The sequence below is a fragment of the Nocardia sp. CWNU-33 genome (genome assembly GCF_046764895.1).
GTDB lineage: Bacteria > Actinomycetota > Actinomycetes > Mycobacteriales > Mycobacteriaceae > Nocardia.
In genome coordinates this window covers 1-46,333 of the sequence record NZ_JBKOQN010000046.1, presented here as the reverse complement: position 1 = coordinate 46,333, position 46,333 = coordinate 1, and the positions used below count along the sequence as shown (strand labels likewise).

Here is a 46,333-nt window from a genome sequence, read left to right as displayed (position 1 = left end):
TGCACTACTCGCGGCTTGTCGACGCTGGCGCACTACCGGGACGAGGACATGTCCATCGATGTCTTCACGGCGGTCGATCACGAGCCGATATCCGTCGCGCAGGCCGAAGGGATCAGGTGACACACCGGTTCGGTAGCCAATCCCAGTGCTCGCACCCTCTGCAGGTCGTGCACGAAATTCCGATACGCCACCGGCCGTTCACCCAGGCGGCACTGACCGCTGCAATGGCGCGATGCGAGTAGCCCCGGGCTTCCAGCCGCAGCCATTGCCTCTACGCAATCATCCATTTCCCGCGAATCGAACACACCGGTCGGTTGCTGGGTCGATACTGGTCGGGCACTGCTGTTACCTCAGCGCCGTCGGGCAGAGGTAATCCCGTCTGCGTAGCGATGGACTTTCCGAGCGAGGCGAGGGGTTCATGATGCCGCAGTTTCTGACCACTCCGGCTACCGACAAGCGCCTCGGCCTGGACTCCAAATATGTGGTGGTGCGCCAGCTGATCGCCTTGGCCGCAGCGCAGGTGCCTGGACACCCCGCGGTGGGAATCACCACCTACCGGCGGGGCGAGCTCGCTGCGGTCGCTGCCTCGACGCCGCGCGCGCAACAGTGGGAACACGCCCAGCTGACCTACCCGGCGGGGCCCGTATTGGAGTGTCTTGTCACCGCGTGTCCGGTCACGGTGGCCGATCTCGTGGTCGAGCACCGCTGGGCGGACTGTATTGCCCGGCTGGTCGTGCTGGGTGTTCGGTCACTGCATTGCCAGCCTTTGATCGCAGGTCGCGACCGCACCGCGTTCGGTGTTCTCACCTTCTACTCGCCTTACCGCACCAGTTTCGGTGGTCCCACCGAACGCATCATCCAAAAGGTGGCGCTTCGGGCCGCGACTATCCTGGCCCGCGACACAGCCATCACAGCGTGAGAACCTGCGCCATGCCTCAGGCCCGCCCTGGTCGCCCACAGATGAGCCCAGAACCGATGAGCCCGACCAAGAACGGACTGTTCGACACGTCCAACTGGCCGTTCTCCGTCTCAGTGCCCAACAGCCGCGATGTGTCGCCGTGCGGTGTAGGGGGAACGCCGGTTCGAATGGGGAACGATCGCCGGGCGCTGGGGGAGCCCCTGTGACGGAGGAGCTCAGATGATCCACAAGGCCGGCAGAATGGACGCCGAGATCGAAAAACACGATAAATACGGTCCAGTCCTCGTTGTCCGAGGCGAAGTAGACGCGCGCACCGCGCCAGGGCTGGTAATCGCGCTCGATCGGGTCCTGCATGACCATCCGGCCCGAGTCTTGGTGGACCTGAGCGGAATCTCGTTCATGGATTCCGCCGGTCTCCAACCACTCATCGACGCAAACAGCCTCGCCGGGCCGGACACGGTTTTCGCGGTCATCGCCACGGGCGCAGCCGCACGGCCACTACGCCTGACAGGATTGGACTCGATACTCGCGATCTACCCGCACCGTGCGATGGCATTGGCCCGCACCACCGCCGTCCTCACGCCACCGTCGTAAGCCCGACCCCTCACGCCCGGTTCGGCAGGTGGTGCGAAGCGGAAGCGATGCCCCGCGCGCCACCACGAAACTTCGATCTCCGACCAAACCTGGAGACCCTGACAGCGAGCGCAGACTTCAGGCCACCACCATGCGGGCGAGGAGTTCGAATACCTGGACCTCGACTCGTTTCATTGGCCGTATCGCGGGGGAATGGCAGCGCTGGTCGGGTGCCCATGCATACCAGCGCGGTTGCCTGCTGTAGCGAGGTCGAGGTAGCGGTGGCCGCGGGAGGTAGTGCTCAGGGATGCTGGCGAGGGGCGGGGACGCGATCCCCCAACCTCGTTCCGTTGAGGCGGGCGGCCCGACCTCGGCGTCGAAATCTCTGCGCCCCGCGTGGGCACTGAGGAGTCCTCGAGGCGGCCAGGACGCCGGTTCAACCGCGCCGTCGGCGTCACCGTGGATGGTGGTCGGCACGGGTCGAGCCACGCCGCGTTAGGTAAGACTTCCGACGCTGCCGAACCTGTGGCGCCGCCGTCGATCACGTGCCACCCGAGGACCGCTGGTCCCACGCCCGCGGGTCTAACGACCCATCCGGGTATCGCTCTACCCGGCGACGACAAGGTCGGTCAACCGCGCCAGTGACTCCTGGTTACGTGGTCTCAACACGGTGGCCTGCACGGCGCTGGGAGGTAGTCGGCCCGGGCCCTATTTACGACACCACTACACCGGCATGATCCCTACCGGCATCGTTGCTAGATCGGACGGTGGGCGGACGGTTGGATGTGTCTCATGGTTGCCTGAAGGCGACCGGAATGCCCGCCCACGTCTCGGAGCCCTCATGCCCGCCCGGAATTCCGTAGAGCACGTCATCGGGAGGTGTTCGGCACGGCAGCCCGTCCCACGGTGATGCCGATGGATGCCTGGCGCGAGGGCGATGAGTTCGTGGCCGAGTTCGATCTGCCCGGTATCGACCCGAAGTCTCTGGACCCGGATATCGAGCGCAACGTGGTAACCGTGCGAGCCGCACGCCCGGAGCTGGACTCCGGCCGGGAAATGATCGCCGCTGAACGTTCCCGTGGGGTGTTCAGCCGGCAGTTGATAAGTGTGGCCACTCCGCGACGAGATCAAATCCCGCACACGGGGTCAGATCACCGAGTTGCTGCCCACCCACGCGTGACCTTCCAGTCGGCAGCGCGAATCGGTTCCGCCTGTTTCGACAGCGGATCGGCCGCCGTTGGTCCGTCACTCCGGCGGGTGCCGATCCTTGCCCCGGCCATCTCGGAGGGTTTGCTGTAGTTCGCTGTTGATGCGCTGGGCTTCGGCGAGCTGATCTTCGAGGATGACGATGCGGCACGCGGCCTCGAGTGGGTTGCCTTCGTCGACGAGTTGCCGGACCCGAGCCGCGATACGCAATTGGTAGCGAGAGTAGCGGCGGTGGCCACCCTCGGAGCGTTGCGGGGTCAGCAGTTCAGCGGCGTCGAGACCACGCAGGAAGGCTTGAGTGACTCCGACGATTTCCGCGGCCCGGCCCATGCTGTAGGCGGGGTAGTCATCGTCATCGAGCCGGTCGGCGGGCGTGCTGTCAGGGTTCGCTTGCGGATCTTCCACTACACCTCTCGAGGATTTCATGCCTCCAGGCCCCGGCGCGTACAGCGCCAGGGCCTGGGGTCGATCTATCTGTTGTTTCAATTCCGACTATCGGCCGGCAAGGCCGGTGTCGCACACCGCGTCCGGACATGTGCACAGGGACGCGTAGTGCGTATGTGTTTGCTCGTAGACCACCTCCCGGTTCGTTGGATGCGCACCCCGCGCCAACCAGCGACGCGGTCCCGCTCGGAAACTCGTCGAGACGCTTCCTGCGCTTACTTGCGGTGTTCTTCGTCCCCTCCGGCGGTACAACCAAACATCAACTACTTCACTTCACCCCAGCCGGAGGGGACGGCCGAACCTAACATCTTCCGGGCAGTTCATCTCTGCCACGGCCACCGGACTTCCTACTCTCTGAACAAGAGCGACAGTACAACAGTATGCATCGGTTGTCTACATTCACCACTACAGTTTTTCCCTCGCTGATCCGTAGCCCGCTCGACCGTCACGAGCAGCGACCCTCGCGTGGCGAGACCACGCCCAACAGCACTCCTCGAACTCAGCCAACAGCACGCGGGTGCATGAATAAACCCGACGTACAGGCTTTTCCCTGCTGGGACGGCGCGCCCGAAGCAGCGCACCATCCCACAGGGTTACGCCACGGACGAATCCTGTCGACGCTCGCCGGTTGCACACAGTCACCCCCGGTGCTATAAGAAATATGCACCCACTGGCACAGATTATCTTGCCAGTCGATTCGAGATGAAAGGACAGTTGGAGGTGGCGACCATGTTGATGCGTACCGATCCGTTCCGGGATCTGGACCGGTTCACACAGCAGGTATTCGGCACTGCGGCACGTCCGGCGGCGATGCCGATGGATGCGTGGCGCGAAGGCGAGGAATTCGTGGTCGAGCTGGATCTACCCGGCGTCGATCCGGATTCGCTGGATCTGGATGTCGAACGCAACGTACTCACCGTGCGAGCACAGCGTCCGGAGTTGAACGCGGGCCGGGAATTGATCGCCGCGGAACGAGCACGGGGCGTGTTCAGTCGGCAGTTATTCCTCGGCGAGTCCCTCGACACCGAGGCCATCAGCGCCGACTACAACGATGGTGTGCTGCGACTTCGCATCCAGATCGCGGAGAAAGCCAAGCCACGCAAGATCAACATCGAAGGCAGCAACCGACGGCAGGCCATCAACGCCTGACACGAACGAGTACGCCGGAAAACGAACAGGTACTCCGCGAGCCCGGCCATCTCGGCCGGGCTCGCGTCGTGCACGTCCCTGCCCAGCACCTCGACCGGCCGAACAACCGCTCGCTGAGACCGACCCGATCGTGTGGGATACCGGAACTGCGACGAGCGTTCGCTGTCCCGTGGCTCCGGCCGACCATGTCGAGTGCTCGGTCCACGAGCCCCCGACGTGCGGATTCTGCGGTTCATGGCATAGTTACTTGTTGAGACCGGGCGTATCGAAGTGATCTGCACGGCTCACCTACAGAGAAGAAGTTGTTAATAACATGGCTCAAGGCAGTGTGAAGTGGTTCAACGGTGAAAAAGGCTTCGGCTTTATCGCTCAAGACGGAGGCGGCCCTGACGTCTTCGTGCATTACTCGGCTATCGGCGGGGCGGGTTTCAAGTCGCTCGAAGAGGGCCAGCGCGTGGAGTTCGAGGTAGGCCAGGGCCAGAAGGGTCCGCAGGCCCAGGATGTCCGCGCTATCTGATCCAGCGTGACTTGTAAAGGCTCCGCACCATCGAGGTGCGGGGCCTTTCTCATTCGTGTAGCACCGGCGACTCCGAGATTGGTTCAGAAGCGATAGTTGGGCTATTCCGCTAGAGCGGAAGCCCGCATGAGCGCAGCGCACAAACACCCGAGGTGCCGCTGCTGTCGCGAACTGAGGAGAGCATCGTGGAGTCTGCCGAGCAAGGTAAACCGTCTGTATATCCCAAGCGCGACGATGTACCGCCTACACCGTCTCCCCCCACCCAGCCACCGCTGCCACCGCCGACCGGGGTCGCCCGCACCAGAGCGGGCAGCATCTGGGTGAGCCTGGCCGCTGGCGGCGCATTCCTGATCGTGCTCTTGATTTTCGTAGTTCAAAACACGACCAGCGTTCGGCTCGGCTTCCTCGGATGGCATTTCGCCCTGCCGATCGGGGTCGCAATCCTGGTCGCCGCCGTCGTCGGACTACTGGTCATGGCCGTGGCAGGAGGAATCCGAATCATCCAGCTCCGCCAGGCATTCAACAAGCTGGCCCGATCCCGAAAGAACAGCGCGCGCCCGCAAAAGCGGAACGCGAACACGCCGTGAACGACCGCTCATCAAGCGGCAGTGTCGCCTGAGTCGGGTTCGTCGCGCGCCGGTAGGAACGGGGTCGCATCAGGTGACCGTCCTTGCTCGATGCCGCGCCCACGCGCTAGTTCGGCATCGAACGCCGCACCCATCAGCACCGCGAGATTCGTGATCCACAACCACACCAGGAAGACCACCGCAGCGGCCAATGAGCCGTAAACCTTGTTGAACGAACCGAAATTCGCGACATAGACCGCGAATCCGGCTGAGGCAGTGGTCCAGACAATTACCGTAAGCACACTTCCCGGTGTCAGCCAACGGAACCCAGGGTGCCGAACATTCGGCGCGGCCCAGTAGAGCAGCGCGCACACCAAACTCACCAGCACAGCCAACACAGGCCACTTGAGTACATCCCAGATCCGGACACCCGCCGAGCCGACACCGAACCACCCACCGATCTCGCGAGCCACCGCTCCGGTGGCGACCACCCCGACCGTGCACGCCGCGACGACGACCAGCAGCGCGACGGTCAATCCAAGCCGCAGTGGCAACGTCTTCCACATCGAACGGCCTTCATCGATCTCGTAGATCGAGTTCGCGGCGCGAATGAACGCGCCGACGTAGGCGGAGGCGGTCCACACCGCGACGGCAAGCCCGGCCATCGCCACGGGCCCCGACAGCGAACGTGCATTCTGCAGATTCTCGATCGCGTCGACGAGAAGGGCGATACCGCTGCCCGGTCCGAGCTGCTCAACGGTGTCGATCAGCGTATCCGTCGAGCTGGGCTCCAGCATGCCGAGAACCGCAGTGAGCACCAACAGACCCGGAAAGAGCGACAGCACGCTGTAATAGGTCAGCGCCGCAGCCCAATCCGTGAGCTTGTCCGACCAGACCGCGCCAATCGTGCGCCACAGCGCATCACGCCAGGACCTCCACCGCAGGTCCGTCGGGCCCGACACCCGCTCAACAGTCATCCACGCACCTCCCGGCCAGCACGCGGATACCCAGGCGCCGTCACCCAAAACACATGGCCGGCTACAGGTCGTGAGCCTCCGTCCTCGATTGATCGCACTTCCTCGACAAGCCACGCCCGAGACTGGTCGCGGGCAGCGCTGGTGCACCTCGAGCGCAACCCTGAGTCCGGGCGCAAGCCACGGCGTCCAGGTCAGGGACAGCCACCCTCCCACACGTCCCCCAGCATGATGAAAACATTGGGGCGAAACCGTGGGGTAAACGTGGGGGCGGCGCAAATGAAGCAGGCCAGGACCGGTGCGATACCGGTCCTGACCTGTATTAATACGTGGACGTTGGGGGAACTTACTACAACACGAACATGCAGGTAGACGCACTGGAGAAGTTGCTGGCCAAGCTGCCGGACCTCACTGCCCCCGCTCCAACATCGCCAGTCCGGCCCGCACCGAAGCGGGCGCACCAACTTGAGCGACGACTCACCGACACCGAACGAGCAGAGATCATCGCGGCCTATGAAGCCGGGTCATCTGCCAAACGCCTCTCCGCCCAGTGGCAACTCGCTAAAGCCAGCATCCTTCACGTCATCCGCTCCGGCGGCGTAGCGATCCGACAGCAACGGCGGCTCACCGATGGCGAGATCGACCACGCCGCCACCAGATACCAAAATGGCGAATCACTCCACCGAATCGGTGACCACCTCGAGGTGGCCCACACCACGATCCGGTCCGCGCTCCAACGCCGCGGCATCCCCGACGCGACACCCACGGCCGATCCCGATGAACCATCACGCAGGCGAATAGCCACTGGACAGGGAGAACACCTTGGCGCGTGCAGGATGCCGGAGTGTTCCCCGCATTTGCGCCCGGGCGGCCTTCAGCACGCGGGTATCTTCGCAATCCCGTACCAAGCTGAGAGTTGTTGGCACCATGGAGGACTGGTGTGGACTGCTGGCGACGCGAGCAACGAAGACCCTTGCTCTCCGCGGCGAATCTCGATTGCGACCATCCTATTTCGGTGATCACGTACCGATCCGGGGGTTCGGTGAATGCCTTGTGTAGCGCTGCCTAAAGCCACGCAAGGTCATCTTCGATTAATCAGTGAGCCGACGGAGTCTAGCGAGGAACCCATCGATTTCGTCGAGATCTGGAGCCTCCGGCCCTCGGTACCTTCTCAGCGCATCACGTAGGACGATCGCGGCCGCTTGTGCTTGTTGGAACCGTTCAGCGCCAGCTTCCAACCGCATCATCTGGGCTAGTGCGTCGAGATGTCGATCGACTGCTCCCTCGTCATGCACGTCCGGCTCCCACCGGACAAAGCTACCGAAGGCAGCGAGGGCCGCGGTGGACTCGCCAATCTCCATACGGCACTGCGCAGCGTAGTATCGGCACTCCTGAATCGTCGCGTCCGCAGCATCGTACCGACCGTCCCGTGCCGCCCCAACCCTCTCGAAGAGCGTAGCGGCGGCGCGGAAATATCCGCCTAGGTAGTGCACGTGGGCGAGCGCTAGGCTCAAATCCTCAACGATAATATCGTCGTCGGCCCGCCCCAAGGACTCGCTCAACAGGTCTGCAGCCTGCGCGAACTGTCCCTCCCCGGCGAGCTTCGCCGCTCGGTCGACCACCTCGTTGAATTCATCATTGGTCAGCGACCTGCCCGCAACCCGAGGCTGCGCGGGCGGGCGAGTGTCCGCCCGGGCGCGGTGGGTCCAACCCCCGAAGGGGCGGGTAATCGGTCGGCAAGGGTCCAGATCTCGGCCATCCGATGCCAACAGCGGCGAGCTACCCGTCGGGGTACCCTCAAGTGGTATAGCTTGGCGTGCGCGTCCTGACCTGTTCCTCGCTGGCCTGGCCACCGTCAAGAGCCTCGAAGTATGCCTTGACGAGAGCGTCCATTTCAGACTCGGCGCTCGGCGGGCGAGCCAAAGCCATGGTGGTCACTCCCAGTCGTGAGCATGCCGTACGTCTCTACCAGGCCATCCGCAGTCATATCGAGGAGCGCGGTCTGACTGACTACGGCACTCTCGTAGCCTTCTCCGGCACGGTCAAGATCGACGACATTGAGTACACCGAGCCCAAACTCAATGGCTTCGCGGACAAGGAGTTGCCCGACCGCTTCGGCTATGTGCGCGCAGACGATCCGAGCGCTCCGACAGTTCCTAAACGGGAGTACCGCATTCTGGTTGTGGCCGAGAAGTACCAGACCAGCTTCGACCAGCCGCTGTTGACGACGATGTATGTCGATAAGCCCGCTTGGACAAAGTCGAGGTTGGGCACCTGGACTTCGGTACTCGATCCCGCAGGTTTCTTCCGGACGATGCCCGTGCTCTTGTAGAGCACGGGCATCGTCCCCCTGCCCCGGAGACTGCCGTGTCCATCGTATAGTCGCCGTGGCCGTCGGACCTCAGTGGCGGTGGCAAGACCGAGATCCGCGTTGGGGTGGAAGCGGAACTGTCGTTGCCGGTGGCGTCGCGGTAGCCGAGGAACGCGATGACCGCAATCAGCACTGCAACCCCGATGGCCGCCATTGCGCTCAATAACGCCAGGCCCGGCCAGCCGGAGCGGGCATGTACAGCATGGCCTGGAACACGTTCGGGCACGGGTGATTCCCGGCGTGCCCGCGCGGCGAGGATGGTCTCTGCGTTCGGCTCGTTGACCGGACCGACAGCGGGCGGACCCGTCACCGGCAAGGGCGGCGGTGTGGCTGTGTCCCCGAGTGCCGAGGTTGCCGCTTCGGCCAACGCCCTACAGGTCTGGAAGCGATCGTCCGGATTCTTGGCCATGGCCCTGGCGATCACCTCATCGAACGCTTCCAGGGCGGGGTCGATCGCCAACGGTTTCGGCGGAGGCTCGGACAAGTGCGCATGCATCACCGCCAACGCGGACGATCGACGATACGGCTGTGTACCGGTGAGCATCTTGAACAGAGTGGCACCCAACGCGTAAACGTCTACCCGATGATCGACATCACCACGCGGTATCTGCTCGGGCGCAGCGTAAGCCAGTGTCGCCACAACCGCTCCCGTCGCGGTGAGCGACACCGAATCGTCCAAGGCGCGAGCGATACCGAAGTCGGTGACCAGCACTCGGTCTTCTTCATCGCGAACCGCCGCGACAAGGATGTTGGCGGGTTTGACGTCGCGGTGCCAGATGCCGGCGCGGTGTGCGTGGTCGAGGCCGCGCGCGACCTCACCGAGGATGTACACCGCTCTGGTCACCGAAACAGGTCCTTGCGCAAGGATCTTCGCCAGGTCTCGACCGTCGATGTACTGCATGGACAGCCACGGTTGGTTCTGTTCGATGCCGCAATCATGGACCGCGACGATGTTGCGGTGATCGAGGTGTGCGACATGCTCGGCTTCGCGTTCGAACCGGGTGGCGAACTCGCCGTCGCAAGGCGGTGTGGTGCAGGATCTTCAACGCGTCCCAGCGCGGCAGCCGTGGATGGCGAGCCATGTAGACCGCACCCATGCCACCGGAACCGAGCACACGCTCGATCCGGTATCCAGCGAAAACCGTCCCCCGTTCGAGCATGCGGCCAAGGATAGCCAGCACCACATCCCCACGAGCAGCTATCGCAACCCCAACTCACATGGCGAATCCACCTACAAGCCGGGTGGTACGACTCTCGCGGAGAGATCTCGACTTGAGCCGGAACCCTCCACTAGCATTCGGGTCATGAGCGATGGGGGGACACCGGCTTCTGGCCAAAACCTCGCTGTAGTACCCGAGACGGTGCGCGAGGTCGGCAAATACGTCTACGAGCTGGCAGAGGCGCTGCGCACGGCATTGGACACCGCGGCGAAAGAGGTTACCTCTCTGACCGACGGGAGTTGGACCGGAGATGCGGCCGCGGAGTTCTCCGAGGGGTGGACCGAGGTCCGCGACGGAGGCACTCAGATCATGACCGCCCTGACCGGGATGGCGGAAAAATTGGGCGTCACCGCCGCTACCTACCAGGCCAGCGACGAGTCCCGTGCGGCCGTATTGGGCACCGCGAGTTCGAGTTTGGATCTGCCATGAGCTCAGAATTCACCGTCGACCTGGACCATCTGGACGACATCGTGGCGAAGCTGTCAGGGCTTGCCGGGTACATCGAGGAACACCTCGATGAGATCGATGACCGGGTAGCCACTTTGACCGGCACTGGCTGGGAAGGTGTCGCCGCCCAGGCCTACACCGAAGCCCACACCCAATGGGCCACCGGTGCAAGAGAATTCGTCGAAGGCGTGAAGGACATGAGCGACGCCGCCAAAGCCGCGCATGCCCGCTACACGACTGCGGTCGACACCAATTACAAAATGTTCAACCAGGGGTAAGAGCATGGGTGTACTGGTCATCAACTGGCAGACCTACTACGACGCCGCCACGAAATGCCACGCCCTCGCAGCCGACCTGCGCACCGCGGACAAACCGGTCCACGACGCCCTCAAAGGTGAATGCGCGGGCATGGCCGGTGACACGGCGGGCTGCGAGCAATGGGGCAAAGAGTACGACCGCGCAACACTGGAAACCTTGCAGACCTGCACGAACCTCGCCGACGCGCTGACGAACTTCGGGTACATGCTCTCGGCCGCCGGATACAACTGGGCGCTGGCCAACAAATCCAACCCGATGCCCGACCGGCCCAACGTGACGGCGATGACCGAACACAAGTTGTCGTTTCCGACCTCGGTGGGCAGGAACGGCGACGGCATCACCGAGGGCACTAACAGCGTGCCCGGCTTCTACGACGCGCTGGTCGGAAAGATCCAGGACGAGTTCGGCAGCAAGCTACCCAATGGCCACAGAGACAACCTCGCCAAAGCCACCTCGGTCTGGGAAACCTTCGCCGGACACGCCACCATCAAAGGCGCCGCCGGCCGGATCACCGAGATCAGCAACCTATTCAGCGACATCCAGGACAAGAAGGGCCTCGAACCCCTCCTCGGAAACCTCACCACACTCAATGGCGGCGCCACCCAACTCGCCTCCGCGTCCCTCAACATAGCCGCACCCGTCAAGGCCTACAGCGACGGCACGTCCGAGGTCCGGGACAAGTTCAAAGACGCGGTCACCAACGCTTTGATCGCGGCGGGCGCGACTGTTGCGATCGGAATCGCAGCGACCTGGATCACCGCCGCCCTCAGCGACGTCGCCGCCGGAGTCGGTGTCGTTGCCATCGCCGGCAACACGGCCAGGGTCCTCAAGACCACTTACGACGCAAGCAAACTAATCAAAATCATTGGCGTCGCGGCAGCAGCGGCGGGCGGCACTGCCGCCGCCGTCACCGCATTCAAAGACGTCAACATCACCGAAAAAGTTCTGAGCCTTGCTGTGATCATCACCGCGAAGGTGCTTCTCAACGCCGATGACTCAGAGGACATCAACACAGACAGCAGTGGCGCGTTCACCACTGCTTCGCTGACCACCAAAGTCAATAAGATCGCGAGCCACTATGGTGTTCCCGCCCAGGAAGTGAGAGAGGCAATCCACAAAATCAAGGCGCAAGGAGCATGGCGCGGGGATGGCGCCAACAAGAACCCCGATGTCGTCGTCGACCTCGATACAGGCGAGGTCTATGTAAAGCTTCCCGGCGGCGAGGTGTCCGAGGACAGCCTCGGAAACATTCTCGACGAGTTGGGCGACTGACATGGACAAGAATCTCGGCTCGGAAATCCGAGAGTACGAGGACCGGTGGGTCCTCCGACCAATGCGGGGCAGCCGCATCATACGGACGATCTGGCGGCCCGACCTGGTCGAATTTGAGACGGACACACCATTCCGGATAGCTGTCGGGTACGAATCCGAGATGGCGCCACGCTCTGTCGCCGAACACGCGCCTGAACGCCACACGATCAGCCACTGGCCCAGAACCGAAGTCGAGCGGAACGTATCTGCCCCGATTCTCTCGCCGGTATTTTTCAAGTCGGGCGGCATGCGGATCGGATTCGGCAACGGATGGAAGCTCTTTGTCTCCGACCGGCACCCCGAGGTGTCGGCCACCATATTCTTCGGTGACACCCTGATGTGGAGCCGCTCCGGACTGGCCAGCCCGGCAGAATTTCCCGTGGTCACGCTCGACCCGTGGACGGGCCAGCGGATCGAGGCACCTCCGTGGCCGTCACGCCCCCCCGAGCTCGAAATCGACAGCGGCTCGGACGACATCAACGGCTGATCAGGGCCTCGATCAGGCTGGTCTTGCGGGTGCCGGGAGGGCCACACAAATAGATCCGGGACGCATTTCGGCGGGCACGCGGGCCTGCACCCTCCACATTGGGCAGCCCAGCCAGCTTGCGCGGATGGTGGTGGCCGTGGAGGCGTTGGCGCGGTAGCGGCGCGGACGGCGTTGGTTCGCTCGGCGTGCCCGGCCGCGACCAGTGGCGACCAGCTCGACCGCGATGTGGCGGGGGCCGTATTCGGATTCGGGGTTATCGACAGGACGCGGGCAACCATGCGGCGCAGTGACCTGTAAGCCATTACTCAAACGGGCACTCGTATCAGGTGCCGGTGCAGCGGTGGGTGTGGTCATCTCTTCTCAGAAAGAATGGTTTTCGGTGGCCCGTGCGGTCTGGATAGTGGCATACGTTCGACGCGGTGGCTATTCGGATTCGGTGGGGCGATTTCCCCGGCGTTCCCATCGACGTCAGATCCGCACCGCGCCGGAATTCCACTCAATACGCGAACCTTTTCTGATCAATTTCCGAAAACGACCGGCAGGCTCGCGCCGGAGTTAGCAAGCAAGAATCAAAATTGCGTCCACGACCACGCCAGGGGCAGCCACGCAGAAAGATCAATAAGAGAATTAGAAACAATAGGGAGAAGAGGATGGAGAGAAAGGCAACCGGGAAGTGGTCGGGACTCGCACCCGCGGCCACGTCGAGGCCTGGCTGCCCCGCCGCGCGGCCCCCGTGTACTTGTCAATCCCCTCATCGGGGGAACCCTGAGCGAAACAGTCCAGGCGAATCCGGAGGTCTACCAGGAGTTTTGCGGCCTTGCTCCTGGGACGTTCAGAACGCCCCGGCGGGGCGCTCCACCGGCCGCCCCACCGCACACCCCGCCCGGCGACCACAAGGGTTTCGGGCACCTTCCAGACCAGTAGACTCGTCGCGAATCGCCAAATTTTCATCCGCAATGACGCTGCCCCGAAAATTGGTTACAGCACGAATGATTGATATGTTTCCGACGACATTCAAATATTGAACGGCGCACGGTCGGCACCATCCTCCACCGGCACCATGTGCCCATGCGCCGGCGCGGCCTGTCCCCCGACCAAGTCGAGACCGCCGTCCACCTCTACCAGCTCGGATGGTCCCTCACCCGCGTCGGACAGCATCTCGGCGTAGCCCACACCACCATCCTGACCGCACTCCGCCAACACGGAATACCCACCCGAGACACCCACGGACGACCCCGGTAACGGGCCCGCCTCGGGCTCGATGACAACCTTCCGGAAAGCCTGCCACGGGACGCCTCCGAAGCAGTACGTGAGGCACGCGCAGCACGCGGCCCACTCCCTCCCAGCCGACCTGTCCGAGATGGTGATGAACGCAGCTCGATCGTCCTTCTCCTCAGCATTCTCCGGCGTGGCCTACGTCTGCGCCGTGCTTGCCGCAATACTGAGCACGACGGCCTTCATCGGCCTGCGCAGGACCGAGAGCGTGAAGTCCACCAGCGAGTTCGAGACGAACACCTGACCTGACGTCGGAAACTGTCCGATCTCGGGCTCTGGCACACTTCCGGTGCCGGCCGCGTCACAGAACCAGCCTGATACGAGGCCGTAGGAGCGCGAAGCCGATGCGGCAATACATCACCTCTGGCGCAGGGCGAGTGGAGTAGGCGTGAACGCACTCGCCGACACCCGGCCTTAATACCCCATAGGGGTACTGCATGGGTTGAAATGCCCTACCGCGGCCCGGCGATCATGATCCCGGATGTACCCGTGGACCCTTACTCGATCACAGGAGACGACATGAGCACCTCGATCACCACCGTCGCGGGAATGACCTGCTTCCAAGGTCGGGGCCCAGGTCGGTGCGCTTGACGGTGTTACCGGTGTCGACGCCGATCCGGCCACTGGTCGAGTCACCGTCGAATCAGCGAATGCCCTCGACCCCGACACCATCAAGAGCGCCGTCGAAGCCGCCGGTCACCGAATAGTCACCTGAGGCTTCGGCCCCGGAGCAAGTCGGCGTGTCAGAGGCTCTGGTGAACGGCGCGCCGGTCGGTGCGGTCCGGTCATTGGCTATCTCCCGCCTCTGTCTCCTGGCTTCGTGGGACCACGGCGTCCCGGCGAGATCGGCATGACAGCATCGACGGTGCCTGATCAGGCGTGAAGACATCCCGACTCGATACTGGACGAAGGCGCAGTTTCGCGCGTGGCTACCCCGAGAGCTGCACGTCGGCCAGCCCACTGCGGGACGCGCGCCGGTAACTGCCCGGCGCGACACCGTATTCGCGTTTAAATGCCTTCGCGAACGCGAATTCCGAGCTGTACCCGGCTCGTTCGGCCACGGTCGCCAGCGGGGCATCGGTTTCGCGCAGCATCCTGCCCGCCGCGGTCATTCGCCAACTGGTGAGATAACCGAGCGGCGGCTCCCCCAGCACGGCGGTGAACCGCTTGGCGAATGCGGCGCGCGACAGACCGGACGCTCGGCTGAGTTCCTCGACGGTCCACGGATGGCCAGGGTCGGCATGGATGGCGCGCAGCGCGGGCGCGATGACGGGGTCGGTGACCGCTGCCGCCCATCCTTTCGCGCGATCCGCCGTCATGCCCTGATACCAGGCTCGCATGATCAGCAGTAGGAGCAAGTCGATCAGGGCCGCGACGATGCTGTCGCTGCCGGGGCCCGGATTGTCCATCTCGCTGGTCAGCTGGCCGACTGCGATACGGAGTGCGGGCTGCTGGCTCGCGGCAGGCAGATGGATCACCTCGGGCATCCCCGCCATCAGCGGATGCTGCCGGGTTACGTCGAGTTTGTAGGCGCCGCAAGCGAGGACGGTTCGTTCGCCCGGCCCGTCTTTGTACAGACCGCAACCGAGGACGGGCTGATCCCCTTGCGCTTCGACGGCCACTCGGCGGTCTACCGTCTTGCCGTCGATCAGCAACTGACGGATGTAGGAGCTGTGGTCGACCCGATCCTGGGTGAAGACGTCCGGCGCCAGGACCTGGTCGCTGCACAGCGTATGTCCGCTGCCCTGTCGCAGGAACACGGTGTCGCCGGTATCGAGCCGGACCGAGGCGCCGCCGTCGGGCGGGACGAGCAAGCAGCTGCCGTGCAGGACCACATGGAAACTGGCACCGGAGACAGCGGGGAATCGCATGCTCCACGGCGCGCGGGCGTCGGTGCGGGTGAACACCGGTGTACCGGTTCGCAGCGCAGTGAGGGCGTCGCTGAATAAATCCACTCGCTACCTCACCGCAACCTGAAAGACGTTTGGACAGAAATGCGAGCGTATCAGCCATTCAATCGCGGTCCCGGCGAACCTAACGTTGCTCGCGTTCCAGTAGAGGACGGAAGGTGCGAGGTCGATGGGCACAATTACCACAGCTCAGAGCATGCGGCGAGGTCGAGCGACGCTGACTCCCGACGGGGGTCTTTCCTGCGGAATCGTGCCCGACGATGTGGTGGTGGGCCATGGTGGATGAGCCGATCGCGCCAGCGTTGATGAACGCCTTGGTAACCGAGCATTTCGTGCTGCAATCCGCCGCCAGCACAACTGTCAGCGAGGCTTTGGGGCGCGCCACACTGTATCTATCGTCGCTGTCGAGTTCGCTGGTGGCCATGGGATTTGCTGCCCAGTCACCCGATATCTTTCCCGCGTTTGCGGCCGCCGTGATTCCGGTGCTCCTTCTGCTAGGCGTGCTCACCGTCGTTCGACTGGTCGACACCGGAATTCAGAACGTCACCTATTTGGCGGGCATAGCTCGGATCAGGGCTCGCTACCGAACCCTTTCGCCGGAGGCGGCCCAGTTCTTCCAGTCCTGGGGCGATGCGGAGGACGAAACCGGACAAGCTTTGGCGTCATTGGCGGTGACGAGAAGCCCGTTGGTCGGTCTGTTCACCATCGCCAGCACGATCGCTTCGATCAACAGCGTGGTGGCGGGAGCCGGAATTGTCTTGCTGCTGGTGAGACTGTTCGGTATTGATCTCGCAGTGGCTGTTCCCGTCGCGGTGGTGCTGTCCACTGTGCTCATAGGCGTCTTCTACCGGTATCAGGACCGCCGCTACCGGGCCACAGACAGGTTGCAAGGCCCCGATCGCGAGCGGGTTGCGATACGAAAGGGAATATCCAGATGACACGAATGCGCGCCGTAGTGGTCGAACTGCAGCAGACCGGCACACACACCATCGTCGAGCTGGCCGAACTGTTCAACGTCTCCCGGCCCACCGTCTATCGGGTCCTCGACCGAGCTTTCAGAGTCTCGACGTGAGCGATCCCCTGCGGTCGGACGTGGTCACTGCGAATTCTCAAAACGGATTCAGGGTCTTCACGGCAGCGGCGGCCTTCGAGTTGTCGCGACTTCTTGCGACTCTGTCCCCCGCGGATGTATATCCATCGCTCACGACAGACCGCCTCTCTGATTCGCGTTTATTCTCGCGCCTTCCCACTGCCAGGAAAGGGGCTGTCACGGCGTGGAGCCGGGAGGGTGCTGTTCCTGCTGTTGGGAAATCGTGCCCGATTGCTCGGTCAATATGCCCCGCCTGGGTCTGGGACAAAACGAAAGATATTGGAGATATTGGGAATGAATCGCTTTGTTAGGGAGGAACAGTTGATCGGGACTATGATGCGCGCTGCTGTGATTGATCGTTTCGGGCTACCAGAGGTCCTTCACATCGTGGAATTGCCGGTTCCCCACGCGTCGGCGGGTGAGGTGATCGTGCGGGTGCACGCCGCTGGGGTCAACGCGATCGACTGGTTGAGCCGCAACGGCCAAGGTCCGGGCGGCGCCGATTTTCCGGTCGTTCTCGGGTGGGATGTGTCGGGCACGATCGCAGCTGTCGGCGACGGGGTGACCGGTTTGGTCGAGGGCGACGAGGTATTCGGCATGCTTCGCTTCCCGGCCTTGGCCGGCGGTTATGCCGAGTACGTCGCGGCCCCGCCCGACCAGCTGATCATCAAGCCGGACAACGTCGATCACCACTCCGCCGCAGGTGCACCCATGGCCGGGATCACCGCGTGGCAAGCCTTGTTCCGTCAAGCTGGCGTAGAAGCCGGCCAACGGGTGTTGGTGCACGGTGCCGCGGGCGGGGTCGGTCATGTGGCGGTGCAGCTCGCGAAGCTCGCGGGGGCGGAAGTGATCGGTACCGCCTCCGCGCGCAATCACGACTTCCTCACCGGCCTGGGAGCCGACCGGGTGATCGACTACACCGACCAAAAGATCCGTGACGAGGTGTCCGACGTTGATGTGGTCATAGAGCCGAGGGGAGGTGCGGACTTCCTCGACTTGATCGAAGTTGTTCGTCCTGGCGGCGTCATCGTGACTCTCAAAGGGGAGCGACCGGAGTACCGCGATCGCCTGGCCGCGCGAGGCGTGCGAGCCGGATACGTATACGTCAGCCCGGACCGTGAGGCGCTCAGCGAGATCGCCCGCTATCTGCGAGACGGCACGCTGAGGATCGAAATTGACCGGACGTTTCCGCTGGTGGAGGTCGCGACCGCACACGCGATCGGTGAGGCGGGCCATGTGCGGGGACGAATTGTGCTCGACCTGATGATGGAAGAAGAGCCGACCACGTGATTCCGGTGACACCAATGCGTTTCGGTGCGGTGTTCCCGCACAACGAGATCGGCGCGGATCCCGGTGCCGTGCGAGCGTGGGCGCAGGGCGTCGAGGAACTGGGCTATCACCACATCATGGCCTTCGATCACGTACTCGGGGCCGGAACAACCAACCGGCCGGGCTGGCGTGGCTACACCAGCGAGCATCAGTTCCACGAAGTCTTCGTGCTCTTCGGGTATTTGGCCGGTGTCACCACGACGATCGAATTGATGACCGGTGTCCTGGTGTTGCCGCAACGGCAGACCGCGCTCGTCGCCAAACAGGCCGCCGAGGTCGACGTACTCAGTGGCGGTCGACTTCGCTTGGGCGTCGGACTCGGCTGGAACCACGTGGAGTACGAAGCACTCGGTCAGCCGTTCTCGCACCGAGGCGCGAAACTCGGCGAACAGGTGGAACTGCTGCGTGCGCTTTGGGCACAGCCGACGGTCAGCTATGCGGGGCGGTGGGACAAGGTGGTCGACGCCGGGATCGAACCGCGGCCGACCCGCGGCGGGATTCCGGTGTGGTTCGGCGGACACGTGGAAGCGACCCTACGCCGAACCGGTCGAATAGGGGATGGTTGGCTGCCACACATCGCTCCGGACGCCACGGCCGAGGCCATGGTCGAGCGAATGCGCGCCTACGCGCTCGAGGCCGGCCGGGATCCCGGTGACATCGGGCTGCAACCACGACTCACCCTCGCCACCACGCCCGCAGACGCACGAATCGAATACGTGAACGATTGGCGCGTATTGGGTGCGACTCACTTCGACATCGACGCATTGGGGCTCGGGTCGTCGTCGGTGGATGAACATCTATCGGTACTCGAGGAAACTCTCGAAGCGCTAGTGCCGTAATCGCTGTCGGCGTCCACCGTGACTGGAGCCCTCTGAGTCCGGTCCGGCGGTTGGGAGAATTCCGATGCACCAGAATGTGTGCGATCGACTTCACCGACAAGGGCTTGACCGCAGTGCTCGGCGACACTGGTGCGGGCAAGAGCAGTATCCTGGAAGGGATCACCTTCGCGCTGTTCGGCAAGAGCTCCTGGGACGGCCGAGAGACCAAACCCCTTATCGCTGACCGCATCGACACAGGTAGCGTCGATCTCACCTTCGCGCACGGCGGACACAGGTGGCGGGTGCACCGCACCATCAACGCCAATTCCACCCGGACGCCACCACTTTGAAGAACCTCGACACCGGCGAAGTAGTCGACAGCGCGACTGCTCGATGCCGGAGTCGACCTGCGCGATGTCCAGATCGCTGCCCGTCACGCTGACCCGCGAACCACGATGCGCTACGACCGTGCCCGCACCAACCTCGACCGCCACCCGAACTACATCCTTGCCGCCTACATGGCTTCGGGTACATGAGGATTCAACACGCGCACATGCCGACGTGTAGCAGCGGAACTGTGGGTGATTCCCACGTGGTCATACGACAACAGCGTCAGGTGGTTGCGCGGACGATGGCCAGACAGTAAGCGGCGCAGGCGTCACCAGGCAAGACTTGACATTAACCCTCCTCGGTAGGCAGGCGCGCGCGAAAACTATTCAAAATGAGCGGTTTTCGCCGAACCAGACCGCGATTGAGGCAAGTGCAATGGCTTGCGGTCGGCCCAGTGGTCAATCGGGCAAACAAAAAACGGCGACCTTCGCCTATGCCTGACTGAAACCGAAAACATAGTCGAGTTGGGCACCCGAAGAGTGGTTTTCTGGATAATTTCGGCGACTCGCGCGGTAGATGTTTGCGCAGGTAGGGCGAGTGCGCAACGATTTGTTCATCGCCTACGAAACAGCCCCATCGAATTTCGACGTCCGCACTGTTCTGTCGCGGGCTGATTTGCCGGATGCGCGACGAAAGGTATTTTGTGACCTCGTTCGATGCCGTTGTCCGAAGTATCGCCGTTGCGATATTCGTCATCACCATGGCCTATAACGGGCCGCTCATCCTCATGGGCGTCCTGTTCGCGCGCCGCGCCGATGGATCGCTGGGTAAGCAACTCGCGTTGCAAGAGGGGTCGCCCATTGTGGTTCCGGCCGGCTGGAGCGTGTTCGTCCTGATCCCCTGTTTGAATGAAGCGAAGGTCATCGAGAACACGGTGCGTTGTCTGCTCGACGGGCAGCCCGGAGTTCGAATAGTCGTCATCGATGACGGCAGCGATGACGACACCGCCGATCTTGCCGAGGCCGCGGGGTCGGGTTCCGTCGCAGTCGTGCGGCGGTCGCTGCCGCAGGCTCGGCGCGGCAAGGGGGCCGCTCTCAACGCGGGTCTGCGCTACATACGCGGCCGCGCCGAAACCGAGGGCCTGGACCGGGGACGGGTGCTGGTGTGCGTGCTCGACGGCGACGGCCAGATGACGCCGGGTGCGGTGGCCTGCGCCGCGGAACTCTTCGAACAGCCGCAGGTCGGTGGCGCCCAGTTGGCGGTGCGGATTCGTGGCCGCGACACCGTGGCGCTGCGATTCCAGGACATCGAATTCTGGGCACTCAGCGCGCTCAGCCAATTCGGCAGGGTCGCCATGGGAGCGGTGAGCATGGGCGGCAACGGTCAGTTCACCCGCTTGTCCGCGCTCGACGAGGTCGGAGAGCGGCCGTGGTCGGACTCGCTGACCGAGGATCTGGATCTGGGCATCAGTCTGGCGGTCGCGGGGTGGACGGTCAGCTCCACCATGGGCGCCTTCGTATCTCAGCAGGGACTGAACGACGCTCGTCGCCTGCTACGTCAGCGCACCCGCTGGTTTCAAGGGCATATGAGCGCCATGGCACGCCTGCCCGAACTGTGGTCCACGTCCGGGATCAAGCTCACGGTCCGAGCGGAACTCACCGGATATCTATTCATGCCGTACCTGATCACCTTGCCCTGGTCGATCATCCAGCAGTATCTGCTCCTTCGCTTGGCGTGCGGACACAACCCGGGGCAGTTCGGTCTCGCGACCGGCCCGGTGTGGCAGCAAATACTGAGTGGTGTGGGATTGTATGCGCTGACTTTCGGCTGCTTCGTGGTCTGGGCCGTGCTGTACTGGCGGCGCACCGGTGATCAGCCGCTATGGAAATCGGTCGCCTATCTCCACGCCCAACCCCTGTGGATGTACGTCGCCTTCATCGCGGCCTGGCGAGCAGTGTGGCGCATCCTCAGCCGACGCCGGGGCTGGACCAAGACCGAACGTGTCGAAGAAGGCCCCGTCACCGTCACCACCTCGACATACATGAATTCGTCTGCCGGATATTCGCGTTCGGTCGAGACCGCACCCGCGGCGGATCTGTGACCGCGGAACTGCTCGGTCCCCCGATACACGCGATGCTCGTTCTCGGCACCCGGCCCGAGGCGATCAAGCTGGCTCCGGTCGTGCGGGCGATGAACGCCTCCGCGCTGTTCGAACCACTCGTGGTCACGACCGGCCAGCATCGCGAGATGCTGCACCAGATGCTCGATCTGTTCCAGGCATGCGATCGCATCGAACTCGATGTGATGCGCGAGCGCCAGCAACTATCTGCTCTGACCGCCCGGTTGATCGATGGTCTCGGCGAGGTGATCCGCGAGCAACAGCCCGATCTCGTTGTCGTCCAGGGCGATACGACGACAGCGCTGGCCGGCGCCCTGGCCGCCTTCTACGAGCGTGTTCCAGTCGCACATGTGGAGGCCGGCTTGCGCACCGGCATGCCGAACAACCCTTTTCCCGAGGAGATCAACCGCAGGCTCATCGCTCGGGTCGCACGCTGGCACTTCGCCCCCACCGCCCGCGCTGCCGAACATCTGCAGGCCGAGGGCGTAGCGGAGTCGACGATATTCACCACCGGCAATACCGTCATCGACAATCTGCTCTGGGTCCTGTCCCAGGGTGCGGGGCGCAACCACTTCGGCACCGACCTGCGCCACATCCTGCTCACCCTGCACCGCAGAGAAAACCAGGGCGACACAATGTGCCACATGGGCAGCGCTATCCGGCGGCTCGCCGATCGCGGCGATGTCGAGATCGTGGTGCCGCTGCACAAAAGCCCCGCCGTCCGAGAGGCACTACTGCCCGAACTGACCGATCACCCCAACATCCAGGTCGTCGAGCCCCTTGACTATATGGACTTCTCCGCCACCCTCGCCGCCTGTGACCTCGTGTTGACCGACTCGGGCGGCATCCAGGAGGAGGCGCCCGCCCTCGGCAAACCGACCCTGGTCTTGCGGACTACCACCGAGCGTCCTGAGGCCGTGGAGGTCGGCGCGGCAAAGTTGGTTGGCATCGAACCCGACGCGATCGTGGACGCGGCAGCCACCCTACTGGACGACCACGCAGCGTACAAGCGAATGGCTAACGCGGGCAACCCTTTCGGGGACGGCCACGCCGGCGACCGGATCGTGGCCCAACTGGCCGCGGACTTCGGACCCGCACCGGTGAAAGCTAGAGTGATCCCCGATCCGGCGCTCACCCGCCGGCAGCACCGAACCACCCCGGTAGGTGGTTGAGCAGACCCTGCTGGTTTTCACCAACCCACGCCAGGGGTCCGAAAGGCGGCGCGCGGCCCGGCCGCGTCGCGGTCGCCATCTTTCGGCACGAGCTGTTGACGGTCACGATTACCGAACATCAGGCGACTCGTACCAGCCGACAGCGAGCCAGGCCAGCCCTCCGCACATGCCGAAGCGTCGACGGCCGCGAAGGCATCAGTATCGCTGGCCGGTATGCGCGGTAGCCGATTTCCCTACGTTGGGAGCCTGCGGGTGACATGACGTTCCGCTGCGTGGTCTACAAGGCTTCCCGACGCACGCAATGCCGAATTAGGTGCTCGCGACACCCACCGACGGGCCCAGTCCTGATATTCCACAGAATCGCCAGCAGCCCACGCATTCAGCCAGTCAGCAGAGCGCCACGACTCTTGACCTGATCAACGCCAGGTGGAAGCAAGACACCCTGTGGGAATAGAACACGAAAAAAGCCCGGAAGAGGGAAAACCCACAGATGTCCGGGCCATGCTTTCATGGGTGGCTCGATGTAAAGCCCCTGATCAATGCCACTATTCGTATCAAAAAGTGGAGCTAAGAGCGTGTCTCATGTCGTGGTCTTCCGGGCTTTCGTGAGTTTCTTGAAGCAGGTCAGTGCTGCGGCGAGGGTGAGGAAGGAGCAGAAGTGTGTGTCTTTGCGGTCGTATCGGATGGAGAGTCGGCGGTAGCCGAACAGCCAGGCGATGGATCGTTCGATGACCCAGCGGTGTCGGCCGAGCTTCTGGCTGGACTCGGTGACTTTGCGGGCGATCCGGACACCGATACCGCGCTGACGTACCCACCGGCGCAGTTCGATGTGGTCGTATGCCTTGTCGGCGTGGAGTTTTCCGGGTTTGCGTCGCCGCGTTCCACGCCGGGATCGCACTGCCGGGATCGCTCGAACGAGTGGTTTGAGTGCGTCGGCGTCGTTGGTGTTGGCCGCCGAGACCGCGGCCGAGAGCGGCAGCCCGTTGCGGTCGGACAGCACGTGGATCTTCGAGCCGGTCTTGCCGCGGTCGACTGGGCTCGGTCCGGTCATAGGGCCCCCTTTTTGGCTCGTACCGACGCCCCGTCGCACACCACGCGGGACCAGTCGATCAAGCCTTCGCTGCCGAGTTCGTCGAGGATTGCGCGATGTAACTGGCGCCAGAGCCCGGCCTCGGTCCACACGGTGAACCGCCGATGCGCTGTCGGCACGCTCACCCCGAACGATGGCGGTAGCAGCCGCCACGCGCAACCACTGGTCAGCACGAACACGACCGCCGTGAACACCGCTCGTTCATCGGTCGGCGCGGTCCCACCGCCCTGCGGGCGCTCGGAGAACTTCGGCAGCAACGGCTCGACCAGCGCCCACAACTCATCCGGCACCAGCCGCCGCGACAGATCATCGACCACAGCCAGACATCATGCTGCACAACCGATTACGACACACCCCAGACCAACCTCAGCGACATGAGACACGCTCTTAGGGGCCACCGCGATATGGCTGACACTGGTGTCGGCACCGGCCATGGCCGGATTCGCCGCACCCCTCGACACAGAGACGCTGGTGTCCTTCGAATTCGGCCCAGGCGGAGCCCGCAGTAAATGCCACAGCGGCAAATCCCTGTGCGAGCCGAACGAATTCAAATGCGACAACGACAGATACGTTCAGAAACAATGGCTGTGCGACGGCGACGACGACTGTGGCGACGGATCCGACGAACGGAACTGTCAGTAGAACCTACGTGACTCGCTGTCCGCAGTGTCCGCTGAGAGGCGGAACTCGAGATCCTTCGTCGGGCCGGCCCAGCGTCGGCGGGCTGTCTGTCGCCGGTGGCTTACACCTCTGCGCCGAGATCGTCGACGACGTTCACCGCTGCCCCCGACGGTAATTCTCACTTCGGTCGATAGCGCGATGCGCCATCTGGCCTGAAATACGCTGGCGGACTGACTCGTTCGTGATGAGAGCCTGTCGTTCGGTTGGGCAGCTCGGTGCGGTTCACCGGGATCAACCCGCATCCGCACTCGACGCGTACGGTTTCCCCCAGCCGAGGCCAGCAGCGTCATCGCGCGCTCGTATCACGCCCAGGCCGATTCGCCGCTACCGCCGGATTCCGCGCAACTGCTCCTCATGGCGATGGTGATATCACCGATTGTTCTGTTCGCCGGGGCTTTTGGGCTGGTTGTGATACGGGCGCGACGCCGACATCTCGGCGGTTCGGTTCTCGCTCCCTTCCGGGAGATGTGGGATCCGGCGTGCGTCGAACTTACGACTCTGGGCGGGGGGTCAGGCCTCGCGCTGTGTGTAGCCGAAGCACGTCGTCGACGATGGTGTTCACGTAGTCGGCGTCGATAGCGAGCCCGGCGAAGAGCCGGCGGAAGATGAGCGGGCCTGCCAGCTGATCGATGACCAGTGGGAGCTCGGTGTCGGGTGACAGTTCGCCGTTCGCATCGGCGGTCTCCAGGATCGTCCGGAAACCCGCCGAACCGGCTTGGTAAAGCGCCTCTTTCAGGCTCTCGAACGCTGGGTCGAACGGGGCGCGGTCCAGAACGGCACGCATACCGTGTTCACCTACCGGATCGTGCAGCAGCTGCCGCAAACCGTTCAGTTCGCCCACGAGGTCGGTGCGCAGATCGCCGGACGGTGCACGCCGGACCTGGCCGATTCGCTGCACGATCGCGTCGTGGATCAGCGCCGCCACATCGGGCCAGTGCCGATACAGCGTGGTCCGGCCGATGCCACTGCGGGCGGCCACGGCCACATGGGTAACGCCACTCCAGCCCTCCTCGGCCAGCAACTCCTGGGCGGCGGTCAGCGCGGCCTGCCTGCTGCGCAGCACCCGGGGGTCCGGATCGCGCTGCGGTGCGCCTGCGGTCGCTTGCCGGACATCGTTCACCTGTCACTCCGTTCGCCGAGCGGACCGTTCCGGAACATCTTGCACCAAACCAAACTGTAGTACATGATGTTCCATATCTTTGGAACATCATGTTCCGAACTGTGTGAAAGGCGAACGATCATGTACGAATTCGAAAGGGGTGGTGATGAGCACTGAAATAGGGGTTCCCATCACCGCGGCGGTCGGGACGAACCGAAAGGGCCTGGCGCTGGCGGTCATCGCGATCGCACAGCTGACGGTCGTGCTGGACGTGTCGATAGTGAACGTCGCGCTGCCATCGATCCAGCAGGACCTGGGGTTCTCCGCGACCGGCCTGGAATGGATCGTCAACGCCTACGCCCTGGCGTTTGGTGGTCTGCTCCTACTGGGAGGACGCATCGCCGACGTCTACGGCAAGCGCCGGACATTGATCGCGGGCCTGGGTCTGCTGGTGGTCGCCTCGACCGCCGGTGGTCTGGCACCGGACGCGGGATGGCTGATAGGCGCGCGAGTCGCCCAAGGCGTGGCGGGTGCGCTGATCGCGCCCGCCGCGCTGGCACTGATCGCCACGACCTTCACCGAAAGTCACGAGCGCAACCGGGCGATGGGTGTCTATGCCGCGATGTCAGGTGCCGGTGGGGCACTCGGCAATGTGCTCGGCGGCGTGCTGACTACCGGATTGAGCTGGCGTTGGGTGCTTTTCGTCAATATACCGATCGGGATCGTCGCGGCTGTCCTGGCGCCGAGGGCCTTCCAGCGAACGGCGACGGCGGGTGGGCGCATGGACCTGGCGGGCGCGCTGACCGTCACCGCTGGTGTGTCCTCGATCGTCTACGGCCTGATGCACGCCTCCTCCGATTCCTGGGGCAGCGCAGGCACTTACGGGCCGCTGACCGGTGGCGCGGTGGCGCTGCTGACGTTCGTGCTCATCGAAGCGCGCCAGCCATCGCCACTGATGCCATTGCGCATCTGGGCCGATCGCAACCGCGCCGGCGCCTACGTGGTCATGTTGGTCGTCGGCGCCGCGACGATCGCAGTGTTCTACTTCCTCACCCTGTTCATGCAGATCGTGCTCGGATACAGCGCGCTCCGAACGGGCTTCGCATTCCTGGCGTTCGCGGTAGGCGCCGGGGCCACGGCCGGCATCAGCGGCCGGCTGGTCGGCCGGATCGGCCCGCGCCCGTTGCTAGGGGTCGGACTGCTCACCCTGGCGTCCGGATTGTTCTGGTTGTCGTTCCTCGACGCCGATGCCCGATACCTCGGCGATCTCGCGGGACCGCTCGTACTGGCGGGATGCGGGGTGGGGCTGTGCTTCGTCCCACTGACCCTGGCCGCCGTGGTGCGTGTCGACCATGACGCGGCAGGCATCTCCTCGGCACTGCTCAATACCTGCCAGCAGGTGGGCGGCGGACTCGGCTTGGCGGTGTTCGGGACCATCGCGGCAACGGCCGCCCGGCACCGGCTCGACACCGCGGTCCCGGGCCTCGGAGCGCAGGTGCACGCGGGCGGTGGTGGACCGATGCCGCCCGAGCTACGCCGGTTGATCAGCGATGCGCTCGCAGATGGTTACGGCCTCGCGTACCTGGTCGCCGCGGTGACGCTGGCCGTCGCGTGCGTGATCGGTGTCATCGCCATCCGCGAAGTCGCCGACGAGGGCGCAGCAGTTCCGATCGCCTGAAACCTCTCGAGAAAGAAGACTTTCGAATGAACCAACCCGACGTCACCATGATGATCCTGGTGCACAACGCTTTTCGTCGAGATCTGCTTCGGATGCAAGCTGCTGCCACCGAGGTGGGCGATGATCCGGCCGCGCTCACCGCGCTGCGGGCCGGGTGGCGGACATTCAGCGAGTATCTGACCATCCACCACACCTCCGAGGACGAGGTGCTGTGGCCGACGCTGCAGGCGAAGCCGGATGCGCACACCGCCCTGCTGACCCAGATGGCCCAGGAGCACGCACAACTCGATCCGCTGCTCGAACAGATAGAGCAAGACCTGGCTCAGGCATCAACCACCCATCTGGTCGCCCGGCTCGAGCGGCTCGCCGAGGTGCTCATCGGCCATCTTGACCACGAGGAGGGTGCGGCCCTGCCATTGGTGCGGGAGACCCTCACTCCTCAGGAGTGGACCGCGTTCGGCAACGATCAGCGCCGCCGGATCGGAATCAAAGGCGGCGCATGGTTCTTTCCGTGGCTGCTCGACGGGGCATCGCCACAAACCCGAGCATTCGCCCTCGGGCTACTCCCGCCGCCACTCCGCCTCGTCTACCGATGGGTTTGGCAGCCGCGCTACCAGCGGCATTCGCCGTGGCGACCACGACCGGTGGAACTTGCGCAGGCGGATCGGAAGACACCTGTTGCGAGTCGCTGAACGCCCAACTGGGTCGGGTTGCCTTCACGAGAGATCATCCGGGTGATGTCGTGGGCGGACACTTCACCAGAGTGGATCGACACCGCGACCCGGCACATGTCTTCCCCGGTGCGCATCTTCACGGCAGGCGGTCGGCTCGCCAGGAATTGAAAGTCCTGACGAGTGCGACGCTCGCGGCAGTCGATACCGCCACTCCAGCATTGCCCACCACGACCAAAGTGACCGTCGTGAGCGCGATGATGACCAGGGCCGCCAGCTCCAGCCAGGCATTGCTGCGAGGCTGGAGCGGCGGGCATGGTTGTCGGGTACTCGGCGGCCCTCACTGCGCCGGATCTTCCGCGCTATTTGAAGACGACGCCGCGACCGTCGAAGACTCCGCCGTGGCAGACGCCGGTGGAGGAGGCATACGGGTAGGTGTCGACGCGTCCGCCTCCCCTTTGGCAGTCGTTGATCGTGATGAGGCTCCCGGGTGTCTTGCCGATCGGGGTCGCGGTGGGAGTGGAGTCGGCCGCCGCTACTCCGGAAGCTGCGGCGACGGCGATGCCACCGGCGACGACGGCAGACCCGATGAGCGCGGTGAGTGCGTTGGACAGAGTTTTCATACGAATCTCCCCAGAGAAATCTGATTCTTTACCCGGGTGTCGGCCCGGACGAGAACTCACGGTAGGAGTCCTGACGCAGCCCGAGCCAGCCGCCTTACTCTGCGGCGTGAAAACCCTGCAGGTCAACGCCGTGATCCAGCTTTCCGGTCCGGAACCGGAGGATCGACCACTCGGTGCAATTCCGACTACTCGAATACCGGCCCCTGCCAGTCGGCGACCCCATTTGGTCGGGGCGTGAACGCTGGTCGATGAGGACAGGCAGTTGGTGGGCAACAAGGTCGCCCGGCGCCGGCGGGCATCTACAACACGTGGACCAACGACGACACCGGCGAAACGGTCGCGACTCCCGTTCCAGCCTTCCTACTGCAGGAGCTCCGCGAGGTGTCCCACTACGAAGGACCGAATCGCGTTGTGAACAGCATCGACAACGGCCGAAAGCCGGTCTACAAGGGGGTTGAGACTGGTAGGGGCCAGTATTTGAGTGTTCTGTATTCATGCCTCAATGACCGTGATCAGCGGCTGTGATCGCCGGGTGCGTAGCTCTTCCAGCTTCCCCCGGCGGCTGTCCAGATCCGGTTCATGTGGTGTGCGGAGAAGCCGAGGGCGTCGGCGATCACGGGGGCGGGTGCTTGCAGGACAAGCTGGCGCAGGGTCGCAGCCCGGGTTGCTCCGGTCGGCAGGCCGAGATCGTCGAGGACGGTGTCGCCGTCGCGGACGAAGGAGAGTAGTTCGATCAACCCCATCGGAAGCCAAGCCAAGCACCAATCACGTTGCCCGCTGCCCGAACCAGTACCCCGACATCACGTTGGTCAAGCCATAGTCGTTGTTTTTCGCACAAAACTACCGGGAACCAATAATGCTGCCCACCACTGGGAATCGACGGTATGGCAGGTAGAAACACTGCGGTGATGCGTTTGCGAACGACGACGGCAGCCGACTCCGGGCACGCCGAATTCACGGTGATCGTGCGAGAGCCGGTACCCGACACCGCCATGGTGCGGGCCATCCTGGATCTGTTGCGCGACACGGTTCTCGGTGGCCAGTGGATCGAACCGCGGCAGGTGGTTCGCATCGGCGGTCGGCTGTTGCGGGTCATCGCGCGCGAGGATGGCACGCTCGGGCTCGAGGAGGAGGTCACGCCCGAGGTGTGGTCGGAACAGGTCGACGAGACCATCACCGATCTGCATTATCAGCAGACCGTGTGCGCCAGACTCGAACTGGAGATGTCCGACGGCGGTGTCGCCGGACCGGATCTAGTGCCACTGCGTCCGTGCGCGCGTACCGCGGGCAAACTCGGGTTCCGCCGGAATGTGGGCACCCCAGAACCGGGCATGTCGGGCTGGTTCCTGATCTGCCTGGACGAGCACGACCATGAGCCCGGGGGCTTCTCGACGCTCGGACAAGTGCTGGCGGAGTTGCCGTATCTGCGGCAGTTCCTGGCGCTGCCGCCGGACACCACCGTGATCATGGAACCGCCGGTCACGCTGGCGGGCAGCGTCCTCGCCACTGTGTCGCGCCACGGTGCGGACATCACTCACGGCGGCATCTGGTTCGGGCCGCGATGGGCACCGCTATCCATTGCGCGGGCGCGGTACGGGCTCGGGAGTTTCGGAGATGGGCTGACCCGCACGATGATCGGTGAGCAGCTGGGCCTGCCCGATGTGGTCGCCCGGGTCGCTCTGACCTCGGCGGCGGAATCCGGGGCGTGGTGGGTGGCATGGGTGCTTGACGACATCCAGGACGCCATCGCCGACGGCACCCGATTCACCGCCGGGCAGACCGTGCGGTCCGGCTGGCGCACGCTGCGGCTGGTCGAGCGGCCCGATGGGCTGCTGGGCCTCGAGGAACGCGTCACCGGCGACCGTTGGGTAGAACAGGTCGACCATACGCTGCGCGAGTCGTGGACCCAGCGGCAGGTGGTCGGTGGACTGGGCTTGGAGGCCAGCATTGGCTTTCCCGCTGACACCCAGTTGGCCGCCGTCGCCGACTGCGTGGATGAGACGGTGTCCGCGCTGACGCTCTCGCGCGATTCGCTCGGCGACTCGATGCACTCGGGTTGGACGGTGACCTGCGCGCGTTCGCATGCGCACGGCGTTCGACGGACCCGCACCCTGTGGGAACTGGCCGAGTCACTGCCCTTCGTCACCGCGTTCTTGGCCCTGCCCGCACCGATATCGGTGCGCATCGACACCTCACGCGGCACCGACACGACCGCCATCCGCGCGCGAGTCCTGTTGTGGGACAGGGAACTTCTGCCCGAACCTGGTTCCTACACCGCCGAACTCCTGGGTACCGAGGCCTGATCGGGAGCGTAACGGGGTGTGAGACTGGTAGGGGCCAGTATTTGAGTGTTCTGTATTCATGCCTCAATGACCGTGATCAGCGGCTGTGATCGCCGGGTGCGTAGCTCTTCCAGCTTCCCCCGGCGGCTGTCCAGATCCGGTTCATGTGGTGTGCGGAGAAGCCGAGGGCGTCGGCGATCACGGGGGCGGGTGCTTGCAGGACAAGCTGGCGCAGGGTCGCAGCCCGGGTTGCTCCGGTCGGCAGGCCGATATCGTCACGGAGGTGGCCGATTAGGGTGCTGACATGCACTGGTTGGCCAGCTCTGCGGCCGGGGAACAGCCACCGGCTGTTCGAGTTGACGGTGTTCATGTTCTGGCGGCTGCCAGCAAGTTTGAGCAGCAGCCCGCCGAGGGGTTCAGGAACGGGCGAGGGTGGTGTGCCGAGCCGGATGAGAACCTGATCGCTGTCGGTGATGACGTCGGCGACGGTGAGGCGGACGAGCCGGGTGGCGGGTTGGCCGTAGAGCAGCATGAGCGCGGCAGCGACCCGTGAACGGATCGGTGGCCGATCGTCGGTGAGCACCCGCCGCAGCAGCGCGAGCCTGCGCGACTGGGTGATGGGTTGACCGGCGCTGGTGCCGAGGGCCGGCAGGGTCAGCTTCGGCGTGTGGCCAGCGTTCATCGCCCAGATCAGGAAGGGACGCAGCGCCTTTTTGCAGTGGTCCAGGACCTCAGCGTGCCAGAGATCGAGGTCGGCTTGGGTGCATCCACCGAGTCCGCGACCATGCTGGTCGAGCCAGGACAGGAACCGTTCGACCTGGTCCAGCGGGGTGCTGATGTAGTGCCGCCCGGCATCGGAGACCGGTCCTCGACGTGCCCGCCGCCTGCCGGTGCCGTCATCGAGTAGTGGGTGCAGCCTCGCGGACAGGGTGCACCGAGTGCAGAGCCTGCCACCGTGTAGTTCGCCTTCGAATCCGCAACGGGCGCAGAAAAAGTCGCGTGTGATGGCGGCGCAGTCCCGGCAGATCGGTGCGTGGTCGTCGCGCCGTCCGGGCAGCAGGCGCTCGACGCCGCATCCGGGGCAGCGCCCGTGATGCCGCACCGCCTTGGCGTAGCAGGTCCGGCAGATCGGGCCTTCCCAGTTCGCGGCCTTGGCCGCGCGGCGCCCGATTCGTACTGCTCTGGCGTGCAGGCGGGGCTCATTCCTCGGCGCGGATGCGGGCGCGTTTGGGCCGGATCTGGGTGGCCATGTCGACCACGTTGGCCTCGCCGGTGGCGACCTTGCGGGCCTGGTTCTCGGCTTTGGTGGCGATCAGTTCGGCCGGGGTGCAGTTGAAGATGTCGCAGAGCGCGGCCAGCACCGGCAGCGAGAGCCGTTCGGGGGTTTGGGTGACCAACCGCCAAACTTGCACCGAGGACAACTTGATTCCGCGGTCGTGCAGATGCGGTTCGAGATCGTTCGCGGCGAACATGCCTGCCGCGGCCATCATCTCACGCAGCCGCCACTGGTAGCTGACCTGCCGTTTCATCGGGTCCTCCCGGTCTTCTTCAGCGCGGCCGCCACGGTAGTGTCGAGTACTCGCCGCAGGGTGCGGGTGCGGTAGTCCGACGAGACACAGGTGTAAATCGACGTCGTGGACGAGTGTTCGTGGCCAGCCTGTTCCTGGACAAATCGAGCGTCGAAACCATCCTCGACCTGGTGGGTGATGTGGCTTCGGCGCAACGAGTGGAAATCGAGGGCGGGGTCCAAGCCGAGCTCGTCACGGTAGGCGGCGAGCCGGGTGTTGATCGAACTGAGTCCGATCCTCGGGCCTCGTTCGGAGGGCCAGCACGCTGGCGAGCCAGCGGTGGGGAACATCGGCCGATATTCTTCGATCCACTCGGCCAGCACCTCCGCCGACCAGTCCCAGATCGCCAGCACGCTTCGCCGCTTCGGCGTCGAACCTTTCTTGGCCTTGCCGTAACGGACGTATGTAACCCCGTACTCGCCGAACTCTGGACCATCGGGGTTGCGGCCGAAGTCGGCGGTGTCGAGCATCCGAATCTCATTGCGCCGCAACCCGAACGCATACGCCGTTTTCATCAGCGCAGCGTCTCGGAACGCCGGAACCCAGCCCTTGCGGCCGGCCGCGCGGATGCGCACCACTTGTTCATCGGCATGGTCGAACAGTGCGATCAACTCTTTGCGGGTGAAAGCCCGCTTGCCTGCATCGGATTCGGCCTCGTCGATGTGCTCGGCGGTGTTCCAGTCGTGGACCACCTGAATCGGGTGGGTACCGAACCGCTGCTCACACTCGGTCGACCACTGATAGGCCGGGTTGATCAGGTAGGCGCAGAACAGTCGCACCGCCTCCTGATAGTTGCGCAGTCCGCGCCTGCGCAGTCGCGGCGCGGACCACCTCGGGGCCTCGCACGCAGTCCTTGGTGAGAGCCTCGGTCGGCTCATGCGTGCTGACGGCGATTGGGTTCGGTCGCGGGCCACGAACTGGTTCGGCAGTCGCGAAGGTGCAACTTCCTCGCAGCAGATTGCCATGACGACCGCGATGGCCGTCCACTTCTACAGCCACGAGATGTTTGAGCTCCTGGCGCCAGCCATGACGGCCGCGATCCGGACCAACGCGCCGATTACAGCGGGTTGGAAATCCGAATCCACACCTCTGCAGCGGATCGGCGAGTGGGTCGTCGACGGAATTATCTGGGGGCACCTGTCCCTGACGGACCCAGTCCCTTCCGAATTCTTTGCGCTCGCCCTGGCTGAGATTCGCGGAGAGGCCATCGGTCACATCTCCTGGTCATTCATGCACGCAGACGCGGTGGATGACTCGATCCGCGACCGCTTCGCGTCACTGTGGGATGCCCGTGTCCAGCACGTTCGGGAAAACCCATACGATCATGAGGAACTAAGCGGCTTCTGCTGGTTCGTCAGAAGCGGAAAGTTCGATGTCTCGTGGTGGCTACCGCGATTGAAGCAGGCACTTGAGCTGCACCCACCGATCAGCAAAGAGCGCTACATGATTGGAAAGAACCTCGCCGCGGCGGCAGACCTCGATCCTCGTGGCTCCTTCGACGTCCTGAGGCTGCTGCTTGAAGCACACGACAACGGCAGCGCGGCTGCATATGATCTCAGTCGAAACTCGCTTCCGATCGTTCTTGCGAGAGCGATTGACTCGGGCGATGCGCAGCTCGCCGCCGAAGCAACCGTCTACATGAACGAGCTAGGGGAGAAGGGTCACCTCGGACTTGAGGACGAGGTGCAGGCGGTCACGAGCGGTGCGGTAACCCAGGACGACTTCGATGACTGACCTCGAGTCGAGCAGATCTATCGGAGGTGCGAGGTACAACCGTCGTCATGATCAAGATCGCGGGCCGGCCGGAATCCGCAGGATGACCATCCGATGCTGGGGTCCGTGGTCGACCGTTTGATCGCTGTCGATCCGACTGTCGACAAGGCGACGATGCGCCAGCGGGACGGCAAGCTGTTCGGGCTGTGGCCGGCGATCGGCGAGCAAGCCACATGGATCGTGTACGTAAGGCGGTGCTGACCCCGAGCTATCGCCGAGAACTCACCGTGCTGGCGCGAAACCTCCGCGAGACCGACCAGTCAACCGGCCCGGGCTGACCCCTGTCGGCGCTCTCGTCGAACCGCAATCCTGTCCAGCCTCAACGGCCCCCGGCCCTCATGTTCGCGCGCCCAGTGCTTCGCCCTTGATTGACTTAGCGCCAGCGTTTGACAGCGCCGAGGTAGTCCGCGAAGGAGTCGGCCGATCGATTTCGTCGCCCTATCGAAACCTCCGAATTGAGCGCTCACTGAGCGCTCAATTGGTATCATTGCCTCGTGAACGACACTAACCCCCACGCCCGACCGGCACACCTCACCCAGTCGGAAGCCGCTCGACTGGCTGGTGTTTCCGTGGCTACCTGGCGGCGTTGGGAGAACGATCCCGACGATGTCAGTGCCACAACCCGAAAGAAGTGCGAGACGGCACTGAAGAAGGCAGGGCGAGCCGAAGATGAGGAACGCAGAGGAGACAGGATCCTCCAGCAACAAGCCGATCTGTTCCAAAAACATTGGGGCGAGTCACCGTTCATGACCCCCCGACAAGCGTTGCTCGTCGCCTACACCCTCGACTTCTGGGCCGATTCCAAAGGATTCATTCTCGATGGGGAGCCGTTCCACGACGGAAATCCCTTCCAGCGGTTCGACCTTCGAGTCATGATGCTCATCAACGAGAACCCGGCCTGGCTAAAAAACGCATGGCAGCAGTGCTATTCGCTTTCCAAGCTCTTACAGCATGGCATCAACCCGCTGCGCCACAGACACTGCCTGTTCGACGAACTCATCCTCTTGGCCGCCGTCGACGATCTCCAGGACGAACCAGACGAAGAGCACCCGTGGCCACTGCCACCCGAACGAGTCACCGACTGGACCGATGTGGACGCCGACGCTGAACTGGGTCCGATCGAGGATGACGACTGGGAACGCCTCGAATCCCACATCCTCGAACAGTCCGTCTTCGACATCGGCATACAAGCGATCCTCGGCTACACCTGCGGAGACCGTGACGAACGCGAATACGGCGACCCCACCATCAACAACATCGGCGAACCGGGAGCATCCCTCCCCCACCCATACCGATGGTTCGACCCCCTGAACCCATAAGGCGCGAACCCCTAACCTCACTCAACAGTCCAGCCCCCGGCATCGTTCAGACCGAGTAGAAATCCGCAATGACCAGGTGTTTTCCAGTTGTCCATGTTTTGCGTGTCCTGCCAGGGAATCGAACCTGCGACCACCCGGCGCGCCACGGTGCGAACCGACGAGCGCGTTCCTCACCTCCAGACCTCCTAGACACGGGTCAAGGCGTTCATAGCCGACGCGGCATGTCCACGTTGGTCCGTCTTAGCCGACGCGGCTGAGCCGCCCGCCTGGCCAAGGCGATCGGGAGCCGCACGCGCGCAACGCCGCCGAAGGTCTCGCGGTCAGCGAGCCGTCGTCTCAATGTCGGTGACCAGGCGCAGGACGGAGCGCTCATCGGGTTGACCGAGGAGATGGCGCACGCGCTTGGGGCGCCAGCGCAGCTCGCGAGCCAGGCCGGTCAAGGTGAGGGTGCGTGATTTTCGGCGAGTTCGAAGGCCTTGGCGAGCTGGGCGGGGGTTTCGCCGGGATACTGAGTGACAGGATCGGAGCCGAGTATGCCGACCTCCGTAGAGGTGGTTGAGGCGTTGGTGAGCACGGCGGACGACGGCGTCGGAGATGGTGCCGGTTTCGCAGGAGCGGTACACCAGCGACTTGATCGAGACGCCCCATTCGTGGCTGAGCTGCCGAGCGCGTTGATGTCGAAGCGGCGGGGAAGCTGGTCGCGGATCTGGTCGGCGGGGGTGAGGAATTCGGCGGCGAAGGCGTCGGCTTCGTGTTCTTGCTCGGTGTCACCGGGAGCTGCGTCCACATCGTCCGTCGCGGCGGATCGGAACCGCGACAAGGCGGTCCGCAGACGGCATCCATCAAACACACAGCCAAAACGGGGGGTTTACGGGGGGCCAGGACCGAAAAACAGGTCAGGCCCGGTCAGCTGACCGGGCCTGACCTGCTATTTCTGTGGAGCTAAGGGGACTCGAACCCCTGACCCCCACACTGCCAGTGTGGTGCGCTACCAGCTGCGCCATAGCCCCTGGTGATTGCCCTCAGGTTTCCCTGACTGCCTGAACGAAGTTACACCACCGGCCTGTCAGCAACCAAATCGCCTTGATTCGGGGGGTGACGAAGGGGGTTGATGATCGTAGAATCGAACATATGTTCGATAGCGATGATCTCTCGGCGGTGGACTTCAGTGCCATTAGTGACGAGGGGCTTATCGACGCCCTTCGGACGGCGCACGGGGCGGCTGCGGCCGCGCAGGCGGCGGAGGTGTTCGCGGTGCGGGAGCTGTATCGGCGGCGGCGTGCGGAAAGTGCGGATCCGGGGCCGGATGGGGTGCGGGGCGGGGAGTTCGCGGCGACGGAGGCGGCGGTGGCGCTGCAGGTCGACGAGGCCACCATTGCGGCGCTGATCGATATCGGGATCGCGCTGGAGGATGCGCTACCGCGCACGCGGGCGGCGTTCGCGGCGGGACGGATCGATCTGGCGAAGGTGCGGGTGATCGTCGACAACACGCGCGCGGTGGCGCGGGAGGTGGTGGCGGATTTGGAGCCGCGATTGCTGGAGGCGGCGGGGCGGACCAATACGCTTCGGCTGCGGCAGGCGGCGCGGCGCTGGGCGGCTCGGCTCGATCCCGGTGGCACGCGGCGGCGGCGAGAGCGGCGACAGGAAGAACGCGATGTTCGGCTGCGCGCGGTCCAGGACAGCATGGCCGTTTTCGACGGACTGCTGCCCGCGCCGGGTGCCCAGACGGTGGCGATGCGGCTACGAGAAATGAGCATGCAGGTGTGCGCGTCGGATCCACGGACGATGCCGCAGCGGCGCGCAGACGCGCTCGTCGCGCTGGCCGATGGGTCCGGGCAGTTGCGGTGTCAGTGCGGGCGCGGTGCGCGCTGCCCCAAGTACGGCGTGCCGATCGAGCGGCCGCGCCGCCCGCTCATTCAGATGGGTATCCCCGCCGATACCCTGCTCGGGATTCAGGAGTCGCCTGCATTCCTGGCCGGCTATCGGCCCATCGACGCGGCGCTGGCGCGAATACTGGCCGAACATGCTCGCTTCCAGGTGATTCCGGAACAGTCCGATATCGACGACCCGACCACCGCCGAGGAGGCGGCGCAGTGGCGGCCCACGCCCCGGCTGGAACGCGAAGTCCGTGCGGTGGACGGAATGTGCCGCTTCCCCGGTTGCGCGATGCCTGCCGCCGAATCCGAACTGGACCACAACCATCCCTTCGACCACGAGCGACCATCCCGCGGCGGACCGACGGCACGCACCAACCTCGCCGCGCTCTGCGGTCGCCACCATCGCCTGAAGACGCTGGCGGACAAGGAAAAACTCCCCTGGGCGGTCTGGCGCGCGGACCTGGAGCGCCTACAGTGGACCGCACCGACGGGCGACATCCATACAACCGTCCGCGAGGGCGCCAAATACCTCTTCCCGCGCACCGACACCGGCACACCCGCCGCCCCGTACCTCGGCGTCCAGAGATCCGAGCAGGCGATGGCCCCGCCCCGAGCCCTTCCCGACCGCCCCACCGCCGAAGAGATGGTGTACCCCCTGAACGGCTACGTAGTCGTCCACGGACAGCTTCGGCGGATCCCACCCGAAGACGAAATCCCCGACGACAGACCCGAGCCAGCCCGAAATCGCGCGCAATAACCCTTCGGCGTCAGCACTGCCCATCAACCAATCGGCACCCATTCTGCACGATTCGCTGTGCAGACCTCCGGAATCGAACCTTGTCGACCCCTGGCAACCGAATGCCCGGCGACAACAACCAAAACAAGCAGTTGTTTCGAGAACAGTGATGCAAATCACGGCCGGTCGCTACATTGTTTCCACCCGGCTACTCGTCCTGAACTGCGGATGGTTCAGTCTCCTGCGAAATGCCGTGGCCAGAAAGGCATCTCGACCATGAGTTCGACCACGACTACGCCCCCGCCAACCCTGATCACCGGGTTGTGGCAGCGCAAACTACCGCACTATCCCGATACGCCCGCCCGCTCCTGGTACCTGGCCGTGGTGGTCATCGCCTCGATCGCACTGTATTACCAATTGTTCGTCACCGGCGCGGTGGGCAATGAGCTCATCGCGTACTTCGATCTCTCTTTTGCGTACTTCGTGTGGATCTTCATTATCGGCGCCGCATTCGGCGCGGTCGCTTCGGTACTCGCGGGTGTGCTCGATCGGTGGGGGCGGGCGAATATCGTCGCCTACGGCGTGGTGATCTGCTCGCTGCTGACGCTGTTCGCGGTGCCCGCGACGACCTCGAAAGAGGCATACCTCGTCGTCTACATCCTGGTGAGCATCGTCGAGGGCGCTGTGCTCGTGGCGACGCCGGCACTGATCCGCGATTTCTCGCCACAGCTGGACCGCGCATCCGCGATGGGTTTCTGGACGCTCGGACCCGTCATCGGCGCCCTGGTCACCACCCAGATCTCCACCCGGACCCTGGACGCGCATCCGGACTGGCAGTACCACTACCGACTCTGCGGCGCGATCAGCCTCGTCATCGCCGTGATCGCGGTGATCGGATTGCGTGAGCTGAGTCCACAACTGCGCGACCAGATCATGGTGTCGCTGCGCGACCGGGCACTGATCGAGGCACGCGCGCGCGGCATCGATATCAGCCAACTGGAGCAGGGGCAGTGGCGGCAGATGCTGCGCCTCAATATCGTGGGGTCGGCCCTGGGGATCAGCCTGTTCCTGGCCTTCTTCTACACGATCGTGTCGTTCCTACCGGTCTACATGGCCACGAACTTCGGCTTCAGTCCGGCCAAGGCCAATGCGCTCGGCAACTGGTACTGGACCGCCAACGCGATCGCGCTGGTGCTCGCCGGTATCGCGTCGGACAAACTCAAGGTGCGTAAGCCCTTCATGATCGTCGGCGCGCTCATCAGCATCGTCGGTATGTTCGTTTTCATCGGCTACACCGACAAACCCGACACCGGCTACTACGCGTTCGCAACGGTTTTCGTGGTCATCGCGGTTGGAACCGGCATCGCCTACTCCACCTGGATGGCCAGCTTCACCGAGACGGTCGAGGACCGGAACCCGGCCGCGACGGCAGTCGGACTCGCGGTGTGGGGCGGCACCCTGCGCGGCGTCGTCACCGTCGTCCTGTTCGGCTTGCTCATCGTGGTGAACGCGGCGGGCCCGCTGGTCAATTACGGCCCCAAGCTCCAGGAAATCCAGCACCGATTCGGCCCGGAGCTGGCGACCATCCAGCAGGTCGGACCGGAAACCCTTGCGGCGCTGAAAACCAACCCCAACGATCCGGCCGCACAGCTCACGGCGATGACCAAGCTCACCGGCGCCACAGCGGCCGAGATTCAGGCGGCCTTCGGGCTGAGCATGAAATACCCGCAGGAAGTCGCGACCCTGCAAGCCATCGCTCCCGCCACCTTGGCGGCGCTTGCGGCCAACCCCACCGATGCGAACGCCGGACTCGCAGCGGTCGGTCAGGTGGCCAAGAAGTTCGGTATTCCGCCGGACCAGGCGATTGCCCGCCTCACCGCCGTCCAGCAGATTCCACCCGCCGAACTCGCCGTGGCCGCGAAGGTCGGCCCGCAACTCGAGCAGGCGAGCGCGAAGCTGAAGGCGGTCGGCACCATTCCCGTCGAAGACCAGGCCTACCTGGCCGAGCACGCCACAGAAGTGCAGCAGGCGCAAGCCGATTCGCCCTCGCAGTGGAAGCGCTGGTGGTGGATCTGCCTGATCGCACAGGTCGCCTTCCTGCCGTTCGTCTTCCTGATGGCCGGACACTGGAGCCCGAAGAAGGCCGCGGCGCAGGCCCAGGAGCACGACAAACTCGTCGAGCGCGAACTCGCCACCCTGTCGACCACGTGACGCCGCCGGTTCGGGCGGCGCGATCGCGTCGCCCGAACCGGACGCTTCGACGTTCCGGCCGTCAGCGACCGTGGAGGTAGCTGTCGGCCAAACGGGGTGGGGCGCAAGCCAACCAACCGTCTTGCAGGAGTTCGCGCAGCCGCTCGACGGTGGTGCGATTCAGTTCGACGAGGACCGCGGCATAGCCGTCGAAATGCGGGATGGTGAACACACCGGGGCGATCCTCGGCGAGAACGGCTTCCTTGTCGTTGAGGTCGGCCAGCCGCACCGCGAGGATCGGCGCCTCGGGCCGCTCGGTATCGCCGAATCGCTTGATATCAGCCTTGCTGAACGGTCGTTCCCACGCGAAAGCCTTGCCCGCGACCGACCATGTTCGGTAGTCGAATCGCAAGCCTTCGGTCACCTCGGGGAGCTGAAGAGCGATCTCAGCGGCATCGTCCAGGGTTGCCACTCCTACGACGCTAGCCGATTCTCGCGATCAGCGTGCGACGTCGAGGATCCACTCTTCGTTGTTGACGTCCAGCTTGTTCTTGCCATCGAAAACCGAAGGGGTTGCCGCACGCCCGTCGAGCAGTTCGTTGAGCGCGCCGAGCGCGACCAGGGCGTGCGCCCGCGCGGCATCGACCTTCGCGCCGGCAGCGATGCATTGCGCCACCTGATCGGATGCGCCCGCCTCCCGTGCCACCGCGGCCAGTTCCTCGTTGCTCAGGTCCGCGCCGCCCTCCTCGGGCTGCCTCGTGGTGAACAACAGCGTGTGGAATTTCGAGTAGACCGGACCGGAACCGGCCTCGGCGACACACTCGTTCGCGGCGATCGCGCGCGTCGAGTAATCCTTGCTGCGCGACTTGGATTCGAGAAAATTGACCAGGTGATAGCGCACCGCGAGCTTGCCTTCGTCTTGCTGCTGCGCGATTTCCTGACCGTAGACGCGCTCCATCGAGCCGCAGCCCGGGCACAGCGGGTCGGCGTACACGTCGATCGTTTTCCGCGCGTCCGGGCGACCGACGAGGATCAGGCCGTCCGGCTGCAGCGTCGCGACCACCGCCGAGCTGTGTACCGGACCGTACCCGTCATTGCGCACAGCGGGTTCGTCGCGACCCCACCGCATGGCCAGGATCACGATCAACACGATGAGCGCGAGAGCCACGGCGCCGAGGGCATAGGTGGTCTTGCTCGACATCGGTCGCGGGGTGTAGTTCGAACGCGATTCGCTCACCCCGAACACTCTGCCGCAACCGTCCGCGTCGACCCGCGCCGGGTGCTGGCGAACGTGCGAGTGTCCCACCGCTTGGGCTAGACCTTGGCGCGTCCCTCCGCGGCGTCGAGAACTCGCTCGGGAGCATCATCCCCGCACGACTCCGCGGCACGATGCGCGAGCTGATATTCGGCGTCGTCGCACGGTACGCCGCTCACATGATCGGATCGATCGGTGTCGAGCGGTCGAATCCGCGACTGCAACGGCTCCGGCACCACAACCCACACCACTGCGGCGACGGCGAGCAGCGCACCGGTGACGGTGAGCGCAACCCCGTAGGAGACGTGTTGCGCCAGCGCACCGATCGCGACCGGGCCGATGACGGTGCCCAGGTCGGCCGCCATCTGGAAGCCGGCGAGCACCGGCCCGCCGCGTGCCTTCGGCCCGATCACGTCGGCGAGCGCAGCCTGCTGCGTCGGCGTCAGCATGCCCGAGCCGAGCCCGGCCACCACCGAACTCACCATCAGCCACAACAGGTTCGGCGCGAATCCGAGCCCGATCGTGCCGACCGAACACACCAGCGATCCGGCGATCAGAAACGGTCTACGGCCCCAACGATCCGACAGCCGGCCCGAGAGGAACAGCACCGCCACATTGCCCGCGGCGAACACCGTCAGCGCGACGCCGGCCATCCCCGACGGCTGATGCAGCACCTCGACCACGAGCAACGGCACCAATGCCATGCGCACGCCGAAGACCGCGGCGCCGTTGGCGAAGTTCGACCAGAGCACCGCCCGATATTCCGGCCGCGCCCAGCCCTGCCGGAAGGTCAGCACCCGCACCGCACCGGTCGCCTCCGGCGCGGCCAGATTCGAGTTCCGCAGGCTCAGGTAGACGGCCACGGTGACGGCGAGCAGCGCGACCATGTAGATCACGAACGGCGCCCGCAACCCGAGACCGGACAGCGCCCCACCGACCAGCGGCCCGCTCACCGAACCGATCAGGAAGCTGGTCGACCACAGCCCGGACACCCGCCCGCGCTGCGCGGGCGGCGACAGCCGAATCACCAGTGCGAGCGAGGAAACGGTGAACATGGTCGACCCGATGCCGCCGACCGAACGCAAAACCAGCAGCTGCCAATAACTCTGGGCCAGCGCGCTCGCGCCGGTCGACACCGCGACGATCAGCAGCCCGCTCAGATACACCGAGCGCTCCCCCAAGCGCTGCACCAGTCGGCCGCTCACCGGGGCGAACAGCAGCCGCATCAACGCGAAAGCGCTGATGATCGCCGACGCTGCCGCCACACCGACGCCGAAACTGCGCGCGTACTGCGGCAGCACGGGTGCGACCAAGCCGAAACCGATGGCAATGACGAACGCGGCCCCGACCAGCACCCAGATCTCGGTGGGCAGGGCCTTCGATCTACTACTCACCCGACAGCGCCTGCCCGACCATCTCCTCCGCGGCGGCCTGCACCTGCGTCAGATGCTCGGGGCCGTGGAACGATTCGGCGTAGATCTTGTACTTGTCCTCGGTGCCGGACGGGCGCGCGGCGAACCACGCGTTCTCCGTCGTCACCTTCAGACCACCGAGCGGTGCGCCGTTGCCCCGTGCCCTGGTGAGCACCGCGGTGATCGGCTCGCCCGCGATCTCCTGTGTGGTGATCATGTCCGGCGTCAACTTCGCGAGCAGCTCTTTCTGTTCCCCGGTTGCGGCGGCGTCGATCCGCGCGTAGGCGGGGCTGCCGTAGCGCTTCTCGAGTTCGACATAGCGCGCCGACGGGCTCTGGCCGGTGACCGCCGCGATTTCGGCGGCGAGCAGTGCGAGCAACAGCCCGTCCTTGTCGGTGGTCCAGACGGTGCCGTCCATCCGCAGGAAGGATGCACCTGCGCTTTCCTCGCCACCGAAAGCCAAGCTGCCGCTGAACAATCCGGGCACGAACCATTTGAAGCCGACCGGCACTTCGTGCACGTCGCGGCCGAGCACGCCGACCACCCGATCGATCATCGACGAGCTCACCGCCGTCTTGCCGATCTTGGTCAGCGCGTCCCAGCCCATCCGGTTCGCGACGAGATATTCGATGGCGACCGCGAGGAAGTGGTTGGGATTCATCAACCCGCCGTCGGGCGTGACGATGCCGTGCCGGTCGGCGTCGGCGTCGTTGCCGGTGGAGAGGTCGTAGTCGTCCTTGATCGCGATCAGCGAGGCCATGGCGTAGCGCGAGGAAGGATCCATGCGGATCTTGCCGTCGCTGTCGAGGGTCATGAACCGCCAGGTCGGGTCGACGAACGGGTTGACGACCTCGAGCTCGAGGTCGTAGCGCTGACCGATTTCCTCCCAGTAGTCGACGCTCGCCCCACCCATAGGGTCGGCGCCGAGCCGGATGCCGGCGCCGCGAATGGCGTCCAGGTTCAACACGTTCGGCAGGTCCGCGATGTAGTGGTCGAGGTAGTCGTAGCGTTCGACGCTGGTGTCCAGCGCATGCTGCAGCGTGGTGCGGCGGATGCCTGCGAGACCGCTGCGCAGCAGTTCGTTGGCGCGGGCGGCGATGGCGTCGGTGGCAACGGTGTCGGCGGGACCGCCGTGTGGCGGGTTGTATTTGAAGCCGCCGTCACGCGGCGGGTTGTGCGAGGGGGTGACCACGATGCCGTCGGCCTGGTGGCGGGTGCCGCCGCGATTGTGGCGCAGCACCGCATGACTCAGCGCGGGGGTCGGGGTGTATCGGTCGCGGGCGTCGATGATGGCGGTCACATCGTTGGCCGCGAGCACCTCGAGTGCAGTGGTCCACGCGGGTTCCGACAATGCGTGTGTGTCCCGGGCCAGATACACCGGGCCGGTAATGCCCCGGGTCGCACGGTATTCGATGATCGCCTGGGTAATGGCGAGAATGTGCGCCTCGTTGAACGCGGTGTCCAAGCTCGAGCCACGATGCCCCGAGGTGCCGAACACCACCTGCTGGGCGGGATCCTGCGGATCCGGGATGCGGCTGTAGTAGGCCGTCACCAGATGCGCGATGTCCTCCAGGTCGGTGGGTCGCGCGGGTCGCCCGGCTCGATCATGGGCCATGCTCGGGTCTCCCTTCCGGATCGGCTGCGCCCGGCTCGTCATCAGAATCATGTCCACAACCACTGTGTCGCGGATGCCGCGGCGAAGACCGCGACCAGACCGGCCACGACGCTGATCACGACATTGCCTGCGGCATAGGCGTAGGCGCCGTCGGCAATCAGCCTGATGGTCTCGTAGCCGAAGGTGCTGAACGTGGTAAGCGCACCGCAGAAACCGGTCCCGGCAGCGGTGAGCAGCCAACTGTTCGCACCCGCGCCGACCAGACCACCGAGCAACGCCGAACCGACAATGTTAACGGTCAAGGTGCCCCACGGCAGCAGAGATCCGAAACGTGCTGCGACAGCACGGTCTATCAGATATCGAGCGGGTGCGCCGAACATGGCACCGAGCACGACGAGTGCGACGTTCATCCGAGCATCCCTGCGGTCGGCTGCCAGATCGTCACGTCGGACAGGGTGACGTTCACCGCGGCGAGCATCTCGGCATTGTGCTCGACGAACGACCGCAGCCGCTGGGCATCATCGATGACCATCACCTGCACGGGTAGGTGTTCGGCCAGATCCAGGATCCGGCTGGTGTGGATGCGCGAGGAGGCGCCGTAGCCCTCGACTCCACGCCACACACTTGCCCCTGCCAATCCGGCGTCGCGGGCCCGCTGCACGATTTCGTGATACAGGGGGCCGTGTTTCCATTTGTCGTCCTCGTCGAGCAGCACCGTCAGCCGCGCGGCCTGCTTCCACTGTCCCGCCGTCGGACGCGCGCCCGCCGGTGAATCATTCATCGTCTGACCCCCTTCCGTCGTGCCGTCATCATGTCCGTCGAGCCCGTCTGGTCATCCATCGCGCCGAGCCCATTCCGAGCACGACCGCGACGAGCGCCGCCACCACCGTTCCCCCCAGATAGCCGAGCGCCTCGACCGTTGCACCCGATTGGAGCAGTCTACGAACCTCGAGGCTATAGGTGGAAAAAGTGGTGAAGCCGCCGAGCAGGCCGACGCCGAGGAACGGGCGGAGCAGTCTGTGGGCTACCCACACTTCGGTAATCAGAATCATCAGAATTCCGATCGCAAAGCATCCCACGACATTGATCGTGAACGTCGACCAGGGGACGTGGCCCGGTCGCGGCGGCCACCATACGCCGATGCGGTAGCGCAACATCGCCCCGATCGCGCCGCCGACGGAGATCACCAACAGCACCATCGGTTCGACGGCAGGGGCGTCGGTCCGCCGACCCATGCGCTGACCTCCTGCCGAGCCGAATGTCACCGGTGCAATGCTATCGGCTGTACCGTGCGGTCTGTTCGCCCGGGACGGCGGCACAAATTACGAACAGTACCGTTCGTCGACATGTGTGCAGGTACGACGTTCGAATGCCCAGAAGGTTTCGCCGAGGTTCCACCTAACCCCCTACAGACTCAGGTCCGGAGCGATGATGGCTGCACGACGAGCAGTACCCACGATCCATCGGGCGACGGCGAAACCGCGCCGACTCGAGCGTCAGCAACTGTTCGGCAGACGGAATTCGATCACCTTCGGCGGGCGCCGATAACTGGGGCGGCTCACCATCGCGACGCTATCGGTCGCGGCGGCGAGCCTCACCTACCTGCCGCCGGCCGCGACGGCGGCGATCTTCCCGCTTCCCGACGGCGACGGATTCTATTTCGCGCCACCGAATGTGGGCGACCTCCAGCCCGGCGCCGACCGCTTCGCCGGCATCCCCCGCGCCGAGCAACTGCTGAGATTCACCGGCAACTACCGAGATTCGGTGACACAGCACAGCGCCCGCGTCGAAGCCTTGGGTTCATGCGGTCGTCGCAACACTCTCGATGTGAGAGGTTGCGGCGACCGTGTCGTTTTCGGAGGATCTGGCTCGGTTCGGTGATCCGCTGACCCGGCTGGTCGATGCCGGGGTTGCGGTGA

General features: G+C 64.5%; 46 protein-coding genes, 1 tRNA gene and 3 pseudogenes. 27 read left to right on the top strand and 23 right to left on the bottom strand.

Annotated features, from left to right (window positions below; all coding sequences use genetic code 11):
- The first annotated feature begins 418 nt into the window (after positions 1–418).
- The 3 genes and pseudogenes from ACLMAL_RS35600 to ACLMAL_RS35590 all read left to right on the top strand — a co-directional run.
- Positions 419–919, top strand: a complete 501-nt coding sequence (locus tag ACLMAL_RS35600; RefSeq protein WP_412003076.1) for a hypothetical protein — start codon at positions 419–421, stop codon at positions 917–919.
- A 219-nt stretch (positions 920–1,138) separates the two neighbouring features.
- Positions 1,139–1,513 (top strand): STAS domain-containing protein, encoded by a 375-nt coding sequence (locus ACLMAL_RS35595; RefSeq protein ID WP_412003075.1) that lies wholly within the window; start codon positions 1,139–1,141, stop codon positions 1,511–1,513.
- 858 nt (positions 1,514–2,371) lie between these two features.
- A pseudogene (locus ACLMAL_RS35590) lies at positions 2,372–2,596 on the top strand (Hsp20 family protein); the annotation flags it as partial.
- A gap of 141 nt (positions 2,597–2,737) precedes the next feature.
- Here the strand turns inward: ACLMAL_RS35590 and ACLMAL_RS35585 are convergent.
- Positions 2,738–3,028 carry a MerR family transcriptional regulator gene (locus ACLMAL_RS35585; protein WP_328413311.1) on the bottom strand — a complete coding sequence of 97 codons (291 nt, stop codon included), beginning with the start codon at positions 3,026–3,028 and terminating at the stop codon, positions 2,738–2,740.
- Between the two features lie 843 nt (positions 3,029–3,871).
- Here ACLMAL_RS35585 and ACLMAL_RS35580 point away from each other — a divergent pair.
- The 3 genes from ACLMAL_RS35580 to ACLMAL_RS35570 all read left to right on the top strand — a co-directional run bounded on the left by ACLMAL_RS35580 (position 3,872) and on the right by ACLMAL_RS35570 (position 5,395).
- A complete protein-coding gene (locus ACLMAL_RS35580) occupies positions 3,872–4,291 on the top strand; it encodes an Hsp20/alpha crystallin family protein (RefSeq protein ID WP_412003074.1) in 420 nt (139 codons plus the stop codon).
- A gap of 313 nt (positions 4,292–4,604) precedes the next feature.
- Positions 4,605–4,808, top strand: coding sequence for a cold-shock protein (locus tag ACLMAL_RS35575; RefSeq protein WP_328404798.1), 204 nt, complete (start codon positions 4,605–4,607; stop codon positions 4,806–4,808).
- A 185-nt stretch (positions 4,809–4,993) separates the two neighbouring features.
- Complete coding sequence (locus tag ACLMAL_RS35570) at positions 4,994–5,395, top strand: lipopolysaccharide assembly LapA domain-containing protein (protein ID WP_328404800.1); 402 nt, start codon at positions 4,994–4,996, stop codon at positions 5,393–5,395.
- 11 nt (positions 5,396–5,406) lie between these two features.
- Here ACLMAL_RS35570 and ACLMAL_RS35565 read toward each other — a convergent pair whose 3' ends face one another.
- The 3 genes from ACLMAL_RS35565 to ACLMAL_RS35555 all read right to left on the bottom strand — a co-directional run bounded on the left by ACLMAL_RS35565 (position 5,407) and on the right by ACLMAL_RS35555 (position 7,970).
- Complete coding sequence (locus ACLMAL_RS35565) at positions 5,407–6,351, bottom strand: YihY/virulence factor BrkB family protein (RefSeq protein ID WP_412003073.1); 945 nt, start codon at positions 6,349–6,351, stop codon at positions 5,407–5,409.
- A 521-nt stretch (positions 6,352–6,872) separates the two neighbouring features.
- On the bottom strand, positions 6,873–6,995 hold the full coding sequence (locus ACLMAL_RS35560; protein ID WP_412003072.1) for a hypothetical protein: 123 nt from the start codon (positions 6,993–6,995) through the stop codon (positions 6,873–6,875).
- 444 nt (positions 6,996–7,439) lie between these two features.
- Positions 7,440–7,970 (bottom strand): tetratricopeptide repeat protein, encoded by a 531-nt coding sequence (locus ACLMAL_RS35555; protein WP_412003071.1) that lies wholly within the window; start codon positions 7,968–7,970, stop codon positions 7,440–7,442.
- Between the two features lie 305 nt (positions 7,971–8,275).
- Here ACLMAL_RS35555 and ACLMAL_RS35550 point away from each other — a divergent pair, with 305 nt between their 5' ends.
- Positions 8,276–8,680, top strand: a complete 405-nt coding sequence (locus ACLMAL_RS35550; protein WP_412003070.1) for a hypothetical protein — start codon at positions 8,276–8,278, stop codon at positions 8,678–8,680.
- A 463-nt stretch (positions 8,681–9,143) separates the two neighbouring features.
- On the opposite strand, the pseudogene ACLMAL_RS35545 reads toward ACLMAL_RS35550, so the two are convergent.
- Positions 9,144–9,671 (bottom strand): annotated as a pseudogene (locus ACLMAL_RS35545) (serine/threonine-protein kinase); the annotation flags it as partial.
- A gap of 352 nt (positions 9,672–10,023) precedes the next feature.
- On the opposite strand from ACLMAL_RS35545, the gene ACLMAL_RS35540 reads away from it, so the two are divergent.
- From ACLMAL_RS35540 to ACLMAL_RS35525, 4 genes are read left to right on the top strand one after another with little or no spacing between them, the layout of a single operon-like run.
- Complete coding sequence (locus ACLMAL_RS35540; RefSeq protein WP_330249771.1) at positions 10,024–10,368, top strand: type VII secretion target; 345 nt, start codon at positions 10,024–10,026, stop codon at positions 10,366–10,368.
- Positions 10,365–10,664 (top strand): WXG100 family type VII secretion target, encoded by a 300-nt coding sequence (locus tag ACLMAL_RS35535; RefSeq protein WP_330249772.1) that lies wholly within the window; start codon positions 10,365–10,367, stop codon positions 10,662–10,664. The genes ACLMAL_RS35540 and ACLMAL_RS35535 overlap by 4 nt, the downstream gene beginning before the upstream one ends.
- Positions 10,665–10,668: 4 nt before the next feature.
- Positions 10,669–11,976 carry a hypothetical protein gene (locus ACLMAL_RS35530; protein WP_412003069.1) on the top strand — a complete coding sequence of 436 codons (1,308 nt, stop codon included), beginning with the start codon at positions 10,669–10,671 and terminating at the stop codon, positions 11,974–11,976.
- Position 11,977: 1 nt separating this feature from the next.
- Entirely contained in the window at positions 11,978–12,502 is a 525-nt protein-coding gene (locus tag ACLMAL_RS35525) for a hypothetical protein (protein ID WP_412003068.1), read from the top strand.
- Between the two features lie 1,014 nt (positions 12,503–13,516).
- Here the strand turns inward: ACLMAL_RS35525 and ACLMAL_RS35520 are convergent.
- Positions 13,517–13,675, bottom strand: a complete 159-nt coding sequence (locus ACLMAL_RS35520) for a hypothetical protein (RefSeq protein WP_412003067.1) — start codon at positions 13,673–13,675, stop codon at positions 13,517–13,519.
- A 193-nt stretch (positions 13,676–13,868) separates the two neighbouring features.
- On the opposite strand from ACLMAL_RS35520, the gene ACLMAL_RS35515 reads away from it, so the two are divergent.
- Entirely contained in the window at positions 13,869–14,021 is a 153-nt protein-coding gene (locus tag ACLMAL_RS35515) for a hypothetical protein (RefSeq protein ID WP_412003066.1), read from the top strand.
- Positions 14,022–14,345: 324 nt separating this feature from the next.
- Positions 14,346–14,492 (top strand): annotated as a pseudogene (locus ACLMAL_RS35510) (heavy-metal-associated domain-containing protein); the annotation flags it as partial.
- A 214-nt stretch (positions 14,493–14,706) separates the two neighbouring features.
- Here ACLMAL_RS35510 and ACLMAL_RS35505 read toward each other — a convergent pair.
- Entirely contained in the window at positions 14,707–15,732 is a 1,026-nt protein-coding gene (locus ACLMAL_RS35505; protein ID WP_412003065.1) for an AraC family transcriptional regulator, read from the bottom strand.
- A gap of 230 nt (positions 15,733–15,962) precedes the next feature.
- Here ACLMAL_RS35505 and ACLMAL_RS35500 point away from each other — a divergent pair, with 230 nt between their 5' ends.
- From ACLMAL_RS35500 to wecB, 7 genes are all read left to right on the top strand, one after another.
- Entirely contained in the window at positions 15,963–16,625 is a 663-nt protein-coding gene (locus ACLMAL_RS35500) for a hypothetical protein (RefSeq protein WP_412003064.1), read from the top strand.
- Positions 16,622–16,759: a helix-turn-helix domain-containing protein gene (locus ACLMAL_RS35495; protein ID WP_412003063.1), complete on the top strand. Its 138-nt coding sequence runs from the start codon at positions 16,622–16,624 to the stop codon at positions 16,757–16,759. The genes ACLMAL_RS35500 and ACLMAL_RS35495 overlap by 4 nt, the downstream gene beginning before the upstream one ends.
- A 216-nt stretch (positions 16,760–16,975) precedes the next feature.
- Positions 16,976–18,067: an NADP-dependent oxidoreductase gene (locus ACLMAL_RS35490; protein ID WP_412003062.1), complete on the top strand. Its 1,092-nt coding sequence runs from the start codon at positions 16,976–16,978 to the stop codon at positions 18,065–18,067.
- A 14-nt stretch (positions 18,068–18,081) separates the two neighbouring features.
- The gene (locus ACLMAL_RS35485; RefSeq protein WP_412003077.1) at positions 18,082–18,945 is read left to right on the top strand and encodes an LLM class F420-dependent oxidoreductase; all 864 of its coding nucleotides are present in this window, start codon (positions 18,082–18,084) and stop codon (positions 18,943–18,945) included.
- A gap of 50 nt (positions 18,946–18,995) precedes the next feature.
- Positions 18,996–19,274, top strand: a complete 279-nt coding sequence (locus ACLMAL_RS35480; RefSeq protein WP_412003061.1) for an AAA family ATPase — start codon at positions 18,996–18,998, stop codon at positions 19,272–19,274.
- A gap of 683 nt (positions 19,275–19,957) precedes the next feature.
- A complete protein-coding gene (locus tag ACLMAL_RS35475) occupies positions 19,958–21,355 on the top strand; it encodes a glycosyltransferase family 2 protein (RefSeq protein ID WP_412003060.1) in 1,398 nt (465 codons plus the stop codon).
- On the top strand, positions 21,352–22,545 hold the full coding sequence (gene wecB, locus ACLMAL_RS35470; RefSeq protein WP_412003059.1) for a non-hydrolyzing UDP-N-acetylglucosamine 2-epimerase: 1,194 nt from the start codon (positions 21,352–21,354) through the stop codon (positions 22,543–22,545). Before ACLMAL_RS35475 ends, wecB begins: the two co-directional genes overlap by 4 nt.
- 580 nt (positions 22,546–23,125) lie before the next feature.
- Here wecB and ACLMAL_RS35465 read toward each other — a convergent pair.
- A protein-coding gene (locus tag ACLMAL_RS35465) for an IS5 family transposase (protein WP_412003058.1) occupies positions 23,126–23,952 on the bottom strand; the annotation gives its coding sequence in 2 pieces (ribosomal slippage) (positions 23,126–23,610 and positions 23,610–23,952; 828 coding nt in all).
- An 854-nt stretch (positions 23,953–24,806) separates the two neighbouring features.
- Positions 24,807–25,436, bottom strand: a complete 630-nt coding sequence (locus tag ACLMAL_RS35460; protein WP_412003057.1) for a TetR/AcrR family transcriptional regulator — start codon at positions 25,434–25,436, stop codon at positions 24,807–24,809.
- Between the two features lie 145 nt (positions 25,437–25,581).
- On the opposite strand from ACLMAL_RS35460, the gene ACLMAL_RS35455 reads away from it, so the two are divergent.
- Complete coding sequence (locus ACLMAL_RS35455) at positions 25,582–27,093, top strand: MFS transporter (RefSeq protein ID WP_412003056.1); 1,512 nt, start codon at positions 25,582–25,584, stop codon at positions 27,091–27,093.
- A 26-nt stretch (positions 27,094–27,119) separates the two neighbouring features.
- Positions 27,120–27,785 carry a hemerythrin domain-containing protein gene (locus tag ACLMAL_RS35450; RefSeq protein WP_412003055.1) on the top strand — a complete coding sequence of 222 codons (666 nt, stop codon included), beginning with the start codon at positions 27,120–27,122 and terminating at the stop codon, positions 27,783–27,785.
- A gap of 341 nt (positions 27,786–28,126) precedes the next feature.
- Here ACLMAL_RS35450 and ACLMAL_RS35445 read toward each other — a convergent pair whose 3' ends face one another.
- Positions 28,127–28,387, bottom strand: a complete 261-nt coding sequence (locus ACLMAL_RS35445) for a hypothetical protein (protein WP_328404816.1) — start codon at positions 28,385–28,387, stop codon at positions 28,127–28,129.
- A 512-nt stretch (positions 28,388–28,899) separates the two neighbouring features.
- Positions 28,900–29,145 carry a hypothetical protein gene (locus ACLMAL_RS35440; protein WP_412003054.1) on the bottom strand — a complete coding sequence of 82 codons (246 nt, stop codon included), beginning with the start codon at positions 29,143–29,145 and terminating at the stop codon, positions 28,900–28,902.
- A gap of 150 nt (positions 29,146–29,295) precedes the next feature.
- Between ACLMAL_RS35440 and ACLMAL_RS35435 the strand changes: the two genes are divergently transcribed.
- Positions 29,296–30,690, top strand: coding sequence for a hypothetical protein (locus tag ACLMAL_RS35435; protein ID WP_412003053.1), 1,395 nt, complete (start codon positions 29,296–29,298; stop codon positions 30,688–30,690).
- 76 nt (positions 30,691–30,766) lie between these two features.
- Here the strand turns inward: ACLMAL_RS35435 and ACLMAL_RS35430 are convergent, their stop codons facing one another.
- From ACLMAL_RS35430 to ACLMAL_RS35420, 3 genes are all read right to left on the bottom strand, one after another.
- Complete coding sequence (locus ACLMAL_RS35430; protein ID WP_412003052.1) at positions 30,767–31,771, bottom strand: hypothetical protein; 1,005 nt, start codon at positions 31,769–31,771, stop codon at positions 30,767–30,769.
- Positions 31,772–31,868: 97 nt separating this feature from the next.
- On the bottom strand, positions 31,869–32,198 hold the full coding sequence (locus ACLMAL_RS35425; RefSeq protein ID WP_330256898.1) for a helix-turn-helix transcriptional regulator: 330 nt from the start codon (positions 32,196–32,198) through the stop codon (positions 31,869–31,871).
- Positions 32,195–33,115 (bottom strand): tyrosine-type recombinase/integrase, encoded by a 921-nt coding sequence (locus ACLMAL_RS35420; protein ID WP_412003051.1) that lies wholly within the window; start codon positions 33,113–33,115, stop codon positions 32,195–32,197. Before ACLMAL_RS35420 ends, ACLMAL_RS35425 begins: the two co-directional genes overlap by 4 nt.
- Here ACLMAL_RS35420 and ACLMAL_RS35415 point away from each other — a divergent pair.
- The gene (locus ACLMAL_RS35415) at positions 33,114–33,971 is read left to right on the top strand and encodes a hypothetical protein (protein ID WP_412003050.1); all 858 of its coding nucleotides are present in this window, start codon (positions 33,114–33,116) and stop codon (positions 33,969–33,971) included. The two genes, ACLMAL_RS35420 and ACLMAL_RS35415, sit on opposite strands and share 2 nt — an antisense overlap.
- Before the next feature lie 533 nt (positions 33,972–34,504).
- Positions 34,505–35,329 carry a hypothetical protein gene (locus tag ACLMAL_RS35410; RefSeq protein WP_412003049.1) on the top strand — a complete coding sequence of 275 codons (825 nt, stop codon included), beginning with the start codon at positions 34,505–34,507 and terminating at the stop codon, positions 35,327–35,329.
- A 436-nt stretch (positions 35,330–35,765) separates the two neighbouring features.
- Here the strand turns inward: ACLMAL_RS35410 and ACLMAL_RS35405 are convergent, their stop codons facing one another.
- A complete protein-coding gene (locus tag ACLMAL_RS35405) occupies positions 35,766–36,116 on the bottom strand; it encodes a hypothetical protein (protein ID WP_412003048.1) in 351 nt (116 codons plus the stop codon).
- Between the two features lie 150 nt (positions 36,117–36,266).
- Positions 36,267–36,339: transfer RNA gene (locus ACLMAL_RS35400), tRNA-Ala, on the bottom strand.
- A 121-nt stretch (positions 36,340–36,460) separates the two neighbouring features.
- Here ACLMAL_RS35400 and ACLMAL_RS35395 point away from each other — a divergent pair.
- Together ACLMAL_RS35395 and ACLMAL_RS35390 are read left to right on the top strand one after the other, a co-directional pair.
- Positions 36,461–37,963 (top strand): DUF222 domain-containing protein, encoded by a 1,503-nt coding sequence (locus tag ACLMAL_RS35395; protein WP_412003047.1) that lies wholly within the window; start codon positions 36,461–36,463, stop codon positions 37,961–37,963.
- A 255-nt stretch (positions 37,964–38,218) separates the two neighbouring features.
- Positions 38,219–40,153 carry an MFS transporter gene (locus ACLMAL_RS35390; RefSeq protein WP_412003046.1) on the top strand — a complete coding sequence of 645 codons (1,935 nt, stop codon included), beginning with the start codon at positions 38,219–38,221 and terminating at the stop codon, positions 40,151–40,153.
- Between the two features lie 61 nt (positions 40,154–40,214).
- On the opposite strand, the gene ACLMAL_RS35385 is transcribed toward ACLMAL_RS35390, so the two are convergent.
- From ACLMAL_RS35385 to crcB, 7 genes are all read right to left on the bottom strand, one after another.
- Positions 40,215–40,604, bottom strand: coding sequence for an MmcQ/YjbR family DNA-binding protein (locus ACLMAL_RS35385; RefSeq protein ID WP_412003045.1), 390 nt, complete (start codon positions 40,602–40,604; stop codon positions 40,215–40,217).
- A gap of 27 nt (positions 40,605–40,631) precedes the next feature.
- Complete coding sequence (locus ACLMAL_RS35380; protein WP_412003044.1) at positions 40,632–41,369, bottom strand: DsbA family protein; 738 nt, start codon at positions 41,367–41,369, stop codon at positions 40,632–40,634.
- 77 nt (positions 41,370–41,446) lie between these two features.
- The gene (locus ACLMAL_RS35375; protein ID WP_328404868.1) at positions 41,447–42,781 is read right to left on the bottom strand and encodes an MFS transporter; all 1,335 of its coding nucleotides are present in this window, start codon (positions 42,779–42,781) and stop codon (positions 41,447–41,449) included.
- A complete protein-coding gene (gene pgm, locus ACLMAL_RS35370) occupies positions 42,774–44,414 on the bottom strand; it encodes a phosphoglucomutase (alpha-D-glucose-1,6-bisphosphate-dependent) (RefSeq protein WP_379061138.1) in 1,641 nt (546 codons plus the stop codon). The genes ACLMAL_RS35375 and pgm overlap by 8 nt, the downstream gene beginning before the upstream one ends.
- 47 nt (positions 44,415–44,461) lie before the next feature.
- Positions 44,462–44,824: a CrcB family protein gene (locus tag ACLMAL_RS35365; RefSeq protein WP_328404873.1), complete on the bottom strand. Its 363-nt coding sequence runs from the start codon at positions 44,822–44,824 to the stop codon at positions 44,462–44,464.
- Complete coding sequence (locus ACLMAL_RS35360; RefSeq protein ID WP_328404875.1) at positions 44,821–45,195, bottom strand: DUF190 domain-containing protein; 375 nt, start codon at positions 45,193–45,195, stop codon at positions 44,821–44,823. The genes ACLMAL_RS35365 and ACLMAL_RS35360 overlap by 4 nt, the downstream gene beginning before the upstream one ends.
- Positions 45,196–45,223: 28 nt before the next feature.
- Positions 45,224–45,649, bottom strand: a complete 426-nt coding sequence (gene crcB, locus ACLMAL_RS35355; protein ID WP_328404877.1) for a fluoride efflux transporter CrcB — start codon at positions 45,647–45,649, stop codon at positions 45,224–45,226.
- Between the last annotated feature and the right edge of the window lie 684 nt (positions 45,650–46,333).

Coding starts and splice junctions, on each gene's coding strand:
- ACLMAL_RS35600 (WP_412003076.1), top strand. CDS start 419: ATGATGCCGCAGTTTCTGACCACTCCGGCTACCGACAAGCGCCTCGGC.
- ACLMAL_RS35595 (WP_412003075.1), top strand. CDS start 1,139: ATGATCCACAAGGCCGGCAGAATGGACGCCGAGATCGAAAAACACGAT.
- ACLMAL_RS35585 (WP_328413311.1), bottom strand. CDS start 3,028: ATGGGCCGGGCCGCGGAAATCGTCGGAGTCACTCAAGCCTTCCTGCGT.
- ACLMAL_RS35580 (WP_412003074.1), top strand. CDS start 3,872: ATGTTGATGCGTACCGATCCGTTCCGGGATCTGGACCGGTTCACACAG.
- ACLMAL_RS35575 (WP_328404798.1), top strand. CDS start 4,605: ATGGCTCAAGGCAGTGTGAAGTGGTTCAACGGTGAAAAAGGCTTCGGC.
- ACLMAL_RS35565 (WP_412003073.1), bottom strand. CDS start 6,351: ATGACTGTTGAGCGGGTGTCGGGCCCGACGGACCTGCGGTGGAGGTCC.
- ACLMAL_RS35550 (WP_412003070.1), top strand. CDS start 8,276: ATGGTGGTCACTCCCAGTCGTGAGCATGCCGTACGTCTCTACCAGGCC.
- ACLMAL_RS35540 (WP_330249771.1), top strand. CDS start 10,024: ATGAGCGATGGGGGGACACCGGCTTCTGGCCAAAACCTCGCTGTAGTA.
- ACLMAL_RS35535 (WP_330249772.1), top strand. CDS start 10,365: ATGAGCTCAGAATTCACCGTCGACCTGGACCATCTGGACGACATCGTG.
- ACLMAL_RS35530 (WP_412003069.1), top strand. CDS start 10,669: ATGGGTGTACTGGTCATCAACTGGCAGACCTACTACGACGCCGCCACG.
- ACLMAL_RS35525 (WP_412003068.1), top strand. CDS start 11,978: ATGGACAAGAATCTCGGCTCGGAAATCCGAGAGTACGAGGACCGGTGG.
- ACLMAL_RS35515 (WP_412003066.1), top strand. CDS start 13,869: ATGAACGCAGCTCGATCGTCCTTCTCCTCAGCATTCTCCGGCGTGGCC.
- ACLMAL_RS35500 (WP_412003064.1), top strand. CDS start 15,963: ATGGTGGATGAGCCGATCGCGCCAGCGTTGATGAACGCCTTGGTAACC.
- ACLMAL_RS35495 (WP_412003063.1), top strand. CDS start 16,622: ATGACACGAATGCGCGCCGTAGTGGTCGAACTGCAGCAGACCGGCACA.
- ACLMAL_RS35485 (WP_412003077.1), top strand. CDS start 18,082: ATGCGTTTCGGTGCGGTGTTCCCGCACAACGAGATCGGCGCGGATCCC.
- ACLMAL_RS35455 (WP_412003056.1), top strand. CDS start 25,582: ATGAGCACTGAAATAGGGGTTCCCATCACCGCGGCGGTCGGGACGAAC.
- ACLMAL_RS35450 (WP_412003055.1), top strand. CDS start 27,120: ATGAACCAACCCGACGTCACCATGATGATCCTGGTGCACAACGCTTTT.
- ACLMAL_RS35445 (WP_328404816.1), bottom strand. CDS start 28,387: ATGAAAACTCTGTCCAACGCACTCACCGCGCTCATCGGGTCTGCCGTC.
- ACLMAL_RS35435 (WP_412003053.1), top strand. CDS start 29,296: ATGCGTTTGCGAACGACGACGGCAGCCGACTCCGGGCACGCCGAATTC.
- ACLMAL_RS35425 (WP_330256898.1), bottom strand. CDS start 32,198: ATGAAACGGCAGGTCAGCTACCAGTGGCGGCTGCGTGAGATGATGGCC.
- ACLMAL_RS35415 (WP_412003050.1), top strand. CDS start 33,114: ATGCGTGCTGACGGCGATTGGGTTCGGTCGCGGGCCACGAACTGGTTC.
- ACLMAL_RS35420 (WP_412003051.1), bottom strand. CDS start 33,115: ATGAGCCGACCGAGGCTCTCACCAAGGACTGCGTGCGAGGCCCCGAGG.
- ACLMAL_RS35395 (WP_412003047.1), top strand. CDS start 36,461: ATGTTCGATAGCGATGATCTCTCGGCGGTGGACTTCAGTGCCATTAGT.
- ACLMAL_RS35390 (WP_412003046.1), top strand. CDS start 38,219: ATGAGTTCGACCACGACTACGCCCCCGCCAACCCTGATCACCGGGTTG.
- pgm (WP_379061138.1), bottom strand. CDS start 44,414: ATGGCCCATGATCGAGCCGGGCGACCCGCGCGACCCACCGACCTGGAG.
- ACLMAL_RS35365 (WP_328404873.1), bottom strand. CDS start 44,824: ATGAACGTCGCACTCGTCGTGCTCGGTGCCATGTTCGGCGCACCCGCT.
- ACLMAL_RS35360 (WP_328404875.1), bottom strand. CDS start 45,195: ATGAATGATTCACCGGCGGGCGCGCGTCCGACGGCGGGACAGTGGAAG.
- crcB (WP_328404877.1), bottom strand. CDS start 45,649: ATGGGTCGGCGGACCGACGCCCCTGCCGTCGAACCGATGGTGCTGTTG.